At 44.9% G+C, this 57,671-nt stretch carries 51 protein-coding genes, 1 tRNA gene and 2 pseudogenes (2 of these 54 running past the window's edge); 18 read left to right on the forward strand and 36 right to left on the reverse strand.

Going from position 1 to position 57,671, the window contains the following annotated elements; translation table 11 throughout:
• Positions 1-284 carry the beginning of a CoA-acylating methylmalonate-semialdehyde dehydrogenase gene (locus tag L3V31_RS08465; protein ID WP_237315641.1) on the reverse strand. 1,228 nt of this gene lie to the left of the window's left edge, so the window shows 284 of its 1,512 coding nt (coding positions 1-284); its start codon is at positions 282-284; its stop codon lies beyond the left edge, outside the window.
• 80 nt (positions 285-364) lie between these two features.
• Positions 365-2,272: a 5-dehydro-2-deoxygluconokinase gene (iolC, locus tag L3V31_RS08470; RefSeq protein ID WP_237315642.1), complete on the reverse strand. Its 1,908-nt coding sequence runs from the start codon at positions 2,270-2,272 to the stop codon at positions 365-367.
• 554 nt (positions 2,273-2,826) lie between these two features.
• Here iolC (L3V31_RS08470) and L3V31_RS08475 point away from each other — a divergent pair.
• The 4 genes from L3V31_RS08475 to L3V31_RS08490 all read left to right on the forward strand — a co-directional run bounded on the left by L3V31_RS08475 (position 2,827) and on the right by L3V31_RS08490 (position 7,551).
• Positions 2,827-3,834: a sugar ABC transporter substrate-binding protein gene (locus L3V31_RS08475; RefSeq protein WP_237315643.1), complete on the forward strand. Its 1,008-nt coding sequence runs from the start codon at positions 2,827-2,829 to the stop codon at positions 3,832-3,834.
• Between the two features lie 66 nt (positions 3,835-3,900).
• Positions 3,901-5,394 carry a sugar ABC transporter ATP-binding protein gene (locus L3V31_RS08480; protein WP_237315644.1) on the forward strand — a complete coding sequence of 498 codons (1,494 nt, stop codon included), beginning with the start codon at positions 3,901-3,903 and terminating at the stop codon, positions 5,392-5,394.
• Between the two features lie 86 nt (positions 5,395-5,480).
• Positions 5,481-6,500 (forward strand): ABC transporter permease, encoded by a 1,020-nt coding sequence (locus L3V31_RS08485; protein WP_237315645.1) that lies wholly within the window; start codon positions 5,481-5,483, stop codon positions 6,498-6,500.
• Between the two features lie 217 nt (positions 6,501-6,717).
• Positions 6,718-7,551: a MurR/RpiR family transcriptional regulator gene (locus tag L3V31_RS08490; RefSeq protein WP_237315646.1), complete on the forward strand. Its 834-nt coding sequence runs from the start codon at positions 6,718-6,720 to the stop codon at positions 7,549-7,551.
• A 67-nt stretch (positions 7,552-7,618) separates the two neighbouring features.
• Here L3V31_RS08490 and iolG read toward each other — a convergent pair whose 3' ends face one another.
• The 9 genes from iolG to iolE form a co-directional block, all read right to left on the reverse strand.
• Positions 7,619-8,602, reverse strand: a complete 984-nt coding sequence (gene iolG / locus L3V31_RS08495) for an inositol 2-dehydrogenase (protein WP_237315647.1) — start codon at positions 8,600-8,602, stop codon at positions 7,619-7,621.
• Positions 8,603-8,923: 321 nt separating this feature from the next.
• The gene (locus tag L3V31_RS08500; protein ID WP_237315648.1) at positions 8,924-9,751 is read right to left on the reverse strand and encodes a sugar phosphate isomerase/epimerase family protein; all 828 of its coding nucleotides are present in this window, start codon (positions 9,749-9,751) and stop codon (positions 8,924-8,926) included.
• A 97-nt stretch (positions 9,752-9,848) separates the two neighbouring features.
• A complete protein-coding gene (locus L3V31_RS08505) occupies positions 9,849-10,682 on the reverse strand; it encodes a MurR/RpiR family transcriptional regulator (protein ID WP_237315649.1) in 834 nt (277 codons plus the stop codon).
• Between the two features lie 79 nt (positions 10,683-10,761).
• The gene (locus L3V31_RS08510) at positions 10,762-11,589 is read right to left on the reverse strand and encodes a class II fructose-bisphosphate aldolase (RefSeq protein ID WP_237315650.1); all 828 of its coding nucleotides are present in this window, start codon (positions 11,587-11,589) and stop codon (positions 10,762-10,764) included.
• Positions 11,590-11,599: 10 nt separating this feature from the next.
• Positions 11,600-12,469 carry a 5-deoxy-glucuronate isomerase gene (locus L3V31_RS08515; RefSeq protein ID WP_237315651.1) on the reverse strand — a complete coding sequence of 290 codons (870 nt, stop codon included), beginning with the start codon at positions 12,467-12,469 and terminating at the stop codon, positions 11,600-11,602.
• A 211-nt stretch (positions 12,470-12,680) separates the two neighbouring features.
• Positions 12,681-13,676 carry a 5-dehydro-2-deoxygluconokinase gene (iolC, locus tag L3V31_RS08520; RefSeq protein ID WP_237315652.1) on the reverse strand — a complete coding sequence of 332 codons (996 nt, stop codon included), beginning with the start codon at positions 13,674-13,676 and terminating at the stop codon, positions 12,681-12,683.
• Between the two features lie 11 nt (positions 13,677-13,687).
• A complete protein-coding gene (locus L3V31_RS08525; protein WP_237315653.1) occupies positions 13,688-14,863 on the reverse strand; it encodes a Gfo/Idh/MocA family oxidoreductase in 1,176 nt (391 codons plus the stop codon).
• 70 nt (positions 14,864-14,933) lie between these two features.
• Positions 14,934-16,805: a 3D-(3,5/4)-trihydroxycyclohexane-1,2-dione acylhydrolase (decyclizing) gene (gene iolD / locus L3V31_RS08530; RefSeq protein WP_237315654.1), complete on the reverse strand. Its 1,872-nt coding sequence runs from the start codon at positions 16,803-16,805 to the stop codon at positions 14,934-14,936.
• 113 nt (positions 16,806-16,918) lie between these two features.
• On the reverse strand, positions 16,919-17,812 hold the full coding sequence (gene iolE / locus L3V31_RS08535; RefSeq protein WP_237315655.1) for a myo-inosose-2 dehydratase: 894 nt from the start codon (positions 17,810-17,812) through the stop codon (positions 16,919-16,921).
• A gap of 550 nt (positions 17,813-18,362) precedes the next feature.
• On the opposite strand from iolE, the gene L3V31_RS08540 reads away from it, so the two are divergent.
• Entirely contained in the window at positions 18,363-19,805 is a 1,443-nt protein-coding gene (locus tag L3V31_RS08540) for a sugar porter family MFS transporter (protein ID WP_237315656.1), read from the forward strand.
• Positions 19,806-19,891: 86 nt separating this feature from the next.
• Positions 19,892-20,782, forward strand: a complete 891-nt coding sequence (locus tag L3V31_RS08545) for a LysR family transcriptional regulator (RefSeq protein ID WP_237315657.1) — start codon at positions 19,892-19,894, stop codon at positions 20,780-20,782.
• An 8-nt stretch (positions 20,783-20,790) separates the two neighbouring features.
• On the opposite strand, the gene L3V31_RS08550 is transcribed toward L3V31_RS08545, so the two are convergent.
• Complete coding sequence (locus L3V31_RS08550; RefSeq protein WP_237315658.1) at positions 20,791-21,546, reverse strand: sulfite exporter TauE/SafE family protein; 756 nt, start codon at positions 21,544-21,546, stop codon at positions 20,791-20,793.
• A gap of 2 nt (positions 21,547-21,548) precedes the next feature.
• The gene (locus tag L3V31_RS08555; protein WP_237315659.1) at positions 21,549-22,436 is read right to left on the reverse strand and encodes a sugar phosphate isomerase/epimerase; all 888 of its coding nucleotides are present in this window, start codon (positions 22,434-22,436) and stop codon (positions 21,549-21,551) included.
• 174 nt (positions 22,437-22,610) lie between these two features.
• Here L3V31_RS08555 and L3V31_RS08560 point away from each other — a divergent pair, with 174 nt between their 5' ends.
• From L3V31_RS08560 to L3V31_RS08570, 3 genes are read left to right on the forward strand one after another with little or no spacing between them, the layout of a single operon-like run.
• Positions 22,611-23,816 carry an acetyl-CoA C-acetyltransferase gene (locus L3V31_RS08560; RefSeq protein ID WP_237315660.1) on the forward strand — a complete coding sequence of 402 codons (1,206 nt, stop codon included), beginning with the start codon at positions 22,611-22,613 and terminating at the stop codon, positions 23,814-23,816.
• Positions 23,817-23,829: 13 nt separating this feature from the next.
• Positions 23,830-24,498, forward strand: coding sequence for a 3-oxoacid CoA-transferase subunit A (locus L3V31_RS08565; protein WP_237315661.1), 669 nt, complete (start codon positions 23,830-23,832; stop codon positions 24,496-24,498).
• Positions 24,483-25,160 carry a 3-oxoacid CoA-transferase subunit B gene (locus L3V31_RS08570; protein WP_237315662.1) on the forward strand — a complete coding sequence of 226 codons (678 nt, stop codon included), beginning with the start codon at positions 24,483-24,485 and terminating at the stop codon, positions 25,158-25,160. The genes L3V31_RS08565 and L3V31_RS08570 overlap by 16 nt, the downstream gene beginning before the upstream one ends.
• 102 nt (positions 25,161-25,262) lie before the next feature.
• Here L3V31_RS08570 and L3V31_RS08575 read toward each other — a convergent pair.
• The 8 genes and pseudogenes from L3V31_RS08575 to L3V31_RS08610 form a co-directional block, all read right to left on the reverse strand.
• Positions 25,263-25,387: pseudogene (locus L3V31_RS08575) on the reverse strand (IS481 family transposase); the annotation flags it as partial.
• Positions 25,388-25,455: 68 nt separating this feature from the next.
• Positions 25,456-26,583, reverse strand: coding sequence for a succinylglutamate desuccinylase/aspartoacylase family protein (locus tag L3V31_RS08580; RefSeq protein WP_237315663.1), 1,128 nt, complete (start codon positions 26,581-26,583; stop codon positions 25,456-25,458).
• Positions 26,584-26,735: 152 nt separating this feature from the next.
• Positions 26,736-27,674: a carbamate kinase gene (locus L3V31_RS08585; protein WP_237315664.1), complete on the reverse strand. Its 939-nt coding sequence runs from the start codon at positions 27,672-27,674 to the stop codon at positions 26,736-26,738.
• Positions 27,675-27,815: 141 nt separating this feature from the next.
• A complete protein-coding gene (locus L3V31_RS08590; RefSeq protein ID WP_237315665.1) occupies positions 27,816-29,234 on the reverse strand; it encodes a DUF1116 domain-containing protein in 1,419 nt (472 codons plus the stop codon).
• Positions 29,235-29,236: 2 nt separating this feature from the next.
• Positions 29,237-30,793: an acyl-CoA synthetase FdrA gene (fdrA, locus tag L3V31_RS08595; RefSeq protein ID WP_267135918.1), complete on the reverse strand. Its 1,557-nt coding sequence runs from the start codon at positions 30,791-30,793 to the stop codon at positions 29,237-29,239.
• Between the two features lie 125 nt (positions 30,794-30,918).
• A complete protein-coding gene (locus L3V31_RS08600) occupies positions 30,919-32,178 on the reverse strand; it encodes an ankyrin repeat domain-containing protein (RefSeq protein ID WP_237315667.1) in 1,260 nt (419 codons plus the stop codon).
• Between the two features lie 11 nt (positions 32,179-32,189).
• Positions 32,190-33,743 carry a xanthine permease gene (locus L3V31_RS08605; protein WP_237315668.1) on the reverse strand — a complete coding sequence of 518 codons (1,554 nt, stop codon included), beginning with the start codon at positions 33,741-33,743 and terminating at the stop codon, positions 32,190-32,192.
• 506 nt (positions 33,744-34,249) lie between these two features.
• The gene (locus L3V31_RS08610) at positions 34,250-35,440 is read right to left on the reverse strand and encodes an MFS transporter (protein WP_237315669.1); all 1,191 of its coding nucleotides are present in this window, start codon (positions 35,438-35,440) and stop codon (positions 34,250-34,252) included.
• A 244-nt stretch (positions 35,441-35,684) separates the two neighbouring features.
• On the opposite strand from L3V31_RS08610, the gene L3V31_RS08615 reads away from it, so the two are divergent.
• Both L3V31_RS08615 and L3V31_RS08620 read left to right on the forward strand, forming a co-directional pair.
• Positions 35,685-36,554 carry a LysR family transcriptional regulator gene (locus L3V31_RS08615; RefSeq protein WP_237315670.1) on the forward strand — a complete coding sequence of 290 codons (870 nt, stop codon included), beginning with the start codon at positions 35,685-35,687 and terminating at the stop codon, positions 36,552-36,554.
• Between the two features lie 17 nt (positions 36,555-36,571).
• A complete protein-coding gene (locus tag L3V31_RS08620; protein ID WP_237315671.1) occupies positions 36,572-37,432 on the forward strand; it encodes a DUF2877 domain-containing protein in 861 nt (286 codons plus the stop codon).
• A 156-nt stretch (positions 37,433-37,588) separates the two neighbouring features.
• Here the strand turns inward: L3V31_RS08620 and L3V31_RS08625 are convergent, their stop codons facing one another.
• Entirely contained in the window at positions 37,589-38,083 is a 495-nt protein-coding gene (locus tag L3V31_RS08625; RefSeq protein WP_237315672.1) for a heme-binding protein, read from the reverse strand.
• Positions 38,084-38,253: 170 nt separating this feature from the next.
• Between L3V31_RS08625 and L3V31_RS08630 the strand changes: the two genes are divergently transcribed.
• Both L3V31_RS08630 and L3V31_RS08635 read left to right on the forward strand, forming a co-directional pair.
• The gene (locus L3V31_RS08630; RefSeq protein WP_237315673.1) at positions 38,254-38,934 is read left to right on the forward strand and encodes a response regulator transcription factor; all 681 of its coding nucleotides are present in this window, start codon (positions 38,254-38,256) and stop codon (positions 38,932-38,934) included.
• Positions 38,912-40,297 carry a HAMP domain-containing sensor histidine kinase gene (locus L3V31_RS08635; RefSeq protein ID WP_237315674.1) on the forward strand — a complete coding sequence of 462 codons (1,386 nt, stop codon included), beginning with the start codon at positions 38,912-38,914 and terminating at the stop codon, positions 40,295-40,297. The genes L3V31_RS08630 and L3V31_RS08635 overlap by 23 nt, the downstream gene beginning before the upstream one ends.
• Positions 40,298-40,396: 99 nt before the next feature.
• Here the strand turns inward: L3V31_RS08635 and L3V31_RS08640 are convergent, their stop codons facing one another.
• Both L3V31_RS08640 and L3V31_RS08645 read right to left on the reverse strand, forming a co-directional pair.
• The gene (locus L3V31_RS08640; RefSeq protein WP_237315675.1) at positions 40,397-40,891 is read right to left on the reverse strand and encodes a nucleoside deaminase; all 495 of its coding nucleotides are present in this window, start codon (positions 40,889-40,891) and stop codon (positions 40,397-40,399) included.
• 39 nt (positions 40,892-40,930) lie between these two features.
• On the reverse strand, positions 40,931-42,433 hold the full coding sequence (locus L3V31_RS08645) for a cytosine permease (RefSeq protein WP_237315676.1): 1,503 nt from the start codon (positions 42,431-42,433) through the stop codon (positions 40,931-40,933).
• Positions 42,434-43,154: 721 nt separating this feature from the next.
• Between L3V31_RS08645 and L3V31_RS08650 the strand changes: the two genes are divergently transcribed.
• Both L3V31_RS08650 and L3V31_RS08655 read left to right on the forward strand, forming a co-directional pair.
• Positions 43,155-43,328 (forward strand): hypothetical protein, encoded by a 174-nt coding sequence (locus L3V31_RS08650; protein ID WP_237315677.1) that lies wholly within the window; start codon positions 43,155-43,157, stop codon positions 43,326-43,328.
• A 235-nt stretch (positions 43,329-43,563) separates the two neighbouring features.
• Complete coding sequence (locus L3V31_RS08655; protein ID WP_237315678.1) at positions 43,564-44,163, forward strand: Crp/Fnr family transcriptional regulator; 600 nt, start codon at positions 43,564-43,566, stop codon at positions 44,161-44,163.
• 60 nt (positions 44,164-44,223) lie between these two features.
• Here the strand turns inward: L3V31_RS08655 and deoD are convergent, their stop codons facing one another.
• A complete protein-coding gene (deoD, locus tag L3V31_RS08660) occupies positions 44,224-44,931 on the reverse strand; it encodes a purine-nucleoside phosphorylase (protein WP_237315796.1) in 708 nt (235 codons plus the stop codon).
• A 183-nt stretch (positions 44,932-45,114) separates the two neighbouring features.
• Here deoD and L3V31_RS08665 point away from each other — a divergent pair.
• A pseudogene (locus L3V31_RS08665) lies at positions 45,115-45,309 on the forward strand (IS5/IS1182 family transposase); the annotation flags it as partial.
• A gap of 565 nt (positions 45,310-45,874) precedes the next feature.
• Positions 45,875-47,272, forward strand: coding sequence for a S8 family serine peptidase (locus L3V31_RS08670; protein ID WP_237315679.1), 1,398 nt, complete (start codon positions 45,875-45,877; stop codon positions 47,270-47,272).
• Between the two features lie 286 nt (positions 47,273-47,558).
• On the opposite strand, the gene L3V31_RS22080 is transcribed toward L3V31_RS08670, so the two are convergent.
• The 4 genes from L3V31_RS22080 to L3V31_RS08685 all read right to left on the reverse strand — a co-directional run bounded on the left by L3V31_RS22080 (position 47,559) and on the right by L3V31_RS08685 (position 51,435).
• Entirely contained in the window at positions 47,559-47,813 is a 255-nt protein-coding gene (locus L3V31_RS22080; protein WP_346014847.1) for a DUF6538 domain-containing protein, read from the reverse strand.
• A 95-nt stretch (positions 47,814-47,908) separates the two neighbouring features.
• A tRNA-Ser gene (locus L3V31_RS08675) sits at positions 47,909-47,996 on the reverse strand.
• 144 nt (positions 47,997-48,140) lie between these two features.
• Positions 48,141-48,590 (reverse strand): L-alanine exporter AlaE, encoded by a 450-nt coding sequence (locus L3V31_RS08680; RefSeq protein WP_237315680.1) that lies wholly within the window; start codon positions 48,588-48,590, stop codon positions 48,141-48,143.
• A gap of 415 nt (positions 48,591-49,005) precedes the next feature.
• A complete protein-coding gene (locus L3V31_RS08685) occupies positions 49,006-51,435 on the reverse strand; it encodes a hybrid sensor histidine kinase/response regulator (RefSeq protein ID WP_237315681.1) in 2,430 nt (809 codons plus the stop codon).
• Positions 51,436-51,487: 52 nt separating this feature from the next.
• Between L3V31_RS08685 and L3V31_RS08690 the strand changes: the two genes are divergently transcribed.
• On the forward strand, positions 51,488-52,099 hold the full coding sequence (locus tag L3V31_RS08690) for a YecA family protein (protein WP_237315682.1): 612 nt from the start codon (positions 51,488-51,490) through the stop codon (positions 52,097-52,099).
• A gap of 61 nt (positions 52,100-52,160) precedes the next feature.
• On the opposite strand, the gene L3V31_RS08695 is transcribed toward L3V31_RS08690, so the two are convergent.
• The 7 genes from L3V31_RS08695 to pal form a co-directional block, all read right to left on the reverse strand.
• Positions 52,161-53,327 (reverse strand): glutathionylspermidine synthase family protein, encoded by a 1,167-nt coding sequence (locus L3V31_RS08695; protein WP_237315683.1) that lies wholly within the window; start codon positions 53,325-53,327, stop codon positions 52,161-52,163.
• A gap of 7 nt (positions 53,328-53,334) precedes the next feature.
• Positions 53,335-53,904 (reverse strand): DUF1190 domain-containing protein, encoded by a 570-nt coding sequence (locus L3V31_RS08700; protein WP_237315684.1) that lies wholly within the window; start codon positions 53,902-53,904, stop codon positions 53,335-53,337.
• 8 nt (positions 53,905-53,912) lie between these two features.
• The gene (locus tag L3V31_RS08705; protein ID WP_237315685.1) at positions 53,913-54,329 is read right to left on the reverse strand and encodes a DUF350 domain-containing protein; all 417 of its coding nucleotides are present in this window, start codon (positions 54,327-54,329) and stop codon (positions 53,913-53,915) included.
• Positions 54,329-55,372, reverse strand: a complete 1,044-nt coding sequence (locus tag L3V31_RS08710) for a potassium channel family protein (protein WP_237315686.1) — start codon at positions 55,370-55,372, stop codon at positions 54,329-54,331. Before L3V31_RS08710 ends, L3V31_RS08705 begins: the two co-directional genes overlap by 1 nt.
• A gap of 118 nt (positions 55,373-55,490) precedes the next feature.
• Positions 55,491-56,552 (reverse strand): quinolinate synthase NadA, encoded by a 1,062-nt coding sequence (gene nadA, locus L3V31_RS08715; RefSeq protein WP_237315687.1) that lies wholly within the window; start codon positions 56,550-56,552, stop codon positions 55,491-55,493.
• A gap of 211 nt (positions 56,553-56,763) precedes the next feature.
• Entirely contained in the window at positions 56,764-57,519 is a 756-nt protein-coding gene (ybgF, locus tag L3V31_RS08720) for a tol-pal system protein YbgF (protein ID WP_237315797.1), read from the reverse strand.
• Between the two features lie 18 nt (positions 57,520-57,537).
• Positions 57,538-57,671: the 3' end of a peptidoglycan-associated lipoprotein Pal gene (gene pal, locus L3V31_RS08725; RefSeq protein WP_237315688.1), read on the reverse strand. 391 nt of this gene lie beyond the right edge of the window; the window shows 134 of its 525 coding nt (coding positions 392-525); its start codon lies off the right edge, out of view — the gene reads right to left on this strand; its stop codon occupies positions 57,538-57,540.

Consider the following 57,671-nt stretch of genomic DNA (forward strand, 5'->3'; position numbering starts at 1 on the left):
TACACTTTGCCGTGCTCGTTTGAAATGACGCGAGCTAGTCTATCCATGTTGTTCTCAAGTAACGATTTAAACTTAAACATCACTCTCGCACGCTTTAATGGTGACGCTTTCGACCATGACATAAACGCTTGTTTAGCCACGCCGACCACTTCAGTCGCTTCAGCCGCAGAGCTCAATACCACCTGCTTGGTTTGCTCTCCTGTAGCCGGGTTAAAAACGGGAGAGAAACGCTCGCTGGTGCTGTTTTTAATGTTGCCGGCGATGTAATTTTGAACGGTTTCCATGATTGCTCCAAATTAGTTATTTATTTCCTTGCCAAGCTCAATATCGACACTGAAAATTAGTTTGACTTGGCGTGCAGTGATTAAGCTCGCTGTTTCCAAGCAGAAATGAGGTTTAAGTAGTTACGTTTGATTCGCGTTTTGAATTCTTCGTCGGATAACTCATTGGCTAACCACGCTTTCGAAGGCTCACCAAATATCGTTCTCCCAACCGCAAAACCTTTCACCAAACGGCTCGTTCTAGCACACTTGAAGCCTGCCGTGAGTTCTTCCGGTGGAGCATCGAGTCCAAGCAGCACAACACCGTGACAGTATTTATCTTCGCGCTCGATAATCTCTTCTAACTGCTCCCACCCAGCTTCAGCCAGTGGAGGTAACTTCCACCAATCTGGTTTGATCCCTATTTCATACATTCTTTGAACTGATTTAAGGTAGTACAGGTCATCCTGAGGCATATCGCGTGGCAATATAATTTCGAGAAGTAGCTCATGACCAGATTGGCAACACGTACGGTAGATGTCAGTAAGAGTACGCTCTTGTTGAGCTTTTAACTCCACAGCATCATTGGGATGATAAAACACTAAGCACTTTACAATATGCTCCTGTGGCCAAGAAATAAGTTGGGCACCTAAATTGCCGTGCTCTAACTCCAGCGGGCATGAACCGGGTAATTCAATAGGACGGCCAATCCACCAGCCATTGCCTGTTGCTTCATTTAGCGCAGCTTGGCCATATGTTCCGTCACAAAGTAAACCGGCATTGCGCTGCAAGCCCTGTTCTTCCACCGTTTCCTGGTAGGCGTTCAAGATGAGCTTCTTCAATATCGAGATGCGGCTTAGAGGTGCCCCAACGTTTTTTGCCATCTGTTCAAGCTGCATTCGGTGGTCAAAAGCCAGTACACATAAATCCCCCCACTCTTTATCTCGCGTAGTGACTCTATGTAAGTGGGTAAGTTTTTCATCAAGATCTGGTCGTGGAACGTGTTCCGCTCGACTTAAATAATCATCCAACTCATCTTTACTTGGCATGGCTGGTGCACACCCGTGACGCGATACTACAAGCGCCCCACATGCGTTAGCGTAGTCACAAGCTCGTTGCCAACTTTCGTTATTTAGGTAACCACGGAGTAAGCCCGACATAAATGCATCCCCTGCCCCCAGAACATTTAACACATCGACTCTCACGCCTCTGGCGTTAAATGCCCCGTCCAAATTGTCCGGAATCTGCGATTCGTAAACAGAGCAACCAAGTGCCCCTCGCTTACAGACAAGAACTGCATCAGAGACTTGGCGAACACCATTTAATGCAGCCAGTGTCTCTGTTGCTCCTCCCGCGATATGGAACTCTTCTTCGGTGCCTACGATTAGGTCAAACAAACCCAATACTTCTTTTAACTCTGTCGTTACTTGTTCAGACTCGATAAAACGTGTTTCACCATCGCCAAGAGAAGTTAACCCCCAGAGTACAGGACGATAATCAATGTCTAGAACCGTTCTGACACCGTGTTTTCTCGCGTATCGCAATGCCGTTAGTACAGCTTGTCGCGTTTTAGGATGAGACAGATGTGTCCCTGTAATTGCCAAGCAACGGGCAGAAGCAATGTAATCCTCATCAACATCGTCTGCCGTTATTGCCATATCAGCGCAGTTATCGCGATAAAAAATCAATGGGAAGGTATCGTCATCTTTAATGCCTAAGATAACCAAAGCAGTGAGCCGCTCTTTATCAGTGATTAAATGACTGGTATCGACACCAAGTCTTTGTAACTCTTCTCTAAGAAAGCGCCCCATATGCTCATCACCAACTCTGGCAAACATTGATGACTTTAAACCTTGTCTAGCCGTTCCATACGCGACATTCCCTGAAGATCCTCCCAGATACTTAGAAAAACTACTCATATCTTCAAGACGAGCACCGATCTGCTGACCATAGAAATCAACGGCGACTCTCCCCATGCAGATAACATCCAATTTTTTATCGCTACTGCTCATAACATTCTCCTCAGATTGGCAGACTCGAGTGTGAGACGCCCTCAATTAAGTGAAATATTTATTTCATTTAATTGTATTTTGAAATGAGCATTCAAAACTGTGACCAATGGCTATTTTTTTTAACCTGATAAAGTTACAAGCACAAAAACACCGATAAACATGAAAATTATTTTTCATCCAGTAAAAAAGTAAACTCATACTATAATTACACCAAACACGCTCCAGATCACAAATTAAAACCACATACCCACAAGTAGGTAATACGCATATATTTCAACAAATTAAACAAAAACAAGAGTTAGAGCATTATGTCTTATCGAGATCAAGGTAACAGTTTTAACAATTGCGCTACATTAACAGTGGTGATAATTCAAACATCACCTTATAGTTAAAAACAACGCGGGACAAAAAATTTTTTTCAAAACCATTTTCGGTCCTCTGTTGCAAAAAATCAGGGTAAAAACAGATGGAAGCTGTACTGATTTCATCTGATAACGAAATGAAATATTCATATCTATCTACGGTTAGGTGTGAAGCATACCAAGGAGGCATTTATGCCAACGAAGAAACAAGGGATTACTATGCTGCTGGATAAAATGTTAATACTCGGTTCGAAAGCAAAAGCACTATTTAAAGGTACATTGGTGGTGCTGGGCCTGATTGTCTTAACGGCTTGTGGACAAGAAGAAAAAAAAGCCGATGTCACTAGAATTGGTGTCGCTATACCTAACTTTGATGACACATTTATGGTCTACATGAAAGACGCGATGGATAAATATGCAGACCAGTTCGACGGTAAAGTCGAGCTTACATATGTCGATGCCAAGGAAGATGCAGCAAAACAATTAGGGCAAATAGAAAACTTCATCGTTCAACAAATGGACGCGATTATTCTGGTTCCAGTGAACACCGATGCAACACAGCCTCTGACTGACCGCATCATAAAATCTGGCATTCAGCTTGTTTATTTGAACCGTCGACCAGACTACCTCCCTGACAGCGTATTTTACGTTGGATCTGAAGAACTGAAGTTTGGTGAAACTCAAGCTCAGTACATTTCAGACTCTGTTGATGGCGGTAATGTTGCCATTCTCATGGGTATGCTGACTCACGAGGCTGCAATCATGCGAACCAAAGGTGTAGAAGACTACTTAGCAAATAATCCAAATTTCAAAATTGTTAGAAAGCAAACTGGCCTATGGCAACGCTCACAAGGCATGATGGTAATGGAGAACTGGCTAAATTCGGGCGATAAACTGGATGTCATTGTAGCGAACAACGACGACATGGCATTAGGCGCGATTCAAGCACTTCAAGCCGCTGGCAGACTAGATGACATAGTCGTAGTTGGCGTAGACGCAACTCCAGATGGACTAGTCGCGGTCAAAAAAGGGGCGTTAAGTGCGACTGTTTTCCAGGATGGTGCAGGCCAAGCTCGTGGTGCTATTGACGCTGCTGTTGATGCAGTAAAAGGCAATCAACATGACCAGGTTACCTGGATCCCAGCCGAGCTTGTCACTCAAGGCAATATAGAAGCATTCGAAGCGAAACACAAAGGTTAACACCCCTTGCTCTGTATTCATTCCCCCCTCTTTTGAATACGGAGCATTTTTCGGAGTAGAAATATTATGAGTCAAGTCTTACTCGAAATGCGTGGAATCACTAAAACTTTCCCTGGTGTTAAAGCGCTGGATAACGTGCAACTCACATTAAAAAGTGGCCGCGTAATGGCACTAATGGGTGAGAATGGCGCAGGAAAATCCACCCTAATGAAAGTAATGTTTGGGATCTATCAACGCGATAGTGGCACCATCCGTTATAAAGGTGAACCCGTTGATTTTCATGGTGCGAAAGAGGCACTAGAAGCTGGAATTTCAATGATTCACCAAGAACTATCCCCTATCTTGCATCGCAGTATTGCTGAAAATATCTGGCTAGGAAGAGAGCCACTAAAAGGTCCTCTCCGTCTCGTCGATCACGCAAAGATGTATAAAGATACGGAAGAATTGCTACAGAAGCTCGATTTGAACCTCGATCCGAGAACACCAATGAGTGATTTAACTGTTGCAACAATGCAGATGGTCGAGATAGCCAAAGCGATTTCCTATCACTCAGAAATTATCATTATGGATGAACCAACTTCAGCTCTTACAGACAAAGAAGTTGATCACCTCTTCGAGATCATCGAAATGTTGAAGTCTCGCGGCTGTGCTGTCGTGTATATCAGCCATAAAATGGACGAAATTTTCCGAATTTGCGATGACATTACTGTATTCCGTGACGGGTGCTTTGTTGGTGAGCGTGTCGCCAACGAAACCGACAACGAAGAACTCGTCCAGATGATGGTAGGACGTGATCTTGGTGACGTTTTCCCACCCCCAACAGCCAAACCTGGCAAAACTCGGCTGGAAGTTACCGATCTGACGGTCGATGGTGTGTTCGAGAACATTAACTTCAAGCTACATGAAGGTGAAATCCTGGGAATTGCAGGTCTTGTTGGTGCTGGTAGAACAGAATTAATAGAGACTCTGTTTGGCGTAAGAGAAAAAAGTGCGGGTGTTATCCGCATCAATGGGAATAGCGTAGAAATCACTTCTCCCCAAGATGCAATATCTCACAAAATGGCATTCCTGACTGAAGACCGTCGCCATTCAGGCTTGTATCTAATGCTGGATATATTTGCTAATACGTCAATCGCTCACCTAGATGCTTATCGAAATAAAGTCGTTAACGTGCTTGATATTCGGAAAATGAAAAAGGATAGCGAAGACCACTGCAGCAAGCTGAGAGTCAAAACACCCGGCATGCACGAAATGATTGAAAATCTAAGTGGCGGAAACCAGCAGAAAGTACTGTTGGCCCGATGGATGCTAACTAAGCCAGATATCTTGTTCTTGGACGAACCTACCCGAGGCATTGATGTCGGTGCTAAATCGGAAATCTACAAACTGATGCGTTTGTTGACCGGAATGGGCAAAAGCTTAGTGATGATCTCTTCAGAGTTACCTGAAGTTATGGGCATGAGCGACCGAATCTTAGTCATGCATGAAGGCAAAATGAAAGGCCAAATCGAAGGGGCTGAGGCCACGCAGCAGAAAATCATGTCGATGGCTCTCAACTAACATCTGTTGAGTCCCACAAGCTTAAAGAACTCACACTTTTCTTTGTAAAGAGTAAAGTACAAAGTAGTAACTCAAGGAATGCAGTTATGATTGCAAAATTGATAAAAGCGACCTCAGGCGAAGGTCAGGCACAAAATAACCTCAAAAGAATGGTTTCCAAATACGCGATATACGTCGTGTTCGCCTTTATGTGTATCGTTATGTCCATTCTTTCCCCTGTATTTTTATCCGTAGCGAACCTAATGAACGTTCTTACGCAAATGGCGAGTATTGGCTTGCTGGCGCTGGGCGTGACTATCATCATTATCACCCGCGGTATAGACCTTTCATCGGGTTCAGTATTGGCGGTCGCCGCTGTCGTATCGGCGAGTATGGCACAGACCATTGACTGGTCGATGAGAATGTACCCTGCCATGCCTGAGCTTCCTATTATCGTACCAATCATTGCAGCTCTGGCTGTGGGTGCGCTCTGTGGATATATTAATGGTGCTCTCATCGCATACACGGGCATTCCACCATTTATCGCAACACTGGGGATGATGATCGTGGCTCGTGGTGCAGCGCTGCTGTACTCAGATGGACGTCCGGTAAGTAGCCTTATCGACTCTTACCAATGGATTGGTCAAGGTAGTGTCTTAGGCATCCCAGTACCAGTATTGATCTTTGCATTTATGGCTTTTGTTTCTTATGTCCTACTTAACTATACACGCTTCGGTAAATATGCCTATGCCATTGGTGGTAACGAAACCGCAGCCTATGTATCCGGTATCAACGTTAAGCGTTATAAAATTTTAGTGTATACCTATGCCGGTTTACTAGCGGGTATTTCAGCACTAATCCTGGCTGCACGTATTAACTCGGGACAACCTGGTCTGGGTGTGATGTATGAGCTAGATGCTATCGCAGCGGCAACCGTTGGTGGCGTTTCTCACGCGGGTGGTATAGGTACTATTCAAGGCACCATCATCGGCACAATGATCATGGGTGTACTGCAAAACGGTCTTGATCTACTCAATGTATCAGCATACTGGCAACAAGTAGTAAAAGGCTTAGTTATCATCTTTGCGGTAATGTTTGATATGAAACGACATAAGAAGAGTAAATAGTTCCTTTCCTGTTAATTTGAGTAAGTAGGGTACGAGGCGACGAGTATACCTTGTAAACGTCGCTCTCAATTTCGCTCAACGCGCCTTTTAAAGGCGCTTTTTTCATAACTTCTCCCCCACTTCCCCCATTATCTAGATAATGAAACAAACATTTCAATATAGATACGATTGAGGTATTTTATTGAAATACCAATCGGTTTAGTTTTCGGAGAGCGCTATGTCAGCGGCAGCTACATTAAGTGAATTACAAGAACGGATACGAGAAGAGTATCCCCACCTAAGCAAACGACTGCAGCAAGTCGCGAAATATGTACTCGATAACCCAAGCGACATCGCTCTCGAAACTGTGGCCGTCATCGCCCAAAAAGCGCAGGTACCACCTTCAACACTCATTCGCTTTGCTAACGCTTTCAGCTTTAGTGGGTTCAATGAGATGAAACAACTGTTTCGAAACAAGATCGTTGAAGAGACATCGAGCTATACTGACCGCGCACGTCTTCACAAGCAAATGAAGGCTGAGCATCTTGCGCCAGAAAACCCAAAACATATTCTACAAGAGTTTGCTAACGCCAATTCAGAAGCTTTGAGCCTCTTGGCTTCACAAGCATCTGAAGAAGATCTAAGCCGCGCTATTGATATCCTGCAGAGCTGCGAAAACATCTACCTTATTGGTTTACGGCGCTCTTTTAGTGTGGCGTCATACTTCACTTACGCACTGAGACATCTCAATAAACGAGCTTTCCTTATCGATGGACTCGGTGGCATGTATGAAGAGCAACTTAGTATGATTGGAGCCAATGATGCAGTCGTGGCCATCAGCTTTAGCCCCTACGCCAGTGAAACCGTGGCGTTAAGTGAGGTTGCATCCAAGGTGGGAGCAAAACAGATAGTGATTACTGACAGCCAGGTCAGCCCTCTTGTCGCATTCAGCGACGTCTGTTTCGTGATAAAAGAAGCGAGAGTCGACGCCTTTCGCTCGCAGTCCGCTTCATTGTGTTTGGTACAAAGCATGGCTGTTGCGATGGCCGTTGGAGAAGGTACGGCATCTTAGATGCACCTTCATAAACAAAAACACTTAAAAAATGCCCCGATTCGTTCGGGGCATTTTCAATGTCTCATTAGAGAAATATCGTCTTGTTTTCCTTCATCGACTGGATAGCGGTATCCGCCAACTTCAGTGCAAATGCGCCGTCTACGCCAGAACAGCTAGGTTGACTGCCGTTGAGGACATCAACAAAATGTTGCCATTCAGCAATATAAGCATCTTTATAGCGCTCTAAGAAGAAATGAAGCGGTTTAGCACTTTGTTTACCTTCACTTGATGTGACGCTAACTAAATTCTCTCGAACGTTATCGACTTTAAGCATTCCCAATTGGCCATGCAGCTCGATACGCTGATCATAGCCATAGCCTGATTTACGGCTGTTTTGAATCGTCGCGGTAGCCCCTGAAGCAAACGTTAGTACAACCACACCCGTGTCTATATCACCCGCTTTGCCAATATCTTCATCAATCATGCAACTACCGTGTGCCGTGACGGCTATTGGGTCTTCTCCGAGGATAAATCTCGCCATATCAAGATCATGAATTGTCATATCTCGGAACATGCCACCAGATACTTTACTGTACTCAGCTGGAGATGGCTCAGGATCTCGTGAAGTAATAGTCAATGTGGCAGGCTTACCAATCTCCCCTTGCACAACACGCTGTTTGAGATTAGCAAAATGGGGATCAAAGCGACGATTAAAGCCCACTAGCAGAGGTACGTTATGCTGCTCTACCACACCCAAACAATCATGTACTCGACTAGAATCTAAATCGATTGGCTTTTCACAGAAAATCGTTTTGCCTGCTTTAGCACCCAATTCGATAAGATCCGCGTGAGTGTCTGTCGCAGAACAAATACAGATGGCGTGAACCTGTGGATCCGCCATCGCTTCTTCAATAGACTGACGCTTAGCGCCATATTGTTCGCACAATAAGTTCGCATTGACATCATAAGGGTCAATCACTGAGTACAAGGTGGTTTCTGGGTGGCCAGCAATATTTACGGCATGAACTTGTCCAATGCGTCCTGCTCCAAATAGCGCGATATTATACATTCTGCCTTCCTTCCTTTGATGGTTGTTAGCCTCGCTTTTATCTTCTCTGAGGCTTTTGTTTACTCAATAGTTGGCAAACTCTCTTTTATCCGACCGCTCTTACAGATAGTTATCGAAATTCACCTATTCATGGTCTTTTCCCAACTGAATAGCCACTACTTTTTTAGCCTGCCATCTCGTTGAGATTGTAACTGTGGTAAACGGTAATCGTTTCAACTGGTTCGTCGCCTTAGAAACCTTACCCGCGACTAGAGCTAATCATTCCGCAATGAATTCAGCCCATTCCACTACGGTTAGCCTGTTAAGTAAGCTAGGTTAGATTTAGCGAAAAAGTGCCTTCATCCCTTGTAGCATTTTACTGGCGACGTCATGGTAATCTTGTTCCCACATTTGGTCGTTGAGGTATTCACCCGAATAGAATCCTTGGTAGCCCGTAGCCACAATAGCATCTACCCACTCTTGAAGCGGGATATGACCTTCCCCCACAAAGTGACCGCGTAATAGCCTTTCGTCGGGCCATGCTTCGTTTTCTGCTGGGCGAGCCCCATCGGAGATGTGGACGTTATAGATAAGCGACGCATCAATGTCAGACACTTGTTCAAGTGTCGCGCCGCGACATGCCCAAAAATGCCAGGTATCGAGAACAAAGCCGAAGTTATCACGCCCAACAGCATCATGAAGTCGGTAATAGTCCTCAAGCTTTGCAATAGGTGTCCAAGCGGCTCCCTCGTACTGGAAACGGACGCCATATTCCATGCCAATATCCGCAATTGATCGAATATTTTGCGCCGTAAGTTCAATATTTTGCTCGATAGACAAACCATTCAGTGCCTCAAATGCGTTGAGCTGGATAGTAGGCGCCCCTATGGCCTTAGCGAACTTGCACAAGGTTTCAGTATCTTTGAATAGCTGATCTTTAGACGCTTTATCAGTGACTTCAATAGCACCAATAATGTCGATAGCCGTTGGCTCAATGTTGAATTGATCTAAACGTTGCTTGAACTGCTCGGCTGAAAGCCCAGCTCTGATGTAACGCCAAAGTTTTTCAGTATGAATTTCTAGCCCTTGATAACCAGTATCGTGAGCAAGGCGAATATCAGAAATGATATTACTATGAAGGGAACACATTCCGTGTAGAGCAAAACGCATGGTTAAGCCTCCAAAAATTAGATAACAAGGCGATTAGCCTTGCTATTTCTCTTCGGCAAGGCTTACTCGTTATATTGGGTTTGGATAATAAATAAGATCAATTTACTTCACGACATATCAGACTCACAGCAAGGGTTTGGGCTAGGTACATAGAACTGCTCAGTGAACGGAAACCCATCACTTCCCCTTCCTGCACTTCAAAGCAAACGTCCATCTTGCTGCCTTGGGGCGCCATATGGTTGTCAGTGATCGCGATGATAGGCACCTTTTTCTTGTAAGCCACATCTATAAGATCATTGGTTTCTTCAGCGTATGGATTAAAGGTAATGGTAAACAACACATCCTTTTCATTCATACGACGTGTCATTGGAGATAACATACCGCCGTGATCATCCAGCAACACCACATTGTTGTCAGACTTCATCAGAGCATACCAAAGATAGAAAGCAACAGGATACGCACGGCGCATACCTTGAATATAAATGGTTTCAGCACCCTCAAGCATGGACACTGCACGTTCAAGCTTTTGAGGTGATACGCTGACCTGAAGCTGTTCAAGCGCGTCTACGTTTGCGTCACCGAAATCTTGGAAAATAGCTTGAGGTGAGTCATGAGGTACATCTTCGATTTCGCGCGCTTTACGAACGCGCTCTTTGTAATCTCTTGGGCGGTTCAGATACTGATCTCTGAACAATACCTGCATGGACGTAAAGCCATCAAACCCCATGGCATTTGAGAATCGACTTAGTGTCGACAAAGGCACATTGGCTTGCTGAGCAATGGTCGCCATGGTCTCTACGGCAACTAGCATAGGTTGTTCCATGACAAAATCAGCTACCTGCTGCAGCCTACTACTTAAGCTGTCGTAACGCTTTACGATTAGCTCGCGCAACGTATCTAAATCGGCAGGTACTTTAACTTCAACATCCATAGCTATAACGCTCTCCTATTCGAACGCGAAAAAGTAGTGAACAGGTCCCCCTCCTATAAATTAGGTTGGGGACTCTATTTTATGATAATAACTCAAAGTTGCGAATCGCTTCTTGCTTAACATAAGGCATCGCCTTTTGCATAAAGTAGATTCGATCAAACTTTTGCGGCTCATCGTTCATATATCCGCGTAAATTATGTCCAAGCGCTTGACGTAAGCAAGTACCAATATTGAACTTGGACACTCGGCTGTGTTTTAGCTTAATCATATCTTCATCGCGAATCCCACTTGTGCCATGAATGACGAGCGGTACACTCACTTCGTTGGCAATACGATCTAGGCGGCCAAAATCAATGGTACAAGTCGGCTCAGTTAAACGGTGAATGTTACCAACTGAGATAGCTACGCAATCCACACCACTCTCTTTTGCAAATCGTGCAGCATCTTCTGGCTCTGTATAGATGGACTTGATGTGGTCTCGACCTTCTTCATAAGGCACAGAACCAATCTCACCTTCTACAGAAGCCCCCAGCGCATGAGCGACGTCCACCACTTTTTTCGTACGCGCGATATTTTCTTCCAACGGCAACTGAGATCCATCAAACATTACCGAACTAAACCCTGCTTTGAGCGCTCGATACACAATGTCTTCTTCGTAAGTATGGTCCAAATGAAGGCACACTGGTACAGAGCTTTTGTTGGCGAGGTTCAAAAACATCGCGGCGGCCGTTTCTACACCATAAAAATCAACCACATCTTTGTTGCAGGCAAGAATAACCGCTTTATTCACTTCTTCTGCTGCTTCTACCACTGCACGTGCGTCTTCATAACCAAAGATATTAAAACATGGCACTGAATAGTCCGAGTCTGCTGCATCAGGCAATAAGTCATTAAGATTCACTAACATTAATCGTCTCCTACTTGAATTTCGCAATCATATCTTTGATACCAGGGATGGTTTCAACTTGATATTCATGGTGCGGATCGAAGTGTTGAATCAGAGACTTAGATGTTTTGCCTACAATGATAGTGAAGTAATACATCTCATAGCCTGGTGCTGCTACGCTTGGGTGATAGCCTTTATCAATCGCGATAACAGAGCCTGTTTTGACGTGGTACACTGGCCCATGGTCATCTTCATGTTCATACAAAAACTGAGCGCCAAAACCAAAGTCTGGGTTGAAGCGGAACTGGTATACCTCTTCATATAAGGTTTCTTTGCTGCCATCTTCTTTTACGCGGTCCTCATCGTGCTTATGAGGTGGGAAACCAGACCAACCGCCAGCGCCAACCGTAAACAATTCACTCACTAATAAACGACCACGCTTATCGGCATTCGATTGTCCCAGTACATGCTTGATTTTTCGGTGAGTTTTCGTTTCGTCAGAGCCGTATTGCACAATATCTACGTGGTCTTCTCTTACGCAGAATGGTTCTAATGACGCTTCAAACTTACCACCCGCTATCATAATGTCCGCATTTTCACTGACACACTCGATCACGGCTTGGTAGCCAAGCGGAACGTACACGGCTTCTGGGTTACCTTCCCAAACTGACGCGCGCTTACCAATATTGTCAAATTGCTGACTGCCGTCGTCTTTAGTCACCATAATGCTACAAGTACCACCAGCTAATACGATGACTGACTCGTAACCTTCTACTTCGTGAGTAAAGCTCTCACCTTGCGCTAAGCGAACTTGGTTAAAATAGCAAAGTGGTGTTACTTCATCATTAATCCCTATAATTGGCTCATTTTTGTTATTGTAGGGAGGTATATGTTTACCCATTGTTCTTTCTCCTCACAGCTCTTGTTCTATTACGCTGTTATTCATTCCTAAAAACCTACTCTACTGCTGCGCTAAAATGCGCTTCTTCATCAAGACATACTACTTAGATAAAAAACCGGGCCCCGATGGTGTGTATTTCCGTGAGTATTCGGAATAAAAATACCGGCCCGGGAGACTCAATATCGTCTTCAGTTACATCCACGAGATGCCACTAAACACCTTGGTTTCTTGTCTCAATAAATGCAAAAAGCTGTTCTCTGGTTGGCATTGCCTCAGTACAACTGTCGCCGCTTACATTAATCGCAGCCGCAGCGGAACCATTTCTGACGCCTTCTTCTAACGTGCCTCCATTTACTAGGGTCCAGAGCAGACCGCCCGCAAATGAATCGCCAGAACCAAACGGTTTATTCACCTCGACGCGGAAGATACCTTGAGAGAACTTCGTCCCATCTCGACAATAAACCTTAGAGCCAAACTCACCCGCCTTAATCACGACGATTTGTGTGTTGTCGCTAAGGAAACGTTCAGCGGTAGCATCGTCGTCTTGGTTGCCCGGTGCAATGACGGTCTCCATCATGTCGAACTCTTCACGGTTGCCAATCACGATGTCGGCAAGGCTTGATGCGATGCCGTAGTAAATGGAGGCATCAGTGTCAGTTCGCCACGAATAAGGACGGTAATCCACATCCAGAACAACTAGCGTGTTGCTTCTTCTCGCATGTTGCATCGCTAGAATAGTTGCTTCACGGCTTGGGCTTTCTGAAAGCGCAGTCCCTGTTACAACCAAAACTTTTGCACTAGCAATGTACTCAGGACTGATATCCTCGGGCTTAATGGTCAGGTCTGACGCGTTATTGCGATAAATCAGAACAGTACAATCACTGGGTTTCATTTCCGTAAATGCAACGGAAGTTCTGGAGCCAGAGTCGTCAGTCATCATGCCCTTGAGGTTGATCCCCTGATCGCTCATGTAACCTTTGACATAATCGCCAAATGCATCGGCTGCTACACAACCAATAAAGCCTACTTTGCCACCAAGTTTGCTGATGGCCACTGCGATATTCGCCGCTGATCCACCCACAAACTTGTTAAAACCTGAAATATCAGCCATGTCTATGCCAGGCTCACGAGCGTAGAGATCTACGCCCGCACGTCCAAGTACGATGGCATCCAACGTTCTATCTTGTTGAAGTGCTATTGTTGTCATCGTCTTTCCTATTATTTGTAATCTACCCAAATTGCATTTTGGTCAGATGATTCAACACACTTTTCGCACAAGCGAACACCTTCGATACCCGCGTCAATACCTGGGAACCATAGATTTGATAGTGTGTTTTGATCATCATGGTCAGCAGCGTTAAACGCTAGCGCAAAGCGATGATATAGATTCGCCCAAGACTCAAAGTAACCTTCTGCGTGACCACCGCCAACACGGTTTGTCGCCACGCCTTCTGCGTCTAGGTAAAGGTAGCCCATACCACGATCTAGGATGCGTGGTGGCTCTCCTTGAATCTCATAGCGAAGTTGGTTTGGATGCTCATCCCACCACTCGATAGACGCTTTAGAGCCAACAATGCGAATTTTTTGTTGGTGCATAGAACCGGAGTTCACTGCCGAAGCCCAAATCGTACCCACAGCTCCGCCTTTGAACTGAAGCATAACGTGCGCGTTATCTTCTAGTGGCGCACGCGACTTAATAAAGCTTTGGCGCATACAAGCCAAACGATCCACTTCTAGTCCAGTCATCATTTCACATAGATAAAATACGTGTGTACCGACGTCGCCAAGGATATAAGTCGGACCGGACACTTCAGGACTGACGCGCCACTTCAAACCTGGATCATTTTTTTCGTATTCTTCGTTGTGGAAGCCGTGCGCGAACTCCATTTTGATAACGCGAATCTCACCAAGGTCGCCACGTTGCACCATTTCACGAGCCTGATGAACCATTGGGAAACCGGTATAGCCATACATAACACCAATAACGCGACCTTTTTCTGCCGCGATCTTTTTCAACTCTTCTGCTTCTTCCGTTGTGAAAGTGATCGGTTTTTCACACACCACATGGAGGTTGGCTTCTAATGCTGCTTTACAGATTTCATAGTGCGTCGAGTTCGGTGTCGCGACCGAAACCGCTTGGATGCCGTCTTCTCGTTTGGCTTCTTGTTCGAATAGCTCTTTGTAGCTTGAATAGCAACGCTCTGGGTCAAGACCAAGATTGACGCCAAAGTCGCGGCAACGGTCAGCGTCTAGGTCAAATGCACCTGCTACGAGCTTAAACAGGCCGTCGCGCTGTGCTGCGTTGCGATGTGAGTAACCAATTTGGCTACCGCGGCCGCCACCTACCATTGCCCAACGGATTGGTTGTTCAAAATGATGCTCTTCATTAAACATGCTTGACTCCTTGTATGGCTCCATTTACTAGGAGCCGAATAACTTAATAAGTAACTGATAAAAACCTAAGCTAAACACCGCGACGCTGAGAAACTCGACCTTCTTCCCATTCCGCAACCTTCTGCGCTACGTTGCTATTGCGAGTTACTTCAGGTAGACCGACTTCCCACCAGCAGTCACACTTAGACCATGCGGCTGGTGAAACTGGGTCAATGTCGACCACGATGACGTAGGTACGGTCTGCTTCTTTTGCACGCTGGAATGCCGCATCAAATTCTGTCATGGACGTCAGTTTTTCACTGATCGCGCCTTGTGCTTCTGCGTGCTTCGCGAAGTCAACGCGGGCAAGTTCACCATCTGGACGACGGCAGTCTTCAAGTAGGTTGTTGAAAGAGTCATTCCCAGTGTTGTTCTGCAGTTTGTTAATGACAGCGAAACCACCGTTATCACAAACCACCACAATCATCTTGTGACCTGTCAGCACTGAAGAGTAAATGTCTGAGTTTTGGATTAGGTAAGAGCCATCACCGACTAACACAACGACATCATTGTCTGGATTAGCGACTTTCGCTCCCCAGCCACCTGCAATTTCATAGCCCATACATGAGAAACCAAACTCAATATCAAACTTTCCGATCTGGTAGTTTTGCCAGTTCATCGCTAGCTCAGCCGGAAGGCCACCAGCAGCCGTTAGGACTGTGTCGCCTGGTTGCATCGACTTATTCAGTTTACCGATCACTTCAGCATACGAAGACGTACCCGGTAGTAGATCGCCCTCTTGTGGGTGAGTTCTGCGATGCACCAATGCTTTCCACTCATCCGCTTGTTCTTTAGCCGTCGCAGCCCACTCATCATCCGCACGCCAATCACCCATCAGCTTAGACAGTTCAACCAAGCCACGTTTCGCATCACATTTCACTGGAAGTGCACGGTGTTTAATCGAATCGAATCGTCCAACGTTGATGGTTACCAGCTTCATATCTGGGTTTTGAAACACGCTCCACGAGCCCGTTGTGAAGTCTTGTAGTCGCGTACCGATAGCGACCACAACGTCAGCATTTGCAGCCATGTAGTTTGCTGAATTAGAACCTGTTACACCGATAGGGCCAGCGTTTAGCGAGTTGTCTTGCAGCATAGTTGCGCGACCCGCGATGGTCTCTACCACTGGGATATTGTGTTTTTCGGCGAACTCTGCCAGCTCATCCGTTGCTAATGAGTAATGAACGCCACCACCAGAGATAACCAAAGGTTTCTTCGCTTTCAGCAGCAGCGCTTTTGCGTCTTGCAAATCGGCAATTTCTGGCTCAGGTCGGCGAATACGATGGACTTTCTCTTCAAAGAAGACCACTGGGAAGTCATAAGCCACACCTTGAATATCTTGCGGTAAGCCAATGAACGCCGGACCACAGGTTTCCGGATCAAGCATAGTGTCAATCGCTTGTGGTAAAGAATGCATCAACTGAGTTGGTGATATAATACGATCCCAGTAACGAGTCAGAGGTTTGAACGCGTCGTTACAAGTGATCGATGGATCGTAGAAATTCTCTGGCTGCTGCAGAACCGGGTCTGGAAGACGACTTACGTATGCATCCCCAGAGATCAATAGAACGGGCAGACGGTTAGTATGTGCAATACCCGCCGCAGTCACCATATTAGTGGCACCAGGGCCAATCGAGCTTGTCGCTATACCGATGCGTCTGCGTTTATTCGCTTTTGCATAAGCGATAGCTGCGGTCGCCATTGACTGTTCATTTTGGCCACGCCAAGTTGGAATCTTATCTTCAATGTTCTTTAGTTGCTGTCCAAAGCAAGTCACATTACCGTGACCAAAAATAGCAAAAGCGGCACCAAATAATTGCTCTTTTTTTCCATCGATTTCGATCATTTGAGCCGCTAAGTATTGTGCTAGCGCTTCTGCGACAGTTAGGCGTACAGTTTTCATTCTATTCCTCGGTCGTCTTAAAACTTTGTCCGTTCCATGAATAAGCTACGTTATTTTCCCCTAACCTCGTAGCTTGCGGTGAAGGGAGCGCTCCCTTCACCTCCAATCCTTAATTACAGGCCGTATTTTTCCGCGTAGCCGCTAATATTTTGGTAAGCCGTTTTCGCGTAAGTCAGTGGATGAGCTTTTGCAGGATCCTGCTCAGCTTCCACAAGCAACCATCCTTTATAATTACGCTCTTTAAGAGCTGCAAATACATCGTCGTAGTCGACATCACCAGTACCAGGCACTGTGAACACCCCATCTAGTACTGCATTCAGGAAGGATTTATCGGCGTCGCGCGCTGCCTTCATCACGTCAAGACGTAGATCTTTAAAATGCATATGACCGATTCGATGGCCCCAACGTTTAATCATAGTCACCGGGTTACCACCGCCATAGGTGATGTGCCCCGTATCCAGAGTCAGATAAACGGCGTCGCCTGTCAGCTCCATCATTAAGTTGATGTCATCTTCAGTTTCACAAATAGTGCCCACGTGATGGTGGAACGAAAGCTTGATGTCGTGCTCGTTTAACAGATACTCCGCCACTGTCGTGAGTTTTTCACAATACGTTTTCCACTCATCCAAAGACAAAATGACACGTTGCGAAAGTGGCGTGTTGATATCACCATGTACCGAGTTGCTCACTTCTCCGTATACCATTGCCTTACAGCCCGCGGCTTTTAGAAGTTTGATATGATCCTGCATTGCAGCGATTTCTTCGTCAGCACTCGAGGTCATTAAGTTGCCGCTGAACCATCCTGACGCAAGCACAAGGCCGTGTTCCTTAAGTAGAGGTACCAACACTTCCGGATCACGCGGATATTTTGTACCTAGCTCAGTGCCTGTGAATCCAGCTTCCGCCATTTCACTTAAACAAGTTTCCAAAGGGATTTCACCGCCCAGTTCTGGCATATCGTCGTTGGTCCAAGTTAGAGGGCTAATTCCATATTGCACGTTGCTCATTTTTGTTCTCCGCCAATGTTTTCAAAATTTTCTATAAAGACTCAAAGCACTAGTGTGATCTGAACGATTACCGAAACTGCTTTGAACACCTTTTGTTGTTTCACTGAGAATTACTTTAGCCCAAAAGAATATGATTGAAAAATATTTTTCAAATTACTTAACCCGTTTTTCAAAACCCCGTGAAATAGTAATAGACCTTTATACTACGTGACTTAGCGCCATATTTGATCTAGATCTCAATAACAACAACATCTTTAAAATCAACCAGTTAAAATAAACATTAAAAGTGAAAAATTTTTTTCATAGTTTGATGATCGTAACACTTTTGAACAAAATGGCCTCATCACGGTAGTCTACACACAAAAGAGTCCATATGATTAAAACACCAGCAAAATGAAAAATAATTTTCAAACCTAAGCACAATAACAATTGCTGGACTCATAGAGTGCCAATACTCGTACCCTACAAACCGAAGTATTGGGCGTTACCCAACTGAAACTGATTCGATGGTGAAGGGACAGACTTGGGGATTATCAACAAGGACAAGAAAATGGAAGCAACATCCACGACAGAAGCTCAAAAACATAACATCGCTTACCTAATAAGGATCTGCTGTATCGCCGCCTTAGGTGGGATACTGTTAGGCTACGATACAGCGGTAATTTCTGGTGCTATAGGTCCTATCAGAGAACACTTCGGTTTAACGCCAACACAAACAGGATGGGCTGTTTCGAGTGTAGTACTTGGCAGTATACTAGGCGCCGTTTCGGCTGGTTGGGCAGCGCTGAAATATGGTCGTCGTAATTCACTATTCATCGCATCTATTCTCTTCATTATTTCAGCGATTGGTTCTGCACTCGCCACCACATTTACCATCTATGTGCTACTCCGGATAGTTGGTGGTATCGCTGTCGGTCTAGCTTGCGTTGTCTCCCCGATGTACATGTCAGAGGTTGCCCCAAAAGACTTCCGAGGACGTGCTGTCAGTATGTTCCAACAATCCGCTGTTGTTGGTCAAACCGGTGTTTTCTATGTAAATTACCTTATCGCCAAAGGCATGTCAGAAAATTGGTTGGTCGATTTGGGCTGGCGTTGGATGCTAGGCTCAGAGGTAATACCTGCAGCTTTATTTTGCGCCCTACTCTTTATTATCCCAGAATCCCCTCGCTGGCTGGTATTGAAAGGTAAACTAGCTGATGCAAAAGACACACTATCACGCATCTCTAATCCCGAACATGCAGACCAGTTGATCAATGAAATCCAAGATTCGCTAAAAGACAGCCGCAATGCTAGAAAAAGTAAGGTGAGTTTACGCTCTCCTCTGCTCTTTAGTATTCTGATTATTGGTACCTTTGTCGCTGCCGCACAACAGCTTACGGGTATCAATGTCATCATGTACTACACACCAGAAATCCTAAAACCAATCACAGGGTCTACGGAAAACGCACTGTTCCAAACAACGTTCGTTGGTGTTGTGTTTATCCTAGGTAACGCGCTAGGTATGTACCTTATCGACAAAGTGGGTCGTCTTCCGCTCATGAAATACGGTACGTTCGGTTGTGCTTTGGGTATGTTTGTCGTTGGCTATGTACTGTACCAACAAACTGAAGGCTACGCTGCACTGTTTGCTCTGTGTATTTACGTGGTCTCGTACGCAACTTCTTGGGGCTGTGCATGCTGGACGATGATTTCAGAAATATTCCCGAACAGCATTCGCTCTCGCGCTATGGCAATTGCTGTTGGTACTCAGTGGTTTACCGGCTTTATTGTGACCCAGTCATTCCCGATGCTAAACGAAAACGCTTACCTAAAAGAAAACTTCAATGGTGCGTTTAGCTTCTGGTTGTTCGCGGTACTCTCCATCATCTGTATGTACATAGTGATTAAGTATGTACCGGAAACTAAAGGTGTCAGCTTAGAGAAAATGGAAGAGGTTATGGCTGCGAAATTAGGTAAAAATGTGCCTAAGTCTACAGTTGAAACGCATGTTTAAATAATAAACGCTACAACAAACTGGGAACAGGCTAAGTTAAGTCTGTTCCCTTTTTACTTTTCAGCGAATGAACATACGAGGTTCCTATGCTTGATAAAATGGCCTTTTTCGTCTACGTGATCCGCTCAGGTTCTATCTCTTCTGCGGCTAGACATTTCAACATTTCTGTATCGGCTGGTAGTCGTTGGTTACAAGAGCTAGAGAATCACTTTGGTACTACCTTATGTCGACGTTCCAACAGATTACTTGAGGCAACACAAGCAGGACAGACACTATTCGAAGAGTTCTCTCCGCTTGTCGACAATGCTGAAAACATTTGCCGTAAGCTTGAAGACTACCAGTCTCAAGAAAGGGGACATATCGATATCGTCAGCACGCCTGTCTATGCCAACCACTACCTAATGGATCTTATTGCGGACTACTCTCAACGCCACCCTGATGTGACCTTTAATATCAATGTCACTCCTTGGGCATTGGACCACGCCAGTACGTCCGATTTAATGATCAGCGCCAATGCCAGTTTTCAAGGGTATCGTGAAAAAGATTTACTGCTTGTGAAAAGAGAGCTGATGCAATGCCCCTTTATTGTGGTGGCATCTCCCGAATATCTGACTTCTCATCGGGAACCGTTACACCCAAGTGATTTGTCTCAACACCCCTGTTTGATTGCTACCACACTCACTGGAAGCAACGATTGGATTTTCCGCCAACAAGCAGAAAATATCATTCTTAAAGTGCCTAGAGCGATTGAAGTCAACGATAGTGATTTGTTGTTGAAAGGCGCACTAAATGGAGTTGGTATTGCATACCTTCCTGAGTTTGTAGCTAAAGAATCGATAGAAGAAGGGAAACTGGTCGCACTTCTTGAAGACTATAAGACCAGTATTTGGAGTTTGAATCTGTACTATCACTCACCGAAGACCGCTTCTCCGACAGCGACCAAATTTAAAGACTTTCTCCTTTCCAGAACGAGTTAGAAATAGCTCTAAATCAAGGGGGTTACCGCATCGAAACAAAGCTTGACGCCAGATAAAAAGAGAAAGGCATAACAAAGCTGATAGATGCGCTCTTGGCTTACTCGATGGAGCAGAATAACACCCAGTTTGACACCGACAGGCGCCACCGGAATAAGCATTAGTGCCGTTAATAAATTGGTGCTATCAAACTCACCTAACGCTACGTAAGGAAAGACTTTCGCTAGGTTAATCAGAGCAAACAACACCGCCATGGTTGCAATGAGCGTGACTTTCTCTAGCTTCAGCGGCAAAAGATAAATACTCGCTGGCCCGCCCCCTGCGTGGATAGCCGTACTCGAAAACCCACTCAAGGCGCTCCAAAACCAAGCGCTTATTCGATTTGGTTTGGTGCTACGTTCTTTCACCCCCAACCAGTATTGCAGGCAAAAAGCGAGTGACAGCAACCCAATGGTCAACTTAAGCCCCACTTCCGGCGTGACACTGATAAACAGCCCTGCCACGACCACACCCGCTATAGAACCGGGCAACATCTGACGAAGTATGCGGTAGTCAGCATTCCGGTAATGATGGCGTACAGCAAATGCGTCCATTACTATCAAAATGGGTAATAAAATTGCTGCCGCTTGCGTCGGTGAAATGATCAGCGCCATAAGCGGTACCGCTATAATGCCAAGCGCACCTCCCAAACCGCCTTTGCCGATGCCATAAACCAAGACGGCAGGTATCGCCATCACATAAAACCAAGGGTCGCTGACTATCGCCATATTTACACTCCTAACTCTGTTAGATAGGCGCGGCTGCGTTTGAGATCTTGTCCTACCTCTTCCAGTTGTGTCCTACAATGTTCGTGCTCGACAACCAGCCAGCCTCGATAATCAATTTCCTTAAGAGTTAAGATAACTTGGTTAAGCTTGATATCCCCTTCTCCCAACGGCGTCACTAAGCCAGTCGAATAAGCATCAAACCAAGGCGTTTTATCTCGGATTGCAATTCTTAGTTTATCGATAGACACATCTTTCAAATGAACGTGTTCGATCCTTCTTCCATACTGTTCAATCACACCTGATGGGTTCATTCCATCCAAGAAAGTATGACCCACATCGATACAGAGGCCAAGCTTAGCCGACGGGATCTCGCGAAGAACAAAATCTATTTCATCTTTGAAACCAATGTAGCCACCGACTCCCGGATGCAGTAAACAACGCAAACCAAGCGTCTCTGCTACGGCTATAACTCCATTCAAATTGGTGATGAGCTCTGATTTGCGCTCGCTTGATAAACGCGGAGCCACCGCACTTTGCCCGATGACTCCTAAGCGCTCAGGGTGAATGCCTTCCATCAACAATAGGGTTTTTACCTGTAATTTATTTAGCCGTGAACACACCTTCTCAGCGTCAGCAAGTATCGTTTCCATTTTGCTGCTATCGCTAAAGGGAAGTTGCAGTTTACCTGCGCAAATCTGCAAGCCACGCGTTCGGCAAGCACTGGTAAGTAACGCGTCATCTTCAGGAAAAAAACCATCGGGTCCCAATTCGATGCCTCGATACCCACCATCACTGGCGTCCATCAACACCTTCCCCCAGCTTGGGTTTTCGCCATTTTTAGAGTCTTCGACACCCCAACAGCAAGGGGCACAAGCAACCTGATTTTGCATAACCATATCTCCAATTTACCTCTCTCAAAGATAAAAGTGATGCCAACGAAAAGACGTGATCCAACCCGGATTTGGTATTTGCATTTATGCAAAGCGGGTTTGAATTATTGCCTATAACACCCTTCCTCTATCGACACTTAGACTGAACTCAAGCACTGATACTTGGAGGTAGGTATGGAACGAATTTTTATTGTAGCTGCGAAACGCACACCAATAGGTAGTTTTAACGGGGCATTAAGCCCGCTCTCTGCAGTGGAGCTTGGCGCACACGCTATGAAAGCCGTAATCGAGCAAGCAGATATTGCACCTGAAATGATTGATGAGGTGATTGCCGGTAATGTACTTACTGGCGGCACAGGTATGGGACCAGCGCGCCAGGCTGCTATCAAAGCAGGTATTCCAGATTCGGTTCCTGCGTATACGCTGAACATGATCTGCGGCAGTGGCATGAAAACCATAATGGACGCCGCGAGCCATATTCGCGCAGGAGATGCTGAAGTCGTGATGGCTTGCGGTATGGAAAGCATGTCCAATGCACCATTTATTGCCAATGGTCAAATTCGTCGTGGTTATCGAATGGGGCATCAAAATCTTGAAGACAGCATTATCAAAGACGGTTTGACAGATGCATTCCACCACTACCACATGGGTATGACAGCGGAAAACATTGCTCAAAAGTTTGAGTTAACCCGTGAAGAGCAAGATGCGTTTGCTTTGCGCAGCCAAATGAAAGCAGCCCATGCTATCGAAAGTGGTGTCTTCAATGAGGAAATCGCGCCCATCACTATCGTAAACCGTCGCCGCCAAGTTGAAGTTAAGCAAGATGAATATCCAAAGCTTGACTGTACCTATGAAGCGCTTCAAAAGCTAAAACCAGCGTTTACCCCAGATGGGTCTGTCACTGCTGGTAATGCCTCTGGCATTAATGATGGAGCGTCAGCGATTTTGCTTGCTTCTGAGAGTGCGGTTGAACGCTTAAATCTGACTCCGCTTGCCGAGATCATTGAGTACGGTCAGGGGGCCATCGCACCTGAAGTAATGGGACTTGGGCCAGTACCTGCTGTCGCCAATGCTCTTAACAAAGCCAACTTATCCATAGAGGATATTCAAGTTTTCGAGTTGAACGAAGCATTTGCTGCACAAGCACTTGGGGTCGTGCACTCATTAGCAGACCAACACAACATCGATGCGCCGTGGCTTCTTGAACGAAGTAACCTCAGTGGTGGGGCAATTGCGCTCGGTCATCCTATTGGTGCATCGGGTAGTCGTATCGTAACCACGCTCGTTTATCAGCTACATCGAACTCTCAGCGACTTAGGCCTCGCTTCTCTGTGTATCGGTGGTGGCATGGGTACCGCAGTGATCATCAAACGCTGTTAAATAGGATATTGTTATGAATAAAGCCGCTTCACCGCAACAACTTAAAGAACTGATCCATGATGGTATGACCATTATGGTCGGTGGTTTCATGGCCACAGGTGCGCCAGAAAAACTGATAGACCTCCTTATCGAGTTTGATATCAAGGACATCACCCTGATTACCACAGACACCGCATCGCCAGGCCGTGGAACCAGCAAACTGATCGCCGAAAAACGTGTCAAAAAACTATACGCTTCTCACATTGGTCTAAACCCTGAAACAGGGGCACAAATGAATGATGGAACGCTAGAGGTTGAGTTGATTCCTCAGGGCACTCTTGCTGAACGAATTCGCAGTGGAGGTGCTGGTTTGGGCGGCGTATTAACGCCAACAGGCCTTGGTACTATCGTTGCAGAAGGCAAAAAAGTAATTAACGTGGATGGAAAAGATTATTTGCTCGAAACGCCATTAAAAGCAGACTTAGCACTCATCCGAGGTTCATTAGTCGACCGACGCGGTAACGTGTTCTATAGCAAGACCAGCCAAAACTTCAATCCACTGATGGCCACTGCAGCAGACACGGTGATCGTCGAAGCGGAAAAGGTCGTCAATATTGGCGTTATTCAGCCAGAAGCGGTCCATACCCCTTGCCTTTATGTCGACTATATCCTAACGGAGGAAGTCCAATGTCAATACAGCTAGATAAACATACTATTCGTCGCCGCATCGCTTGGCGTGTTGCTCAGGAAATGCATGATGGCGACATCGTTAACCTTGGTATCGGCCTGCCGACTTTGGTTGCGAACGAAGTAGATAAAGCGGTCGAAGTTCTACTCCATGCGGAAAATGGATTACTTGGGATCGATAACCTCGCTGAAGAACATGAAATCGATCCAGATTTGGTTAATGCGGGAGCTCAACCTATCACCGCAATCGAAGGTTGCTGTTACTTCGACAGTGCCGACTCATTCGCAATTATTCGCGGTGGCCACGTCGATTTCACTGTATTAGGTGCCTTGCAGGTTGATGAGAAAGGCAATCTGGCTAATTGGATCATTCCAGGCAAGATGGTACCAGGCATGGGCGGAGCGATGGATCTAGTTGTAGGCGCAAAAAAAGTGATTGTCGCCATGGAGCACACTGTTAAGGGTAACCCAAAGCTCCTGCGCAGCTGTACTTTACCACTGACCGCCGCTAACCAAGTTGATTTGATTGTGACCGAAATGGGCGTGATTGAGTTAACTGAAAATGGCATGCTGCTGACGGAGATCGCTCCAGAGTTCTCAGTTGAAGAGGTGCAATTAGCAACAGAGGCTAAGTTATTGATATCACCAAAACTCAAAGTGATGCAAATCCCAACCTAGAACTCAATAGCAGTAATATCGACTAAGCCTGGGTCAAAAGTAAGGTGTACTAAGTCGGACCTGAACTGACAGTTACCCATTTTTGGCTCGGTGCCTGCCAAGTTATGTCTGGGCTAGAGTCTTTTCAGCCCAGATGAATTTCCCACACTCTAATGTTTCTATTGGCGTTATGCCACAGCTCTTTCTTGATGAGTACAATAATTGTTGTGGTCTATCCATTCGTTAACTCTCATAAACAGAAAACAAATACAAACAAAAGCCTGGCATAAGCCAGGCTATTTTCAACAACTCAATTCTATTTTTTACTTGGTATATCTTTCACGGTAACAGAACCAACACCCTCGTTGTCAGACAATTCCTTGGCAGGATCAAAATACACCACGGATCCCAATTGCATCCCCGCTTCGGCCATAGGGTTCTGAATAACCTGAATCACTAGTCCATCAGCTGGGCTGGTATATTGTTTGGCGACATGTCCAAAAGCATCATACTGAGTAAACATTAAGTCGCCTTTTTTAACCTTATCGAGTACCTTGATTTCCGGCACGACAAATCCACCGAACTCAGCCGTCACATCCAGCCATACATTCGTATCTACGATGTCTTGATAGGTCTGGTACTCCCCATCTATAACATCAGCGAATCGCAATAAGTTTATTGCTCCTTGCAGCGCCTTTTCTACCCATTCCGGTTCATATACTTCACGAGAGCCAATTTCCAGAGTGAATGCTGGTACACCGATAGAATTATATGCGCCAGAAACGGACGTGGTTCCCGAACTATTGATCGTCGCGTTAAGAGGGAACAATCGTGTCAGTTGTTTCACAGCAGGAATACTCAAATCTGAATAGGCAGCTAATGGAAATGTTGTCGGGTTAGCGGTATGCATATCTAACGCAAAATCAGCATTACCTTTTAGCAAATGGTTCCAAAGTGTATATGAGTAACGTTGACTGCTGCTAATGACCGAGTCCAATGCAACTTGACGATTAAGATTACTGTTTACTTTTACTGGACCAGAGGGTACGTACTCGCGAATATTATTTATCAAGCCAGGGATATTGTACTGATGAACGATTGTCACTGTTCCTGACATTTTTTCAGTATCGAGTTGTTGTTTGATTAAATTTGCCGTTAAGTAAGGGTTCATTTCGTTGGCATGTACCCCAGCGACAAACATAACAGCCTTACCTGGAAGCTTTCCTTTAATCACAGTTACCGGAACATAATAATACTGGCCTGTATTAATTTGGTCACCGGCTCGAAAAAAAAGTTCTGAGACACTATTATTATCAAAATCTTGCACATCCAGCTTTGTAATAACTTTTCGACCTTGAATTACATCTCCGTTATAAATAGTTTCCGCTATTAGTGGGGTGGAAATAATGGCAGTCATTAATACTGTGAGCGATAATTTTTTCATTCTATCTTCCTTATATAATACCGTTAATGGAATAGGAATTATTGTTTATATAAAAACAGTATCACTATTTTCATGTTAATAATTAAAAATAAAAAACTTACCCATAGCCTTTATTAATCGGCTATTTACGTAAATTAAAGTGACTGAAATATTCAGGAATAAAAGCTTATTCCTTCACCTTGAGTAATACGAGTACCTGATTCACCATTGATCACCGCATCCAACTGGTCTAACGCACCAATCGCTGCATAACCGTGCCCCCGATTGACAAAGCGACATACTGCATCAATTTTTGGCCCCATAGATCCTGCCGGGAAGTCATAGTTTGAGAGCTCTCTTGGTGTAGTCCATTTGATAGCCTGTTGGTTTTCCTGACCGTAGTTGAGGTAAACTGCACCATCAGTAAGAATAACAAACAGATCGGCATTAATTTGCTCTGCCAGTAGCTCAGCAGTAAGGTCTTTATCGATTACACATTCTACGCCAACCAACTTACCGTCTTGCGCTTCAAATACTGGAACGCCGCCACCGCCGCAAGCAATAACCGTGTTGCCGCTTTCTAGTAGACGGGTAATCTGTGCCGACTCAACGATATTTTGAGGTTGAGGTGATGCTACAACTCGACGGTAGTAGTCGCCATCTTTCTTGTAGATAGCCGCAGGGTTCTCTGCACGCAATGCTTCGATATCTTCGTCTCTATATACAGGCCCAACGAACTTGGTTGGATCGTCAAATGCACTATCTTCGATATCGACACATGTCTGGGAGAACATCGTTGTGATATGTAGTTGATTATCAGCATTGAATAACTCTTGCTGTAACATATAGCCAATCATACCGCAGGTTTGTGCACCCAACACATCCAATGGATAAGCGGTCACTTCTGGCTTTTGTTGTTGATACTGGCTATTTTGTTCCATAAGTAAGCCCACTTGTGGACCATTTCCATGAACAATAACGACTTCATGTTGCTTGGCAATTTCCGCTATCGCTGCGGCAGCTTTTTTAATATTGATACGTTGGTTTTCGGCTGTTAATGGTTGGCCGCGTTCTAATAAAGCGTTCCCGCCTAGTGCTAAAACAATTCTCATTGGTACACCTCTACTGTTAGCCCCCATCTAGACATAGAACATGTTTAATATTCTTAAAATTATCCGCTGGGGATTGCGCCAGCGTCTTCACTGGCGCAGTCATTAAGTGTTATGGGGCTAAGCCCCTCTCTATTCTCTTAATTACATCTTATTGGCAAATGCGAGTAACGCTTTCTCAAAACATTCGACTGGTGGGTTAGTGATACCACAACCGATCATGCCTACGCCTGGTTCTTTGTGAGCGATAGCGGTGTTGATGATAGGCAAAATGCCTGTTTCCAATACCTTACGCACATCAATACCAGACGAAATGCCTTTGAAATTAAGTAGAGGGATCGTGACGTTTGGGTTAGTGTCGGTCGTGATTTCATCCATTTGGATTGAGTAATCAATTGCTTCTCCCACTGTTCCACCAACCAAAGCAACGATTGCTGGTGCCGTTGCCATAGCAAAGCCACCAATGCCGTATGTTTCAGTGATCGCACTATCACCAATATCCAGGCCAGAGTCTTCAGGCTTGTAACCCGCAAATAGAGGACCAACCACTTTTTGCGCAGGTCCAGTAAACCAAGTAAAGCCAGGCATACCACTCATTCGAATACCAAACTCCACTCCGTTTCGTGCCATTGTGGTCACAATAGTACTGTTTTCGACACCGTGTCCCGCATCCAGTGCACACTTACACATTGCCATCCACGTAGGGCCAGAGAAGTAATCACTAGAAGCAATAAACTCGAAGACTTCGCGTTTTTGCTCAGTTGTGAAGTCTGTTTGTAGAATTCGTGGCGTCAGAGCCTGAGCCAATAATGCCGTACCCGCGTTGTTACGGTTATGGCACTCATCGCCCATATGCAGTGCTTGTGCTAGCATCAGGCGTAGGTCGATCGGCTCACCGAATTCCATCGCCGCTTTTAGCATTGGACCTAGTACTTCGCGCATCCAAATTAGACGCTCAACAACGCTCTCATCGTTTGCCCCCATACGTAGGATTTTCGCCATCTGTTCACTGAGGTTGGTGTACGCAATGTTACCGTAAGTTTGGTTCTTCACTACGTGCATGTACATAGATGCAGAAGTGACACCTGCCATTGAGCCAACGCAGTCGTGCTCGTGACAAGGCGAGAAGGTAATCTCACCTGAACCAGCAAGTCTGAATGCTTCATCTAAGTTGCTCGCAAGGCCTTCAAAAATCAGAGCACCTGTCACCGCACCGCGCATTGGACCATTCATATCTTCCCATGCAACCGGTGGTCCTGCGTGAAGGATTGTAGTTTTGGTCATGCCCGGAACAACATCGATCGCTCGCTCGTAACCTACCAATACTGGATGTGAATTAATGATGCGCGTTACCGCTTCTTCGTTTGCCGCCTCGATCTTGGCAGCGATTTCTGGCTGTGCCAATTTATCCAAAGCATCAATCACTGCTTTGTTACCACCAGCAATTGGCTGCCAGCTTACTTGAGTAACTGGCGCTTGTTGTTTCTGAATATCCTGTTTGAAAAATTCCAAACCTACGTTGATCACATTCAGATCCGAAAATAGTTGTGCTACTTTGCTCATTTTTATTCTCCTTTGCTCACAAAACCACGCGCCAGTAATCCGGTGTTCTGGCTACTGCTGGAGATAGTGACGCCCACTTGTGCCAGTTTCTCGATTTGTTCATTCATGTCTGGACTATCTAAATCCGTACCTAGAACATAACCAAGGATTTCTAAATGTTGGCCACGAGCTTCGGCTTTTTGTTTCGCTTCAATGATCGCTGGAAGCGTCACACCGACTGGATCTTCGTGAGAACCGTAGCCAATCACAAAATCAAGAACGATAACGCCGACTTCTGGATCGTCTGCTTCTTTAAGCAAACGCTCGATGCGTGATGATGGATCAATCATTGGATGAGGACGACCATTAGTGAAATCATCGTCACCAAAATCGATGAAGGTATGTGCTTGGCTAACGTTAATATCAGTCAAACGTTGTTCTGGTTTTTTCGCGATATTGCTGTATACATCTGAGAAATGCTCACGTGCTAACATCATCGATTCTTCACACAGAGTACCGCCACAGAATAGACCGCGGATGTACTTTTGCTCTGGTTTCAGCTTCGCTTTGATTTCTTCAATTAGGGGGAGATTAAGCGTGCGTTTGTTAATGCCTGCTTCGTCGATGCCCGCAAGGATAACCGCTTGTAGCGCAGCTTCTTTGGTGGTTTTCGCAAAATGCGCTCCTGCTTCTACCACAGGCGCTTCATCACCGCCAAGTAGACACACGACAACAGGTTTCGACATTGATTTCACTTGCTCAAGCACTTTGGCTTCAACGCTTTTCGCTGCTGGCTTAGAAACGATAAGTACAACTTCAGTGTTAGGATCGGCTTCAAGTGCACGTAAACCATCTAGCATCATGATACCACCAACGGCTTCGCTCAAGTCACGACCACCGGTACCCAGTAGCTGAGTTATGCCGACGCCAAAGTCATGGATTCGTGCTGCTACTTCCTGGCTACCTGTGCCCGATGCACCAACGATACCGATGTTTCCAGTGCGTACTTTATTCGCAAAGCAAAGGCCCACGTTATTGATGATCGCAGTACCGCAATCAGGCCCCATCATCAACAAACCCTTTTCATGAGCTAACGTCTTTAGCTCGACCTCATCTTCGACTGAAACGTTATCACTGAACATCAATACATGCAGATCATTATCCAGTGCCATTTTCGCTTCACGTCTAGCAAATTCGCCCGGTACCGAAATAATCGCAAGATTAGCTTCTGGCTGCTGCTTTAATGCACTTTTTAGAGTAGTAAATTTCTTATCTTGCGAACCGCCTAATCCAGCAGTGGCGTTATCGCCACCTTTTAATAATTTTTCAACTTCTTCTAGCGTCTGTTCACACGCTTCTTCACTAACTGCTTTAATAACAACAAATAGGTCACCGCTGTTCGAACTGCGAATTTCATCGTCCAATAAACCTACATTGTCTAATACACCTTTATTCATGTCGGTAGCCATTGCGACAAACGCCTGCTCGACATCTTTTAATTCATTGACTTTTGTAGACAAAGCCATTAACGACACCGAATCAAAATACGTATTTTTTTTGACTGTTACTTTAACGAACATATTCGCCTCTTTTATATCTTTACTTTATTTTGGCAATAGTGAACCCAACTCTGTCACTATTGCCACAAAGTGTGAATAACGAAATAATTTGTTTTAAATTATTCCAATTAATAAATCGTTATTTATTAATTGAGTAGTTGACGTTTAAATTCCAATAATTCACTTTCATCATCACAAACATCAATTGCATAATTTACGAGTATTAATGCTTGTTTATTTTCGCCAATTAACTCTAATGATTTTCCTTTATGTAAATAATACAGAGCATTGGTGGAATCATGAGTAATTGCATTTTCGATCGCGCATATCGCTTCACTATGTCGGCCCAATGAACGCAAGCTATTCGCCAAATGGAACGAGTAATCGTAACGATTTGGCTCCGCTGCTAACAATTGACGCATCGTGTCGACGGCGACTTCATGCATGCCCAACTCACGCAGGTAGTTCGACTTGTGATAGCGCACAAACGATGAGTTAGGATCCGCTGCGATCCCGAGATCAAACTCCGCTAATGCTTGCTCACTCTGTTTTGCCAAGCGGTAGCTATTGGCAATATACAAATGAAACTCAGCAGGGTTGTCACTCAGTGGCAAACCTTCGCGGTAAGCATCAACAGCTTCTTGATAACGGCCCAATTCCATTAACACGTAGCCGTGGTAGTAGTGATAACCTACTTTGTCATAAAAGTCAGATGGGTTCGCAACCAATATACCTAGTGCTTGCTCGTATTCAAAAGCGGAAATATGTGCTTTGACTTGACGCAATATGTCACTTTGGCGTTGACGCAGTGCTTCAGCGTCAGTCATTAGCTCGACAATTCTCGTTTGCTTTCGCGCTTGTGCATGTTGTAGCGCACTAATACCGTCACGATCTTTAAGGTGTTGATCTGCGCCTGCACCTAATAGAACCTCAATCACATCACCATACAAATAACCACCATCACCAAGAATGACCGCTTCTAGCAACGCAGACCAACCGAGTTTATTTGCGTGGTTGACCGGAATACCAGCCTCTAGGCTGACTTGTACAGTACGCAAAAAACCTTTTTCACTTGATGGTAGCAGCGGAGTACCACCAAAACGGTTAACACTAGTCACATCAGCACCATATTTGAGAGTTAGTGACAACAGCTCGTGAAAGCCATTTGCACCCGCACACAGATAAGGCGTTAGCATAGTCACATCGCGTGCATTAGCATCTGCACCCTTTTCCAATAGCAACGCAGCCATAGCAACATTATTATTTTGCACCGCAATCATCAGTGGCGTGCAGCCGTTGTCATCACGGGCGTCAATTAAGGCACCATTACCTAACTGTCGCATCACATCGTTCGGTGAACCTGCTTTGACTAGGTCGTGTAGTGATATTGAAATATTACTGTTCATAATGCTTCCCTTTACGCCGTTTCCGACTTCAATTTCTGTGCTTCTAATTCAGTTACATTTTCTTTCACGTTGGCAAAGTGCTTGATGCCGAACAGCCCAGCAAGCATTAAGTAGGAGTACACAAACATCATTGATTCGGGTTGAGCGAATCCAACACCATTTGCGTGAATGAAACCGATGATTGAAAGGAATGCCGCTATAAGTGCCGCTACCACAGCGCGCAGAGGCGTGTTATTGATAGCAAAGACCACCATACAACCCCATAGCAAGCTGGCAAGCGGTGCACCGTTACCTAAGCCGACCATACCTTCGTAGTAAATACCTTTAGCTGCCAGTGCATCAATTCCCACTTCATACGCGTTCGTGCCTGCCGTTGCCAATGTATTTTTGAACATGGTAAGTGCCCAGTATCCAACCCAAGGGAACAAGCAAACAAAGATAGCTGGAACTTCGAGTTTTGGTGACTCACGCACCACTTGGTTGGCAGTAACGATGCCGATGTAAACAAGGATTGGAGCTATAGCCGCACCTGGGATCAAGCTGAGTAGTAATGCGCCCAAGCCAAGCAGAGACACCACAAACATGATCACGCCGTTAAACAAGGTGTAACCAATACCCGCACCCATTTCTTTGTATGCCGCGTGCCCCACATATACCGTCACCGGGAATGGGTTACCTAAAAACGCACCAACCATTGAAGATAGGCCATTAACCGTCATGACTTTACGTGTTGGGTATGCATCGCCTGCCGCATCCGCACTTTCAATGTTCTCCAAGTCAAATACATAGTTCGCCAGACCTAGTGGTACTGCTGATGCCAAGTAAGGCAGTGCATGAGGGATGCCTTCAATGAAATCATCTATGTGCAAACCCGGAGGGTTAAAGCCCATATCAGACAACGACGCAACAATGGCCTCTGGCGACTGTAGACCAAATACCCAAGCCAGTACCGTACCGACAAGAATCAGTAGTAGACCGGTAGGGATTTTAGGAAACAGCGGCTTTGAGCCAAACCAGTTAATGAAAATCAAACCAAGAACCACAAACGACACAACCGGAGTGGAAAACGCTTGCAGCATTGGGTTGAGAGCCAATAATGTTAGACCAAGGCCCGCAAGACAGGACAGCAAGACGGTGCGAGGCACAATACGGCGAATCGCATCACCAAAGAAAGAGCCTACGAGCAGGATCATCGCCTCGACAAAACACCAAACCAGCGCAATCTGAATCGCAAACTGGGCGTTTTGCGTGGTTTGGTATACCGGCATAATCACCAAGAAGGTCACAGTAAAAATAGAGGGAGCGCTCGGACCAGAAGGAAGCGCCGTCACATCGTCACGCCCTGTTTCTTTTTTCAGCTTGTAAGCAAACCACGCGTAAAAAACACTCGCGCACATCACCGCAAAACCGAATGCTGGAGCCACTTGGCCCATCACAAAATCTTTAGGTAAACCAACCACAAAAAGCAGCAAGCCCATCATGGTTAATAAGTTAGTTAAGTTATTGGTAAATAGGCCAAAGAATGCAGCCCAATCGCCTTTTCGCCATATTTTTGTCATATCCATAGTTATTGTCCTAATGTTATTAACTGTTTTTTCATATCGTTAAAACAAGATTAAAACTAGCAAGATTGGATAAGATTTATAAATTAATAAAATGGATGACGATTATCTAAACTGGTAATAGCAACTCAAAAACACTACGCATTGAAACAAACCGATAACAAAACCGGATGAAAATAGTGGATTTATGTGATAACAGGCAAATTATTCCCGATTTCCTAGCGGAATCTTTAACGTTATATTTATGAAGCTAATCACACCAGCATTAAGCTCTGTGCTTACTTGAATATTTAAAATACAAATAGGCACGATTCAATCACTGAATTGTTATCTATGTAAATTAAAGAGTCTTGGTTATATTCTGGAATATGGAACTTTGAGCGGTTAATTATCAGAAGCTGAAAGATAAGAATTGGATTGAGATGAATGCCCAAGTAAAACAGAAATCACTTGGGCATCAAAAGCGTTCATGACAGCTGAGAGTCGAAGGCTTTGTGTAGCACGCTGGCTCAATGATTGGGCTCTGGCTGATGTTGTCGCAATTTAGGGAGACGTAAACAGAGTAATGTTGCAAACAATAACGACATGACTTGCATCATCCAACCGCTAGAAAACTCCCCAGACAACTCAACGAAAAGGATAAAAACCAGCGGAAATAAAGACGCCAATAAAAAGCCACCGCCTTGCATGATCACACTCAGCGCATTGGAATGTTCTAGGCTTTGATACCGCTCCAAGGCCAGTAACATACAAATAGAAAAACCGCCTCCCAACCCTATACCGCTAAGTGCTGCCCAAAGGTATGACAACGGCTGTGGCCAAAACATCACACCGAGCAACCCCAAAATTAATGACGTTAACATCGCCATCAGCCAAACACGCCGATCGCCATGGTGTTTGATTCTCATCGGCAATAGCAAGGCGCAGCACGCCTGTATTATCGACAACGCGAAGATCAAATGGCTGCTCTGCTCAGGAGCGAAACCCAGCTTCTGATAATACGGAGGCAACCAAGTCACAATTGACGCATACCCACCGTTAACAAGCCCGAACAAAAGCACCAATTCCCAAGTACTGATTTGCCGAAAAAGTTGTGTCCATTCGGTTCGACCGTTCGGTGATATATTTCTGCGCGGTAGTCCCACGCCAGCCAGTATCAAAGTCAGCAAACAGGGTAACGCCAACCAAGCCATACTTTCACGCCACGATAGGCCTTCACCGATTAGCGTCTGGCTAACCAACGCCCCCAACGCCCCACCAACCATTAGAGAGGCGGAGTAACAACCGACAACGACCGGCATCTGCTTTATAAAATGCTGTTTGATTAAGCGTGGTACACAAGACTGTATCAATGCCACCGCACCGCCACAAACAAATGTGGAGAGCAGTAGAACCGCGCCGTTTTCAGCAAACAGTCGCAGCGAGTTACCTATCATTAACATCAGCAGGGCCAAAAGCAAATAATTGACCTTTTCTGCAAGAAACGGAAAGCGAGTGATAATTAACGCCCCAGCTCCCATTAGCGCCATTGGAATTAACGTCAGCAGTGAAGTCACCGAATAGCCTAGCCCCGTATCCTGAACTATTTGCTCAATAGAGGGGCCGATTGCGACTAAAAATGGCCTTAAATTCAGTCCAATTAATATCACTATCGCAAATACTCTGATCGAGAGTATATTTTGCGTATATTTATCGTACATTTATCTATAGCATCGAATAAATTATTTGAAGAGAAAAATTTTACGTAGTCGCTGAGCAATAGTTAAATTAATCTTTTGAATCATGATCATTGATAAATCGAATGATGGTTTACTTTCTATATTAAAGTGTTAGTTTTAGAATTAGTTGCTTGGTAATGGTTTAAATTAAGCACTTAATTTCATACACAAAATTATTGATTAAAAATAAAACGATTTATATGTGGATATTCGAGGAAATGAGTTAATGAAATTGATCCACCCCCAATTACTACTCACTTATATCGCCGTTTGCGAAACAGGAAGCTTCACCCGAGCTGCAGACCGGATCCATAACTCGCAGTCCACCATCAGCCAACAGATTAACCGACTAGAATCGATCATCGGCGATACCCTGCTGATAAGAACGCCGCAAAAAGTCACCCTAACCGAAAAAGGCGAGTTTGTATTGCGCTATGCGCACCGCATCATTGAGCTGAACAGCACTATGTTGGACAACTTAAACGCCACTTCCGAACAGACCATTATTAAAATTGGTGTACCAGACGATCTTTCTGTCGACGTCACACGCGCCATTATCCCCTTCCAACAAAGCGATAACGTTCTATTTGAATTTACTTCAGGTCTTAGTAACGATCTTTATCAATCCTACTTAACGGGAAAATACGATATTGTGCTTGCCAAACAGCAGATTCTAGGTAACGCCTTTGCATTTCGCCACGAGCCTCTGCTTTGGCTAGATAGCGCTTCGGCGCCAGCGTTCCACCATCCCGTTGTTCCACTGGTGTTATTCCCAACAGGAGCGTTGTACCGCGACCATATTCTGACTTCACTCGACCAACTGGGCTACAGCCACAGAATCAACTACTGCAGCAGCAATTTATCGGCGATCATGACCGCATCCGCGATTGGCTTTGGTGTGACGTTGTTGCCTCGCACCTGTAAGACACACGAGCATGTCATCGTTGAAGAGCTCCAGTCTCTCGCTCCAGCCGACGATCTTTATTTAGGTCTCTATATTGCGGATATGCATAGCCCTGTCTTGCATAAAATCGCCACGACATTGGTTCGTTTATTTGAGCTTGAATACACGCACACTGGTAAACCGCATATATAACAGCAGTCACAATTAGAATGGACGTTATTAAAATTTCACAGCCTCTCTATAAAGCGTTAGAAGTTAAACCTTATATTTGTGCTCAAGTTCACTCCGTATTTAATTCTGCGTGTAATTTGAGCAGTGAGTTAGGGTTAATTTCCGTCATTAGTGAAACAAAAAGAATGAATCCGCGTGCTTTAATGGTCAACGATACGAATTGGTTTCAACATTTGCAGCCAAATCATATGGTTGAACTTATTTTTAGTCAGCAGGGGTCTACCCCTCGACCACACCAACTAAAAATTAATCCGCAGTCTGTGATCCAATTTTCTCCTTATTTGAGTCACAAAATCTCGTTAACCCCGCAGATAAAGACGACGATCTACAACTATTTATATGCCCATCAGAAAGAAATGGGCATCTACCCTTTACTGTGCCTCAGTGAAAAGTTGGCAATGTCATCCACTGTCACTTACTACTCACCTATGCTGTCGGATTATTTTCTCCCTAAGCTATTTACGTTTATAGATGCGGTAGCGAGACATTCTTTAGCCATTGATTTAACGTGCTTTGTTGGTTTTGGTTCAGGATTAACGCCTTCTTCAGACGACTTGCTAGTTGGCTTACTTTCAGTATTGGATGTGCTTGAACATCCCTATTTTGCCACCTTGCAATCTGCTTGTCTCAACGCAGTGGATAGAACCACTGATGTGAGTCGCGTCATGCTACAGTCAGCCTGTGAGCACCAATACAGCCAAGAGATAGTCGACCTATATTCCGCCATTAATAATGAAAAGCATATCGGAGAAGAAATTAGTCATTTATTAGCAATTGGACACTCTTCTGGGCACGATACCTTGTGCGGTATTTATATTGGCTTAACACTTTTCGCTTAATATATTCTAACCGTCTCTTTTATACCCAAGTAACTTCAGGATACTTGGGCCCGCTTTAGTCAGTAAATAACAGGGACTATCTATACTTAGAATGCAAACAAGCACAACCTTCAGGGAAGATTGTGCTTGCGAATATCAGAGGCAAAGCGATTTAAATTACAACACCTTTTTCATCGCATTTTCTGCACAAGCAGCATCGAGATGGCCACCAGGTGCTCCGCCAACGCCGATGGCACCAACGATCTTGCCGTTAATTTCAATCGGAAGTGCACCTTCCAAAAACAGAAGGTTATCATTCATATTTTGCAACGGTTGCATGATTGGCTTCTCAGCAATGAGCTTCATCAGGTTGCCCGTCGGCTGCCTCATACTTGCTGAGGTAAATGCTTTTTGACGTGAGCTGTCAAGAGTATGAACACCGGCGCCATCTGAGCGTAGCTGGGCAATCACGTAGCCTGACGGATCCACCACGGTCGCCGACACTTTATAGCCCTTCGCTTCACATTGGTTTACAGTTTCTTGAGCTAGGATGAAAGCTGACTTGGATGAAATTTGCTCCATGCTTACTGTGGCAGCTTTATCTGCAGCAAGAGCATTTGCGGAGAAAAATCCAAGCGCTGCGATTAAAGCAGTTTGTTTTACGTTGTTCATGTTTACTCCATTTAAACTATCGTTGTAATCAACACAGTCACTATAGCTGAGGTTCTATTGCTGTCGGCTTACGCAAGCATTACAAAATTGCAATATATAGTCATCAAAGGAAATATTATTGCTAGAGTGTCTCACAAGCACTCCCCGCTATTGAATGGAAAGAAAAACCAATGAAAATACTGCTAATTGAAGATGATACCTATATTGCGAAATTTTTGTTGAATGGCTTTCAGCAAGAAGGCGATACAGTACAACACGTTGCAAACGGCGTCGATGGACTACACGAAGCGTTAACCGGAGATTATGACGTCATTATTTTAGATCTAATGTTGCCACAAAAAAGTGGGCTTGAAGTACTCGCGCAGTTTAGAGGAGAAGGCCATACAACACCGATTCTCATCCTGAGTGCGAAACACTCCGTTGAAGAACGCGTTCAAGGACTCACATCAGGCGCAGATGATTATTTAGTCAAGCCATTTGCTTTTCCAGAACTGTTGGCAAGATGTCAGTCACTTGCTCGTCGGGGGAAACAAAACGTCTCTCAACCGCTAGAGTTGACCTACAACGAGTTAAAACTGGATCTGCTAAAGCATACCTTAAAACGAGGCGATATAGACATTCATCTCAATCAGCGTGAGTTCACCTTAATGAAGTTACTGTTAGAGCGACCAGAAGTCGTGATCTCAAAAACGGCGATATTGGAGCAAGTATGGGGGCATCAGTTTGATCCTCAAACCAATGTTGTGGACGTATTAGTATGCCGCTTACGAAGTAAGGTCGATAAAGACTTTGGTTCTCAACTTATACATACTCTGCGAGGAGTTGGTTATGTCCTCAAGTCACAGCATTGAGCAAGCGCTGAGTAAAGCACAAAAAAAGCTATTATTACACTTTATGGCGCTACTTTTCTGTTGCTTACTGCTAGTGGAATTAGCTGTCGGTGCACTATTTTTTTATGACCTTTACCAAACCGAAAAAAAAATCCTATCCTCGATGGCATCTGAGTATCAGCGGATTTTAACCTATGATTCTGAAGAACGCCTGATTCACGTATTGGAAGCCAATCCCCATCGCTTAATTGACAATGATATCACTGCGTTGCTGGTGGAGAATAATGACTTTAAAACACGTAAATTTATCGCTGGCGATGAAAAACTACCATTAGATATCAATCTTGACATACAGACAGGGGAAGACAAGAATTGGGGGCACTCCTTTATTTTTAACCCCTACACTACATTGAAGTTGGCAAGTGAAGCGCGTGAATTTTGGCTCGTACTTGATAACCGACAGCGCGATTACATTGCCTTCGAAAAGTGGCGGATGACGTTTTATGCCATGTTGGTCATGGTGGTGATTACCGCTTTATTTACACATAGAATTCTTCGTAATGCGATGACGCCTCTAATGACTTTAGGAAGTTTTTTAGAAAGGCTGCGCCAGGGAAAGAACGATGAGATCGAAGCAGTAACGGAGCCACCTGAAGGGCTGAATGTCATAAACGCCAGCGTGCATCAGGCGATAGCTCGATTGCAGCATACGACCACAACCCTGAATACCACCGTAGACGCAATAGCGCACGACATTCGAACCCCTTTATCAAGGATCATGTTGTCCTCACAATCAGCACTGATCGGTGGCGATAATTTCCACGCCATGCGAGATGCATTATCCGACTGCTCTGAGCATGCGATGCAAGCCAGCAACATGTTAACCGCACTCATGAAGCTAAACGATGAATTAATGGGTAAACGCTTACAACAAAAAGTATTAACGGACGTAAATGACGTGGTAAAAACCGTCAGTTCTTGGTATGAAGACGTGGCAGAGGAAAAACAGATTTCGTTGACGGTCAATACATCTGACAATGAGGCCACGATTCAATCTGACCCAGATAAACTCACTCAGGTACTGGTTAACTTAGTGGACAACGCAATCAAATACACTCCTGAGAAAGGCAAGGTAACGCTTGATGTGCAGTCCCAAGAAAATAACGCGGTTGCGATTTCGGTCACTGATACAGGTATTGGCATTGATCCCAATGAGCATGCACTTATTTTTGAGCGCTTATATCGTGTAGACAGCAGCCGTAGCAATACAGAGGGATATGGTTTAGGACTGTCACTCGCCGCCGCGATGGTGAACAACCTAGGTGGGAGAATAGAACTATCTTCACATTTAGGCCAAGGCAGCACTTTCACGATCGTCTTGTAATAAGTCTTTTGGGTTGAGCATTGCAGATAGTGGATAAAAGATAAAAGTGCTAGGGGTAACATTGCTCCTAGCACTAAATTAAGAACATTTAATGATGGATTAAGCTTCCACTTCTTCGTTCAAGCGGCGGAACTCAGCCCAAATTTCAGCACAATCTTCACGACCTTCCTCAAGGTGGATCATATCCAACGTTGAAGTGTCTGTTCCGTCTAGGTAGTTTCTCAGATGTTGGTCTGAGAAGCCATGCTCCGCAGCATCTACGTGAGTTGAAGCGTAATAACAAGTTTTGATACCTGCCCACATCATCACTGCTACACACATTGGACATGGTTCACACGTTGCGTACATCACACAGTCTGATAGGTCTAGAGTGTCCAGTTTCTTACACGCTTCACGTACAGCAACCATCTCAGCGTGGCCAGAAATATCAGTATCTTTAAGTACTGTGTTGCCCACGGCACAAACAACCTCACCATTTCGTGTCAAAGTCGCTCCAAATGGACCACCTGTACCTTGATTCATTCCTTTAAGAGTAGCGTCACAAGCTAGGTGAAAGTAGTCGTTCATGTCTTTATTGTCTTTTGTGTTACACATGCTGTTTCTCCGTTTATTAAACTGTATTAATCAAGTGAGTTACGCGTTTTTACTCGCACCTACTAGTAGATAACCAATAAATCCGATAGTTAGACCACTGAAGAATGCCCAACTGTTGATCGTGGCAAGGACTGGGATACCTGTGAACACCTTACCCGCCATAGTAATAATGAAGCTGAAAATCAATACGCCTACCGCACGTCGGTTCACACGACCTTCGTGACCACCATCGGTGCCTGGTTCCGGGTAAATAGCGTCAAGGTCTAGCTTTTGACGGCGTTCAAAGAAGTAGCTTGCCAACATAATCCCAGCGATTGGACCAAACATTGAACCGATAAAGCTGTAGAAAAGGAATAACATGGTGGTATTTTCAACAAACTTCCAAGGTAGGATTAATGTACCCACTACGGCAGCAACGAGACCACCTGTTTTCACGTTAAACAGTTTAGGGAACTGTGCGGTGAGCTGTAGACCTGAAGGCATCATGTTACCGAAAACAACGAAAGCCGTTGCCCCCACATTCATCGCCAAAATAAGCAGCATAACGATAAATGGGTTGCCAATTGAGTTGATCGCATCAACGAAGATGGTTGGTTTGTTCACATCAACTGCGCCGCCAGTAAGCGCAGAGAGAGAAGCCATAAAGCTTACTGTAACCACAGCGAATAGGATGTAGGAGACTAGCATACCGATCGGGAAACCTTTCATAGGCGCAGACATAGAGGTTGCGTTACGAGTGAAATCCCCTGTGTTGACGATAGGACCGGCCCAGTTAGACACAAGCATAGAAACGCAAGTAATAAAGCCTACGACCGTCACTTCAGTCCCTGCTGCCGGATGGTAACTGAATACCTCACCCAACCCACCTGCATTCCCAATAGCGAGGAACACACCAATCACCATCAAAACCCAAACAACAGGAGAAGCAAATGCAGAGAATTTATTAATAAGCGCTTGGCCAGAGAGGTAAAGAACAACAGTGATGGCGGTCATGATAGCGTATGAAATCGCAGTCGGGATGGCAAGATCGGCTATGGTGGCACCTCCCCCGATTTCTAAAAATCCAGGGAACAATCGAGCTAAAACAATATCAAGTGCTTGCGCGGAAGCGATGGTGGTGAGACCAAAAAACACAAAACCCGCGACCAAACCACGGATCATTGCAGGGAAAGCGGCTCCTTTGATACCAAAGGTATCACGGATTTGCATCGCAAACGGAATGCCATATTTTGCCGCAGCTCGACCGTTGTAAACATACCCCGCAGATACAATACATGCTGCAATGAGTATTGCCGCAACCACCTGCATTGCGTTAAGTCCGAAGGCAAAAAAACTGACGACTGTGAAATAGCTAAGAATGTTATGAATCGGTCCCATCCAAACGGTAATAAAGTTCTTCGTTTCCCATGTACGTTGTTTTTTTCCAAGTGGTAATACTTCTTCCGCATAGCCTCGCGCAGAAAGTCTTTCTCGGTCTTGATCTGTAAAGTCAGCAATATCCGCCGAGTGCGCGCCAAGCGCCATATTTTTTCCTATTTCCATCGCCTTGCCCTTTGCCATTAAAATACAGTTGCAATCTTTGATTTACGCCTAATTAAATTAGCAAGTAGAAAGGAGACGATGAAATTATTAAATTAAATCCTAGCTATTAGAAATAGCAATAATGGCAACAATTCCGAGAATATGAGTAACAAAGGCAATAAAAATACAGCACGCAAGGTTATTTAAGTTATATAACTTTGACACTAATCAATAACCCTCTTTTTTTGATTAAAAATAATTAATTTAAAACTATGATAATCATCACACGACTTTGTTTCGTACTTCGGGTGGTAAATCAACCGATCTTAAATTGAGCAGTTCTCAATCACTACACTGAGTTCCAGACATACCGAGCCCTGCTTGTTCAGTGCCTTAATCATGGTGGAAGCTCCGCCAAGTTGTGCGTAGTCAAATTGACCCGAAATGAATTCTTACTTCCTTTTTTATGACAGCAGCGGGACAAATATTTGCTTGCACCACTCACGTTTTAATGGGGGCGCCTTGGTTAGAAGCGGTTGCCACAGGCTCTATCATTAACCAAAAATGACTTAGAAATTATTCAACGGCACGACTCATCATCGGCCCATTGCCCCCTATCTAACATCTTCTTTTCTGACACTGCGCTGCCATGTCGCTAGATATTGGATAATGAGATTCAAGTTGGTCTCGGCTCTGATGTAGCCCCCCTCTCCGTACCGCTCACTGTTTAGATGATGTTTCGATGCGGTCACGAGAAAATGGTGTTGACTATCAGTTATCCGCTGAACAACGCTGTACTAAAGAGGTAATAGTCGCGCTACTCGAAGCGTACTGGATGGCAACCGTTGCTGGCGCGCAAAGCCTAAGAACCAATACTGGAACTATTGCGCAAGGCCAGTTGTTCGACGTTGTGTAGAGATACCAATAGCGATGCCGTTAATATTTTTCCAGTACTAGAAGTGTCCAAGACATCTTCGAGAAAATCATTGCCTATACCGATATAATCCATATTATTAAAGTATAGGTAAATGGACAGGCTGTTAAGCAATCACGTTAATACCTCAGTCGCCTAATCGCTAAAGTCGTGTGATGGCTTATGACTATACGTGACACTCCTTTACCAGTAACTATTGCAACTAGGAGTACCACGTTTGCAACATATCATCTCGGTGCTGGAGTCTTGTGGCGCCCATCAACACCACTACGAAAAAAATGAGTATTTACTAGAACAATCTGTCGCCGTTTCCTCGCTCCTGTTTTGCCTTAATGCTAACTTAACCATTTCATATATAAATAGTAATGGTAACGAGTTTATTTTAAAAATAGAGGAGAATTACACCGGATTTATCGGCGAGATGGAGTTTTTCCAAAAGGACAATCACTCACTCTTTAGCGTCAGATCCAACCAGCCCGGAAGTTATTACAAGCTAACAAAACCACAGGTATTGAAAGTACTTTCGGCAAACCAAACGGTGTTTTCCGATCTAATGAACCTAATGACACAACGCTATAACACTAACGTAAGAAAACTGATTGAAACACTCACCCAACCAACCAGAACCAGCATCGAAAATCAAATCCTCCAAGCACACAATCTATCTGGCCAAGACTATTTTGAAATGTCGTCAACCTTAAACTCAAAGAAACTCGGTATCACCCCACGCACTTACCGCAGAATTATTCATGACTTAATTGATGAAGGGATTTTAGAAAAGACAGGCAGGCGCTATAAGTTAGTAGGCAATTTGTAGACAACCTTTCTTGGCGTCGGATCGACAGAACGCCGCAGTGTATATGCGGCGCTGGCAAAGTTATTTAGTCGCCGTTTCTAGAGCCAAGATCATCATGTTATCAAACGATGTTTGTCTCTCTTGTGGTGTAAGCTCACCACCTTTTACCACGTGATCAGAGACGGTGAGAATACTTAGTGCTTTAACGCGATTTTTTGCCGCAATCGAGAACAGTGCGGCTGATTCCATATCTAGCGCCAATATGTTCATAGTTTTTAATGCTGGCATGAGGTAGTCAGGATCTTCATAAAAGAAATCATTAGTGAAAATGTTTCCGACTCGCACGTCAATAGACATCTCTTCAGACACATCCCAGCATGTTTTAAGCATCGAAAAGTCCGGTGCAGCTGCATAGTCGTAACCGGCAAACCTTGCACGGTTCATGGCATTGCCTGTGCTAGCCGCATTGGGAACAATAATATCCCTCAGCTTTATATCTTCTGCAATCGCCCCACAACTGCCGACACGAATTAACTGTTTCACGCCGTATTCATTGATTAACTCGTTCGAGTAAATCGCCATTGACGGCGTACCCATACCAGAAGCCAGTACAGAAACGGGCTTTCCTTTGTATTCACCAGTAAAGCCGAGTACATTTCTCACATCGCTCACTTGCTTAGCGTTAGACAAGTAGTTTTCAGCGATAAATTGGGCTCGAAGTGGGTCGCCCGGCATCAGAACTGTTTCAGCAAAGTCACCTTTTGATGCGTTAATATGAGGAGTCATGATTGTTCCTTTTTCTCTACCATTGCATCCATCCTATGTGCTCTTGAACTAAACAACACGGACAATTGTCCGCTGTAAAGCAAATTTAGGCCAAAACCCCGCTACAAAACCACAAACTGGCATCAGTACAGTAACTCTCTGGTTAAACGAGGCTCGCTTACATTTTGGATTGACGAAGAAGCGATAAATAAATGGAAACAAAAGTATGGTTACCACAAGCGCTCACTGTCTGAAACCGCCATGTACCGTGTGAAGCAACTACTCGGTTCATCACTGACTCTGCGTCACTACAACGCACAACTTGGGGAGAGTTACGCCATGATTAAGGAGTTAAACAAGCTTACAGGGCTCGGTACGCCTGAAACTCAGTATATTGTTTAAAATACAGGCTATTTAGATAGAGTTAACTCTTAAACTGAATTCGGCAACAAAGCCGTTATAAATCTCAAATTTAATGGTTTATGAGTTTAATTATAACGCTATCTCCTACTACGCTTAAAAGTAGATTAGCCGGACAGCTAGTTACCACCGGAAAAGCTTAATCTAGTTTGGAGCAATTACGATGAAACAGATTTTAGTTACTCTGCTACTCTCGCTGGCAGCGTTGATTAGCGTTACACCTGCCACGATGGCCGCTCCTCCTTCCGGAGGATATATTGTTGTTCTTCATGACTATATCGATAACCCGGCGGCGGCAGCCAACGAGATCTCACGCCAGGTCGGCGGCAAGGTCGGTTTTATCTACCAGCACGCCCTGAAAGGCTTTTCTATCACAGTACCGCCCCAGGCAGTGGCAGCTATGGAGAAAAACCCTACGGTCAAATATATCGCCACAGATGATCTACGCTATATTTCAGCTCAGAAAATCCCCACAGGTATACCGCGTATCAATGCTGATAGTAATACCAGAATTGATATTGATAGTGAGGATGATTTCCGGGTAGATGTGGATGTTGCTGTTCTTGATACCGGCATCGATTTTGAGCACCCAGATTTGAATGTCGTTGGCGGCGTTAATTGTGCAACAGGAGGACCGTTTAACACGACATGTGGTAGTGGTGGGGATGATGACCATTATCATGGCACTCATGTAGCCGGAACTATAGCGGCGCTGGATAACAATATTGGTGTGGTTGGGGTTGCACCCGGTGCCCGTCTGTGGTCAGTGAAGGTGTTAAACTCCAGAGGCAGCGGTTATGTATCATGGATAGTTGCCGGAATCGACTGGATAGCGGCTCAACCAGATATCGAAGTGGCCAATATGAGTTTGGGAGGTTTTGGCTTCAACCAGGCAGAATACGATGCGATTCAAGGAGCAGTTGACGCTGGTGTCGCTTTTGCTGTTGCGGCAGGCAATGAGGGCGATGATGCAAATAATTATAGCCCCGCAGCATTCGATAACGTGTTAACCGTAAGTGCCCTGGCAGACTTTGATGGTGTGTCTGGAGGTCTTGGCTCTGATACCTGCCGCCCAGATCAAGATGACACTCTGGCTGATTTCAGTAACTGGGGTACTTCCGTTGATATTGCCGCACCGGGGGTCTGTATTCTATCCACCTATCCACTGGAACAGGGAGAGTACGGCACAATTAGTGGTACATCCATGGCTTCGCCGCATGTGGCCGGTGCTCTGGCGCTATTGGCGAGTACTAATCCACCTGAAAATGCAGACCAAGTGGATGATTTATATTATACCGTAGTATCTTTAGGTAATTTGAATTGGAGCGACGATTCGGATGACGTGATTCAAGAGCCGCTACTGGATGTTAGTAACTTTTCAGCTACTCTAGCCCTAGTAGAGCAAGCCTCTAATCAAGCACCTACGGCAGGATTTACATATTCGATTGATAGTAATGATGCTAGCCGTCTTACCGTTAACTTCACTGACGGCTCTGTTGATAGCGATGGTAGTATCATAAGCCGGTTGTGGGACTTTGATGATGGTAGCTCGTCGACGAGTCTGAATCCAAGTAACACCTATGTTGGCTATGGTACCTACACTGTTACCTTAACGGTAACTGATGACGGTGGAGTAACAGATACCTACTCAGAAAACATTACTCTTCTAGAGCCTAGTGGAGCAGGCTATGGTATTGCTCTCAACGTCACATCTAGCAAATATAGAGGGACCATGACGGCTAATCTGAATTGGAATTGGCTAGACAACAGTGATCCTGTGACAGTAGACATATACCGAGATGGTAATTGGTTGCACGAGACTACTGATACTACTTTTACGGATGAATCCCTAGGTAAAGGCGGTGGTACCTTCTTGTATCAGGTATGTGAAGCTGGAAGTCAACTTACTGCTGATTGTTCTAATATAGGGACAGCGGAGTTTTAACCACAGGTAATTGTAATAATAGGTATCCCCTCCAGCATATAGTGCGCTGAAGGGGATTGTTTCTTTAATCACGATTTAAACATAAAGTTATAACTCTGGTAATTTTTGATTATTCGTTGATTCTTCAAAGCAGCCGCTACACCTAAAAGCTTCCCACCCCTCGAAACACTCACCAAGAAACTTAACCCAACAGGGAAATTACTTGAGAATCCGGCAGGTACACTGATAACAGGCCTTCCTGTATAGTTTGCCCAACCACAATTCGTACCTAGCTGACTAGGGTCAATCAAAGTTTCCGGAGCTTAAACTTCAGCAGGTGGTAAAGAAACTGTAGGGTAAATAAGTGCATCAAGGCTGTAATCACCAGAAGTATCATCTTCAGTTTTAACCTGCTCAGTTTTGCTTCACGGAGTTTTTTAGTTCTTAAGGAGGTCTTGAAGACGGTCTTCCCAATTATGGGAACTAAGGCTTTGGGAACAGCCATACGGAAGTAATAGACTCCCGTTTGAGGGTGTTTGTATGGAGACGTCATAATGCTCATTTGTACCTACCCTTTGTACCAGTAGGTAGCTACGCCAGAAACAACTAAGCCCTTGTAACATAAGGTTTCCTTACACTACAAGGGCTCACAGAATGTGGCGGTGAGTGAGAGATTCGAACTCTCGATACGTTGCCGTATACACACTTTCCAGGCGTGCTCCTTCAGCCACTCGGACAACTCACCGAATCAGATTGTGGTTAGCATCATTGGCTAACGAGGCGCTAATTTAATGATTATGCGGCCTATGGTCAAGGCTAAATATGAAAAAAAGCCCCGTTTTTCTGCTATTTGCTTACTAAGTAACTAAATTGAACAAAACAGTGTCAATTAAATACTTTGATAGTAGCCAGGAACTCGGAACCAACGGCGACACATGTCTAAGAAGTAGCCATACAAAATACCCATTCCGCAAGATACAACAGCGTTACTTGCTACCGCAGTGATGATCTGATCTGTGGATGCTCCTACCGCAAGCAGGATGCCTGCATACACCGGAGATTGAAAAAGCACGTACGCGATAAGGTCAGACACGTTTTTCATAAATGAAGACGGTGAAACTCTATTACCTTGACGCAACACCCAATCGCGGAAAACACCATAAGGCCAAGCGATAGCAATGTTTACAGGAATGGATAACGTACGTGATGCCAGAGACTGTTCAAACGTCATTCCTGAAATCAAAATCTCGATAATCATCCCTGTGACAAAACAAAAAACCACCATAGCAAAGGTATCCGCTGCGGCATTACGAATACAAAATGGTCCACGAGACTTCATTTATCAACCTCTAAAATCAAACACTGCAATTAATATAAAAATAAATATGATTAACTGCACATCAGCCAACCATCCAGATTATGTCGCTATTAAAACACAATATTTTTAGTTTATGTCTCCGTTTTTAAAATGAGGATGTAAATTTATAACCAAAATTTGAAACGAAAGTAGTTTAATTCACCTATTTGGACAAAAACTGCACTTTTATGATCAAAAATGGCGTAAAAAACCCAAAAATTGCTACGTTTAAGGAAGTTAGAAAAGGAGAAAAGGTAATTTTGTGGAACAAAATCTGGCACAAGAAGCCCAAAATAACTCGCTTATGCTACCAACAGGAGATAATTCAGAGCTTCCCAATTTCTTAGAACGCTGATCTATACACAATAATGACTAACGTATAAGACGCGTTGGTACGTTAAGGGGTGGCAAGCATGATTGTCAGTGCATCGATATCCGCAGGCTCAGGGGCCTCCTGACGTTGTAAATTACTTTCTATACGAGCTGTGACTTGTGCAAGTTCCTCATCGGAATGCGGCGTGATGTGCTTAATGATGGCGGAGAATACGTCCAGCGCTTCATGAAGATTGCCGTTATCAAGAGAAATGTAAAAGCTAAGTAGCAATGAGTCCGTATTTATATGATGAGAATAGTCAGCCTGTTGACTTTTCGGAGCTTGGTACTGATAGAGCAAATCTGCATGGCGGTATAGCGCGTCGTCGAGTTCTGATTCGACCACTGGCTTAGCGATAATATGGTTCACTCCAGCTTCTGTCATCAGCTCTCGTGTCTCTTTAAATACGTCTGCAGTACAGCCAAAGATGAGAACCGACTTTGTTTCTGAAGCCATTGCTCTGATGGCAGATATCGCACCAATACCGTCTAACACAGGCATATGGTTATCCATCAATATTAAGTCAAACTGCTGCGTTCTCACTTTCTCTACGGCTAACTGACCGTTTTCAACTCGAGTGCATTCAAATCCCTTAGCGCGTAAGAACGTCTCCATGATCATGGCATTGGTGGTGTTATCTTCTGCGATTAAGGCGTGTAATCCAATACAGTCCAGATTATTTTTGAGGGCCGACGATCCCGTTTCTCCCGGTTCGCAAGGGGTTAATTCAATCTCTACGGTGAACGTGGTACCAATGTTTTCCCTACTTTCAACCAAGACACCGCCCCCCATATTCTCAGCAATTTCTTTCACAATCGCCAACCCAAGCCCAGTCCCGCCAAAACGTCTGGTTGTCGAAGATTCTGCTTGCTCAAATGGGCGGAAAATACGCTTCTGTGCGTCTTCTGGTATCCCGATGCCAGTATCTTTAATCGCAATACTCAACTTAGTCGCACTTTGAGTCTCATGCTCCCTTAACGTCACCTCAACTTCACCGCGTTCGGTAAACTTGACAGCATTATTTAGCAGATTAAATAGGATCTGGCGTAGTCTTGCTTTATCGTTGTCATACCAGCGTCCGGATGGTACCTGTGAAACAACACGGAATCGCAATCCTTTCTCTTCACATAAGGTTTGATAGACACTTTTCATACTGCCGATAATAGACTCGATCGGAAATGGTGAATTAGAAAGTTCAACGTGACTATGCTCGATTTTCGAGTAATCCAGAATCTCGTTAAGCAATGTCATCATGTGATCGCCTGATTCATACAGTGTACTTAACTGCGTTCTTTGCTCATCGGTTAGCCTGGTCTTTAGTAATATTTGCGCGGTGCCCAAAACCCCGTTCATTGGCGTACGAATTTCATGAGACAACGTCGCCAGAAAAGCGGTTTTCGCATTAGTTGATGCCTGCGCTTTTATCTTTTCATGTTCTAGATATATGGTCTTTTCATTAAATTTTTTGATGAGGTGCCCTATCTCATCTTCACTGTCGTATTCAATATCGATGATTCCCCCCGTTTTCGAATCATCAATCTTTGCCGCTATTTTGAGAATGGGCTCAACGATATAACGGTTAAGTAAGTAGTAACCGACCAATACACATATAAGCAAAAACGGGATGATACCGCCTTCTACACTCATCACCTGAGCAAAAACTTGATCGGCTACACGCTCTTTCGCATTCACCACTTCCATTCGCCAGTTGAACTCTCCAAAGTGAAGTTCACTAATATACATGCCTTCCCGCAGATGGAAATTATGTTCAATAATCACGTTTGAGTTGGCATCTCGAATGTTAACGCCCAGCGAGTATTGATTGGTCTGCTCACGAATAAAATGAAACAAAGCTTCTAGAGAAACATCCACCGTTGCTACACCAGCAAACTCACCGTCTCTAAAATAAGGTGCAGAAACGGTGATCATTTGAACTTGGGTGAAACTATCAATGTAAACCGAAGACCAGCGCATAGAGCCTGCTGACGCGTTGGCTGCAACGACATACCAGAGTTCCTTATCGTATCCCGCCGATTCAGGGTTATTGTACGAATGAATTTGATCGATACTGCCATCCTGATTCTTGTTGAAAAACAGGCTGGTATACTTCCGTTGGTCAGAAAGTTGTTCAGGCTTTGGCCACAAACCACCGCTAACAATCATGTCATCGCTTAAACGTAAGATTTGAGGAATAGTCGTACTGAAAGAGCCGGTTTGATTGGGGCTTTGAGCCAGGCCTACTAGGCTGTTAAGGACACTGGTTGATGTAAGCAGCGGTTCTTTAATCTGAGAAGCTAAAAGTTGTGTTCGTAAATCGAGGTTTTGTTCTAGTTTTTCACGTACAGGCGGCTCAAGCACAAAGTACACCACCGAGCCAACCGTTGCGATAAAGAAGCAGAGGTAGAGCGTAAGTGCGAAAATACTTTTTCTGCGAAGTGACGAGCGAATTTCCATAGGTGTTAACAAATCTTCCCTAATATCGATTTATCGTTAATTGATTGGTAAGATGTCCGCAACCAACCAGCCCATGAACAGATGGTATTCTATTTTGAAACTACAAGACATTCTTTCTCTTCCAGAACTTGATGGAAAACTACTAAACCTAGCGAAGACTCAAGGCTTTGTTACCGCAATGGCATCTGCACCAAATGTATTGATGCCTCAAGAGTGGTTACCATTCTTGTGGGGTGGCGAAGAGACAGCGCCTTTTAGTGATGGCGAGCAGTTAGAACTTTACATTGATGAAATTGTACAAGTGTGGAATCAAACTCGCCCTGCGCTGCTGGACGGAACCTGGGGTTGGCCTGATGGCTGTGCGCTGGATGAAAAAGACATCGTAACGATCACCACTCGCGATTTCTGTGAAGGCGTATTACAAGGCTGGCAGTTGGCGCGTGATGATTGGGAAACTCTAATGCCAGAAGAGAGTGAAGATAACGCGCTACTTGGTGGTGTACTGCTTTCTCTGACGATGCTGTACGATCCAGAAACCACGATCGAAACGCTAGCAGAACAAGGTATGGAAGGGCTTGAGCAATTCGAAGAGATCTTCAATGCGATGCCTGTAATGCTTTGTGGTTTGACTCAACGCGGCGTGACACTCGCTGAAGCACAATAACTTCATAAAGACGTTCGCAAATAATGAAGATAATAGAGCTCTCCACGGAGAGCTTTTTTGATCAGGTCAAAATGATATGGGGAATATAACGTGCCATATCTTGAGTCACTAGATTACTATCCTCACGAATGGAAATCCCCGCAGCTCGATCATTGACCAGCCAGCTACCGATAAGCGTATGACTTTGTCCAAACTTCGGTAAGGGGTGGTATTGCTGAACAATATTTTTGCTAGATTCATAAGGCCCTGGTGTTTTCACCACGCACTGACCATTTTTAACTATCTCGATATTTGCCCCTTCACGGGAAAACAGCGGCTTAATCACATAGTCTTTTAAGCTTGCTGCTTTGGGATCGTGTGCAAAATAGGCGGGCAGTAAGTTGGGGTGGTTAGGGAAGCGTTGCCACAGCAATGGTAACAGCGCTTTATTCGAAAGAATGGACTTCCACATTGGTTCTAACCAATTAACCTTCGCGGTTGCGAGATAAGTGCTGTACGCATCCTCAAACATAAATTCCCAAGGGTAGAGTTTAAACATCCAGCGAATGGCTCGGTTATCCGCGTCAACAAACACCCCCTCTTCCGTCACGCCGATATCTTCAACGTAAACAAAAGCCGTCGATAACCCAGCCTCACGGGCGCAATCTTCCAAGTACTGCACAGTGCCTTTGTCTTCTTCGGTATATTTGCAGCAACTAAAGTGCAGCGTTTGCCCCGGCTGTAATTTGGCAATCTCAGCGAAGCGCTCGATAAGGAAGTCTTGCAGTATATTGAATTGATCCGCGCTTTGGTGAATACGCCCTTTATTGACCACATCTTCTAGCCACACCCATTGCCAGAATCCGGTTTCGAACAGAGATGTGGGCGTATCGGCATTGTTTTCGAGCAGCTTAGCTGGCCCAGAACCGTTATAAGCGAAGTCCATTCGTGAATAGAGAGACGGCTCTTTTCGTTGCCATGAAGATGCGACCTGCGACCACATCGATTCAGGAATCGCACATTGAGTCAGCAGTTGCTCACTGCGTACTACTTGGTCAACAATTTCGAGACACATCTGGTGCAGTTCTTCCGTTGGCGCTTCAAGCTCCTGTTCTATCTGCTCAAGAGTAAATTGGTAGTAAACCGTCTCGTCCCAGTACGGTTGGCCGTACATGGAATGGAAGCCAAAACCAAACTGGCGTGCTAGTTCACGCCAGTTTTCCCTTTCTCGGATGTCTCTTCGAAACATAATTCTGTTAACCGCCGCGACTACCTGAAACCGCTTTGCCAAAGCCGCCTCGGGACATAGCCTGACCAATCGTACCGCCACCACGCTTGTTCAATCGGCTACTCGCAACTTTGGTCGGCTGGTTTCGATACGAGCCATAAAACTGCCCGGCACCATTATAGTATTTCGACTTGTAACGGTACATTGGCTCTGAGTAGTAACTCTTGTTGTAGCCCTTCAGATTGCTAAGAGCGCGACTGAAAAAGAACCCATTGACGAAGGGAACATAGGAGTGATACCGAGAACTGTAATAACAGTCATCTTGGTAGAAGTCATTCTCACACTCATGCTCTGAAGTATAACGTGGGGCATTTTGCTCCGCTCTAGCCATCGCTTCCTGATAGGCAATCTCACACTGCTCACTGAATCCAGATTCCGATGATTTACACTCGTCGGCATCAAGGTAGATCGCGCCTTCCGTCGTGGACTCCTGTGTGGCAAGGTAAAAGATACCGCCAAAGGCTGCAAACGGGATAAGTCGGCTGACTTTAAAGCGCTTATCCATGGATGAACGTTTAACGTTAGAGCTGCGTTTCATCGTTTCTCCTAATACGTCATGCAGGCGGCATTAAGTACACCGACCGAAACAGATACTGCGGCAAGCACGATACCCGCAGGTAACTCGTTGTTCTCAATCCGTTCTGATACTTTTGGCATTAGAATAAAACGAACAATTCCAAACGCAATAAGCTGCGCTAACAACGCGACGACACCCCAAACCATAAAATCAATAATGCTGATTGAGTTTTTCGCCGCTCCTGCAATTGCTAGACAGTAACCAAGAAAAGCGCCACTTAACGCCACCGCTGCTGCGGTATTTTGCTCTTCTTTGATAAGTTGCCATTCATCATAAGGTGTCAATTTTATATAGACGAATTTGAACGCCAAAACGAAAACAATCGACACTGAGAAGTAGAGTAAGAAATAGGGAAATCCCGCTAACAAGTCTGCGATGATGTGCATTATTTGTCCTTTGTCATTTCGTTCCATGCAAAATCTTCAATACGTTCATCTGCAATATAAAACAGTTTGCTTTTTGGTGGTACGTCAGTATTTAGGTCCGGATTAAGCTCAATACCACCACCTAAATCTATGGCAATAAGCGTTGCATGATGATGCTTTTTAATAAAACCAAACAGGTTTTCTATCTTAGTGGTTGGTTGATTTTCAGGATAGATCACGGAGTATTGAGTCATACCTCGGGTTGAGGCAAGCAATTCCTGGTGCAATGCACTGGAACCTGGGTCCACCGCTGCCTTTGCTAACATTTCGGCTCCGACAGCTGGAATACACTCGGCTTTCGGACAATGCTGGCTCAATAAGCGACCCAGAGCTTCGTCTTTAAAATAGGCGAGCAAGTGTGCGTCAGGGTTCACCGAAGCACAATACAGTGCCGCAGAAAGCGTAATGTCATCTGACAGGTTATCAACAATAATACAGCTCGCCTCGGCGATGTTGGCGTTTCTCATCTCCTGAGAATCGGTGTAACTGGTTACTTTGATAAAATGAATCTCACCCGGTAGCGGGTTTTCAATATCCGAACGGCTGCACAGTACGACAGGACGCTTACCAGCCTCTTCATGCTGCAACATGCGGATCAGATGCATGGTTCTCGAACCATTCCACCCCAACAATACGATATGGTTTTCCACTCTTACTCTCCGTTTACCGATAATACCCGCTCGCCAATATTCCACAGCCGCACCTGCTACACGTCCCAAAAGCGCAGCAAACAGGCTTAACCCTCCCGGAATCACAAACAAGACAACGACCCACTTACCCAAGTCCGTCACCGGAGAATGGTCACCATAACCGACCGTACTCGCCGTCACCATCAGGTAATAGATGAAGCTGGAAAAGTTCTCCGTAAGTTCCGTCTCGCCCGCCAGAACCAATAACCCCCAAGAGAGGCTGATATATAAAAGGCTAATGACGATAAGGTTGCGGGTACGTAGCTTAAAAAGGTGCGAACTTAACCACTTCTTAACGACCAGCCACACTGCCATAAGTATTCAGTCCCTAAATTCATTACGTTATTACATAGTAACTCATTGATTGTAAGACACAAAAAAACCAGCCATATTCGGCTGGTTTTTGAGATTCATATTAAGATAACGCGAAAAATTATGCGTTACCCTTTACCTGCATATTAAGCTGTTCTGCGAAATCTAACATGCGGTTTAATGGGATAAGAGACTTAACGCGAAGCTCTTCATCCACAAAGATTTCATGCTCTTCACCACCTTCACGAAGTGCTTGTTCAATCGCTTTCAAACCGTTCATCGCCATCCAAGGGCAATGAGCGCAGCTGCGACATGTTGCACCAGCACCTGCTGTCGGGGCTTCGATCAGCTCTTTTTCAGGAACAAGTTGCTGCATCTTAAAGAAGATGCCTTTGTCTGTCGCCACAATCATTTGCTTATGCGGAAGCGCTTTCGCCGCCTTGATAAGCTGACTTGTTGAACCCACAGCATCTGCCAGTTCTACCACGCTTGCTGGTGATTCTGGGTGAACAAGAATTGCAGCATCAGGATAAACGCTCTTCATTTTGCGTAGTGCGTCGGCAGAGAATTCATCGTGGACCACACATTCACCTTGCCATAGCAGCATGTCTGCGCCAGTCTTGTTCGCAATGTATGAACCTAGGTGACGGTCAGGCCCCCAAATGATCGGTTTATCTTCTGCATCCAGGTGTTCAACGATTTCAAGCGCAATACTTGATGTTACCACCCAGTCTGCACGCGCTTTAACGGCTGCAGAAGTATTCGCGTAAACCACAACCGTATGGTCAGGGTGAGCATCACAGAACTCACTAAACTTATCCGCTGGGCATCCAAGATCAAGAGAACACTCCGCTTCTAATGTTGGCATTAGAATACGCTTTTCCGGAGTTAGGATCTTCGCCGACTCTCCCATAAAGCGAACGCCACCGATGATCAATGTACTTGCCGGATGACGGTTACCAAACTTCGCCATTTCTAGCGAGTCACCAACAAAACCGCCGGTCTCTTCAGCCAACGCCTGAATTTCTGGATCGGTGTAGTAGTGCGCGATCAGTACGGCATCTTTTTCTTTAAGCAGCTTTTTGATGCGCTCAATGTAAGACGCTTTCTCTTCATCGCTCAACGGAACGGGTTTTGGAGGGAATGGGTAAACAGTGTCGATTTTATCTAGTATATGGCTCATTGCTCTTGCTCTTGCTCTACGCAACTTCCTTTAATCCGCGTATTGTAACCTCGTTAATTTTCAAAAACCAACCTGTAACTAGAATTTCTAGCGGTCTAGCCGTATATCTTTGTTCCAATTAACACTTCTATTGTTTTATCTAACCATTACGCTGAACCCATAAAAGAAAAAGGAGCCAGAAGCTCCTTTTAAACATAATCAAAGACAGTGATCACAGCTTAGATGCAGCAATTTTCGCTGAGGCACTATTTGGATACTCATCGACCACTTGCTGATAAAACTTCTTCGCCTGCTCTGCATTGTTGTTACGCTCAGCGATATCGCCTAGTTTAACCAATGCATCCGCTCGCTTGTTAGAATCTTTGTAAGAAACCACCGCAACAAAGCTTTTTGCAGCTTCTTTATCCTGCTTCTTAGCGTAATACAATTGGCCTAACCAATAATGTGAGTTTGCTGAGTAGGTAGAGTCAGGATAATCCTTCTGGAATTGCTGGAATGCAGCAATTGCACCAGCGTAATCACGCTTTTTAAGGATAAGATCCACAGCGTCTTGGTAAGCCGTTTGCTCATCAGCATTCGGTGTGTACTGGCCACCCGATTCTGCTGGCTGCGTCTCTTGAGAGACGGGCGCTGACTTCATCTCACCACGCATGCGATCAAGCTCAACGAATAGCTCTCTCTGTCTCTGAAGCATTTGCTTCATTTCATGGTTGTTTCGTTCCAACTGACCTCTTAGTTCACTGATCTCTCGTGACATTTGGTCAATTTGCTCTTGCATTTGGAACTGAAGTCGGCTGCGACTTTGCAGCAGCCGTTCTAATCGTTCGACATCCGTTTCGGATGAACGACTCTTAGAAACTGAGGATGTGCTGTTGAGATCAGATACTGGAGCTGGTGCAGCGAACGCAAAGCTCGCTGCACTTGCCAGTAACGTAAGCGCAACAGCGCGCTTAGTGTTACTGAACAACATGAGGAATTCCTCGAATTAGTATACTAGAACCGCACGACGGTTTTTAGCGTACACTTCATCTGATTGACCCAGAAGAAGTGGCTTCTCTTCACCGTAGCTAACGATTGAGATTTGGTCTGCCTGAACACCTAGAGCTTGTAGGTAGTTAG

This window comes from Vibrio sp. J1-1 (genome assembly GCF_021728395.1).
In the GTDB taxonomy this organism is placed as follows: domain Bacteria; phylum Pseudomonadota; class Gammaproteobacteria; order Enterobacterales; family Vibrionaceae; genus Vibrio.

Coding starts and splice junctions, on each gene's coding strand:
- L3V31_RS08515 (WP_237315651.1), bottom strand. CDS start 12,469: ATGGGTAAACATATACCTCCCTACAATAACAAAAATGAGCCAATTATA.
- L3V31_RS08690 (WP_237315682.1), top strand. CDS start 51,488: ATGTCCGCAACCAACCAGCCCATGAACAGATGGTATTCTATTTTGAAA.
- L3V31_RS08710 (WP_237315686.1), bottom strand. CDS start 55,372: ATGGCAGTGTGGCTGGTCGTTAAGAAGTGGTTAAGTTCGCACCTTTTT.
- L3V31_RS08610 (WP_237315669.1), bottom strand. CDS start 35,440: ATGTACGATAAATATACGCAAAATATACTCTCGATCAGAGTATTTGCG.
- L3V31_RS08485 (WP_237315645.1), top strand. CDS start 5,481: ATGATTGCAAAATTGATAAAAGCGACCTCAGGCGAAGGTCAGGCACAA.
- L3V31_RS08555 (WP_237315659.1), bottom strand. CDS start 22,436: ATGCAAAATCAGGTTGCTTGTGCCCCTTGCTGTTGGGGTGTCGAAGAC.
- L3V31_RS08625 (WP_237315672.1), bottom strand. CDS start 38,083: ATGAACAACGTAAAACAAACTGCTTTAATCGCAGCGCTTGGATTTTTC.
- iolC (WP_237315652.1), bottom strand. CDS start 13,676: ATGACAACAATAGCACTTCAACAAGATAGAACGTTGGATGCCATCGTA.
- L3V31_RS08490 (WP_237315646.1), top strand. CDS start 6,718: ATGTCAGCGGCAGCTACATTAAGTGAATTACAAGAACGGATACGAGAA.
- nadA (WP_237315687.1), bottom strand. CDS start 56,552: ATGAGCCATATACTAGATAAAATCGACACTGTTTACCCATTCCCTCCA.
- L3V31_RS08600 (WP_237315667.1), bottom strand. CDS start 32,178: ATGAACAGTAATATTTCAATATCACTACACGACCTAGTCAAAGCAGGT.
- L3V31_RS08475 (WP_237315643.1), top strand. CDS start 2,827: ATGCCAACGAAGAAACAAGGGATTACTATGCTGCTGGATAAAATGTTA.
- L3V31_RS08510 (WP_237315650.1), bottom strand. CDS start 11,589: ATGTTAGTGAATCTTAATGACTTATTGCCTGATGCAGCAGACTCGGAC.
- L3V31_RS08580 (WP_237315663.1), bottom strand. CDS start 26,583: ATGAAAAAATTATCGCTCACAGTATTAATGACTGCCATTATTTCCACC.
- L3V31_RS08680 (WP_237315680.1), bottom strand. CDS start 48,590: ATGAAGTCTCGTGGACCATTTTGTATTCGTAATGCCGCAGCGGATACC.
- L3V31_RS08695 (WP_237315683.1), bottom strand. CDS start 53,327: ATGTTTCGAAGAGACATCCGAGAAAGGGAAAACTGGCGTGAACTAGCA.
- L3V31_RS08560 (WP_237315660.1), top strand. CDS start 22,611: ATGGAACGAATTTTTATTGTAGCTGCGAAACGCACACCAATAGGTAGT.
- L3V31_RS08650 (WP_237315677.1), top strand. CDS start 43,155: ATGCGGTCACGAGAAAATGGTGTTGACTATCAGTTATCCGCTGAACAA.
- iolG (WP_237315647.1), bottom strand. CDS start 8,602: ATGTATAATATCGCGCTATTTGGAGCAGGACGCATTGGACAAGTTCAT.
- L3V31_RS08570 (WP_237315662.1), top strand. CDS start 24,483: ATGTCAATACAGCTAGATAAACATACTATTCGTCGCCGCATCGCTTGG.
- L3V31_RS08630 (WP_237315673.1), top strand. CDS start 38,254: ATGAAAATACTGCTAATTGAAGATGATACCTATATTGCGAAATTTTTG.
- L3V31_RS08480 (WP_237315644.1), top strand. CDS start 3,901: ATGAGTCAAGTCTTACTCGAAATGCGTGGAATCACTAAAACTTTCCCT.
- L3V31_RS08590 (WP_237315665.1), bottom strand. CDS start 29,234: ATGAGCAAAGTAGCACAACTATTTTCGGATCTGAATGTGATCAACGTA.
- fdrA (WP_267135918.1), bottom strand. CDS start 30,793: ATGTTCGTTAAAGTAACAGTCAAAAAAAATACGTATTTTGATTCGGTG.
- L3V31_RS08540 (WP_237315656.1), top strand. CDS start 18,363: ATGGAAGCAACATCCACGACAGAAGCTCAAAAACATAACATCGCTTAC.
- L3V31_RS08565 (WP_237315661.1), top strand. CDS start 23,830: ATGAATAAAGCCGCTTCACCGCAACAACTTAAAGAACTGATCCATGAT.
- L3V31_RS08545 (WP_237315657.1), top strand. CDS start 19,892: ATGCTTGATAAAATGGCCTTTTTCGTCTACGTGATCCGCTCAGGTTCT.
- L3V31_RS08505 (WP_237315649.1), bottom strand. CDS start 10,682: ATGGATGTTGAAGTTAAAGTACCTGCCGATTTAGATACGTTGCGCGAG.
- L3V31_RS08585 (WP_237315664.1), bottom strand. CDS start 27,674: ATGAGAATTGTTTTAGCACTAGGCGGGAACGCTTTATTAGAACGCGGC.
- L3V31_RS08500 (WP_237315648.1), bottom strand. CDS start 9,751: ATGCGTTTTGCTCTACACGGAATGTGTTCCCTTCATAGTAATATCATT.
- L3V31_RS08605 (WP_237315668.1), bottom strand. CDS start 33,743: ATGGATATGACAAAAATATGGCGAAAAGGCGATTGGGCTGCATTCTTT.
- L3V31_RS08640 (WP_237315675.1), bottom strand. CDS start 40,891: ATGTGTAACACAAAAGACAATAAAGACATGAACGACTACTTTCACCTA.
- iolC (WP_237315642.1), bottom strand. CDS start 2,272: ATGAGCAGTAGCGATAAAAAATTGGATGTTATCTGCATGGGGAGAGTC.
- L3V31_RS08705 (WP_237315685.1), bottom strand. CDS start 54,329: ATGCACATCATCGCAGACTTGTTAGCGGGATTTCCCTATTTCTTACTC.
- L3V31_RS08615 (WP_237315670.1), top strand. CDS start 35,685: ATGAAATTGATCCACCCCCAATTACTACTCACTTATATCGCCGTTTGC.
- L3V31_RS08620 (WP_237315671.1), top strand. CDS start 36,572: ATGGACGTTATTAAAATTTCACAGCCTCTCTATAAAGCGTTAGAAGTT.
- L3V31_RS08645 (WP_237315676.1), bottom strand. CDS start 42,433: ATGGAAATAGGAAAAAATATGGCGCTTGGCGCGCACTCGGCGGATATT.
- L3V31_RS22080 (WP_346014847.1), bottom strand. CDS start 47,813: ATGAGCATTATGACGTCTCCATACAAACACCCTCAAACGGGAGTCTAT.
- iolE (WP_237315655.1), bottom strand. CDS start 17,812: ATGAGCAACGTGCAATATGGAATTAGCCCTCTAACTTGGACCAACGAC.
- L3V31_RS08635 (WP_237315674.1), top strand. CDS start 38,912: ATGTCCTCAAGTCACAGCATTGAGCAAGCGCTGAGTAAAGCACAAAAA.
- L3V31_RS08700 (WP_237315684.1), bottom strand. CDS start 53,904: ATGAAACGCAGCTCTAACGTTAAACGTTCATCCATGGATAAGCGCTTT.
- L3V31_RS08525 (WP_237315653.1), bottom strand. CDS start 14,863: ATGTTTAATGAAGAGCATCATTTTGAACAACCAATCCGTTGGGCAATG.
- L3V31_RS08685 (WP_237315681.1), bottom strand. CDS start 51,435: ATGGAAATTCGCTCGTCACTTCGCAGAAAAAGTATTTTCGCACTTACG.
- L3V31_RS08550 (WP_237315658.1), bottom strand. CDS start 21,546: ATGGCGATAGTCAGCGACCCTTGGTTTTATGTGATGGCGATACCTGCC.
- iolD (WP_237315654.1), bottom strand. CDS start 16,805: ATGAAAACTGTACGCCTAACTGTCGCAGAAGCGCTAGCACAATACTTA.